The sequence below is a fragment of the Streptomyces sp. NPDC051243 genome (assembly GCF_044455405.1).
GTDB lineage: Bacteria > Actinomycetota > Actinomycetes > Streptomycetales > Streptomycetaceae > Streptomyces.
In genome coordinates this window covers 340,800-397,993 of the sequence record NZ_JBITES010000005.1, presented here as the reverse complement: position 1 = coordinate 397,993, position 57,194 = coordinate 340,800, and the positions used below count along the sequence as shown (strand labels likewise).

47 protein-coding genes and 3 pseudogenes (2 of these 50 cut by a window edge) are annotated in these 57,194 nt (G+C 71.1%); 22 read left to right on the top strand and 28 right to left on the bottom strand.

Annotated features, from left to right (window positions below; all coding sequences use genetic code 11):
* On the top strand, positions 1-558 hold the 3' portion of the coding sequence (locus ACIBAG_RS15620) for an ABC transporter ATP-binding protein (protein ID WP_399105161.1). 489 nt of this gene lie to the left of the window's left edge; only the last 558 of its 1,047 coding nucleotides appear in the window; the start codon falls outside the window, past its left edge; it ends in the stop codon at positions 556-558.
* 27 nt (positions 559-585) lie between these two features.
* Here the strand turns inward: ACIBAG_RS15620 and ACIBAG_RS15615 are convergent.
* Positions 586-1,410: pseudogene (locus ACIBAG_RS15615) on the bottom strand (alpha/beta fold hydrolase); the annotation flags it as partial.
* A gap of 209 nt (positions 1,411-1,619) precedes the next feature.
* On the opposite strand from ACIBAG_RS15615, the gene paaK reads away from it, so the two are divergent.
* Complete coding sequence (paaK, locus tag ACIBAG_RS15610) at positions 1,620-2,915, top strand: phenylacetate--CoA ligase PaaK (RefSeq protein WP_399105159.1); 1,296 nt, start codon at positions 1,620-1,622, stop codon at positions 2,913-2,915.
* On the opposite strand, the gene ACIBAG_RS15605 is transcribed toward paaK, so the two are convergent.
* Positions 2,912-4,414: an acyl-CoA synthetase gene (locus ACIBAG_RS15605; protein ID WP_399105157.1), complete on the bottom strand. Its 1,503-nt coding sequence runs from the start codon at positions 4,412-4,414 to the stop codon at positions 2,912-2,914. The two genes, paaK and ACIBAG_RS15605, sit on opposite strands and share 4 nt — an antisense overlap.
* A 120-nt stretch (positions 4,415-4,534) precedes the next feature.
* Here ACIBAG_RS15605 and ACIBAG_RS15600 point away from each other — a divergent pair, with 120 nt between their 5' ends.
* The 4 genes from ACIBAG_RS15600 (at position 4,535) to ACIBAG_RS15585 (ending at position 12,890) form a co-directional block, all read left to right on the top strand.
* On the top strand, positions 4,535-6,961 hold the full coding sequence (locus tag ACIBAG_RS15600) for a penicillin acylase family protein (protein WP_399105155.1): 2,427 nt from the start codon (positions 4,535-4,537) through the stop codon (positions 6,959-6,961).
* Between the two features lie 294 nt (positions 6,962-7,255).
* Positions 7,256-8,731 carry a cytochrome P450 gene (locus tag ACIBAG_RS15595; protein ID WP_399105152.1) on the top strand — a complete coding sequence of 492 codons (1,476 nt, stop codon included), beginning with the start codon at positions 7,256-7,258 and terminating at the stop codon, positions 8,729-8,731.
* Entirely contained in the window at positions 8,715-9,722 is a 1,008-nt protein-coding gene (locus ACIBAG_RS15590) for a (-)-alpha-amorphene synthase (RefSeq protein ID WP_399105150.1), read from the top strand. The genes ACIBAG_RS15595 and ACIBAG_RS15590 overlap by 17 nt, the downstream gene beginning before the upstream one ends.
* A 258-nt stretch (positions 9,723-9,980) precedes the next feature.
* Positions 9,981-12,890: an ATP-binding protein gene (locus tag ACIBAG_RS15585; RefSeq protein WP_399105148.1), complete on the top strand. Its 2,910-nt coding sequence runs from the start codon at positions 9,981-9,983 to the stop codon at positions 12,888-12,890.
* 28 nt (positions 12,891-12,918) lie between these two features.
* On the opposite strand, the gene ACIBAG_RS15580 is transcribed toward ACIBAG_RS15585, so the two are convergent.
* The gene (locus tag ACIBAG_RS15580; protein ID WP_399105146.1) at positions 12,919-14,478 is read right to left on the bottom strand and encodes an acyl-CoA synthetase; all 1,560 of its coding nucleotides are present in this window, start codon (positions 14,476-14,478) and stop codon (positions 12,919-12,921) included.
* Positions 14,475-15,599 (bottom strand): NAD(P)H-dependent flavin oxidoreductase, encoded by a 1,125-nt coding sequence (locus ACIBAG_RS15575; RefSeq protein WP_399105144.1) that lies wholly within the window; start codon positions 15,597-15,599, stop codon positions 14,475-14,477. Before ACIBAG_RS15575 ends, ACIBAG_RS15580 begins: the two co-directional genes overlap by 4 nt.
* A gap of 179 nt (positions 15,600-15,778) precedes the next feature.
* Between ACIBAG_RS15575 and ACIBAG_RS15570 the strand changes: the two genes are divergently transcribed.
* Entirely contained in the window at positions 15,779-17,548 is a 1,770-nt protein-coding gene (locus ACIBAG_RS15570; protein ID WP_399105142.1) for a serine hydrolase, read from the top strand.
* A gap of 164 nt (positions 17,549-17,712) precedes the next feature.
* On the opposite strand, the gene ACIBAG_RS15565 is transcribed toward ACIBAG_RS15570, so the two are convergent.
* The 5 genes from ACIBAG_RS15565 to ACIBAG_RS15545 all read right to left on the bottom strand — a co-directional run bounded on the left by ACIBAG_RS15565 (position 17,713) and on the right by ACIBAG_RS15545 (position 23,490).
* Entirely contained in the window at positions 17,713-17,904 is a 192-nt protein-coding gene (locus tag ACIBAG_RS15565) for a DUF2795 domain-containing protein (protein ID WP_399105140.1), read from the bottom strand.
* A 70-nt stretch (positions 17,905-17,974) separates the two neighbouring features.
* Complete coding sequence (locus ACIBAG_RS15560; RefSeq protein ID WP_399105138.1) at positions 17,975-19,552, bottom strand: phytoene desaturase family protein; 1,578 nt, start codon at positions 19,550-19,552, stop codon at positions 17,975-17,977.
* A gap of 54 nt (positions 19,553-19,606) precedes the next feature.
* Positions 19,607-21,847: a tetratricopeptide repeat protein gene (locus ACIBAG_RS15555; RefSeq protein ID WP_399105136.1), complete on the bottom strand. Its 2,241-nt coding sequence runs from the start codon at positions 21,845-21,847 to the stop codon at positions 19,607-19,609.
* 63 nt (positions 21,848-21,910) lie between these two features.
* On the bottom strand, positions 21,911-22,768 hold the full coding sequence (locus ACIBAG_RS15550; RefSeq protein ID WP_399105134.1) for an oxygenase MpaB family protein: 858 nt from the start codon (positions 22,766-22,768) through the stop codon (positions 21,911-21,913).
* Between the two features lie 53 nt (positions 22,769-22,821).
* Entirely contained in the window at positions 22,822-23,490 is a 669-nt protein-coding gene (locus ACIBAG_RS15545) for a DUF6338 family protein (protein WP_399105132.1), read from the bottom strand.
* Positions 23,491-23,597: 107 nt separating this feature from the next.
* Here ACIBAG_RS15545 and ACIBAG_RS15540 point away from each other — a divergent pair, with 107 nt between their 5' ends.
* The 3 genes from ACIBAG_RS15540 to ACIBAG_RS15530 are packed head-to-tail and all read left to right on the top strand — an operon-like array spanning position 23,598 to position 28,117.
* Complete coding sequence (locus ACIBAG_RS15540; protein ID WP_399105130.1) at positions 23,598-23,765, top strand: hypothetical protein; 168 nt, start codon at positions 23,598-23,600, stop codon at positions 23,763-23,765.
* A 10-nt stretch (positions 23,766-23,775) separates the two neighbouring features.
* A complete protein-coding gene (locus ACIBAG_RS15535) occupies positions 23,776-26,934 on the top strand; it encodes a CHAT domain-containing protein (RefSeq protein WP_399105128.1) in 3,159 nt (1,052 codons plus the stop codon).
* A gap of 19 nt (positions 26,935-26,953) precedes the next feature.
* Complete coding sequence (locus ACIBAG_RS15530; RefSeq protein ID WP_399105126.1) at positions 26,954-28,117, top strand: KamA family radical SAM protein; 1,164 nt, start codon at positions 26,954-26,956, stop codon at positions 28,115-28,117.
* Here the strand turns inward: ACIBAG_RS15530 and ACIBAG_RS15525 are convergent.
* Both ACIBAG_RS15525 and ACIBAG_RS15520 read right to left on the bottom strand, forming a co-directional pair.
* A complete protein-coding gene (locus ACIBAG_RS15525; protein ID WP_399105124.1) occupies positions 28,074-29,252 on the bottom strand; it encodes an acyl-CoA dehydrogenase family protein in 1,179 nt (392 codons plus the stop codon). The two genes, ACIBAG_RS15530 and ACIBAG_RS15525, sit on opposite strands and share 44 nt — an antisense overlap.
* A 127-nt stretch (positions 29,253-29,379) precedes the next feature.
* A complete protein-coding gene (locus tag ACIBAG_RS15520) occupies positions 29,380-29,754 on the bottom strand; it encodes a ferredoxin (RefSeq protein WP_399105122.1) in 375 nt (124 codons plus the stop codon).
* A gap of 121 nt (positions 29,755-29,875) precedes the next feature.
* Between ACIBAG_RS15520 and ACIBAG_RS15515 the strand changes: the two genes are divergently transcribed.
* From ACIBAG_RS15515 to ACIBAG_RS15500, 4 genes are all read left to right on the top strand, one after another.
* Complete coding sequence (locus tag ACIBAG_RS15515; RefSeq protein ID WP_399105120.1) at positions 29,876-30,280, top strand: ChaB family protein; 405 nt, start codon at positions 29,876-29,878, stop codon at positions 30,278-30,280.
* 37 nt (positions 30,281-30,317) lie between these two features.
* On the top strand, positions 30,318-30,680 hold the full coding sequence (locus ACIBAG_RS15510) for a DUF6479 family protein (protein WP_399105118.1): 363 nt from the start codon (positions 30,318-30,320) through the stop codon (positions 30,678-30,680).
* An 82-nt stretch (positions 30,681-30,762) separates the two neighbouring features.
* Entirely contained in the window at positions 30,763-31,113 is a 351-nt protein-coding gene (locus ACIBAG_RS15505; RefSeq protein WP_399105116.1) for a hypothetical protein, read from the top strand.
* A 41-nt stretch (positions 31,114-31,154) separates the two neighbouring features.
* Entirely contained in the window at positions 31,155-32,663 is a 1,509-nt protein-coding gene (locus tag ACIBAG_RS15500; protein WP_399105114.1) for a cytochrome bc complex cytochrome b subunit, read from the top strand.
* On the opposite strand, the gene ACIBAG_RS15495 is transcribed toward ACIBAG_RS15500, so the two are convergent.
* The 3 genes from ACIBAG_RS15495 to ACIBAG_RS15485 all read right to left on the bottom strand — a co-directional run bounded on the left by ACIBAG_RS15495 (position 32,612) and on the right by ACIBAG_RS15485 (position 35,129).
* Positions 32,612-33,067, bottom strand: coding sequence for a cytochrome c oxidase subunit 4 (locus ACIBAG_RS15495; RefSeq protein ID WP_399105112.1), 456 nt, complete (start codon positions 33,065-33,067; stop codon positions 32,612-32,614). The two genes, ACIBAG_RS15500 and ACIBAG_RS15495, sit on opposite strands and share 52 nt — an antisense overlap.
* Positions 33,067-34,722 carry a cytochrome c oxidase subunit I gene (gene ctaD, locus ACIBAG_RS15490; RefSeq protein WP_399105110.1) on the bottom strand — a complete coding sequence of 552 codons (1,656 nt, stop codon included), beginning with the start codon at positions 34,720-34,722 and terminating at the stop codon, positions 33,067-33,069. The genes ACIBAG_RS15495 and ctaD overlap by 1 nt, the downstream gene beginning before the upstream one ends.
* 65 nt (positions 34,723-34,787) lie before the next feature.
* The gene (locus tag ACIBAG_RS15485; protein ID WP_399105108.1) at positions 34,788-35,129 is read right to left on the bottom strand and encodes a hypothetical protein; all 342 of its coding nucleotides are present in this window, start codon (positions 35,127-35,129) and stop codon (positions 34,788-34,790) included.
* A 50-nt stretch (positions 35,130-35,179) separates the two neighbouring features.
* On the opposite strand from ACIBAG_RS15485, the gene ppk2 reads away from it, so the two are divergent.
* Positions 35,180-35,983, top strand: coding sequence for a polyphosphate kinase 2 (gene ppk2, locus ACIBAG_RS15480; protein ID WP_399105106.1), 804 nt, complete (start codon positions 35,180-35,182; stop codon positions 35,981-35,983).
* A gap of 27 nt (positions 35,984-36,010) precedes the next feature.
* Here ppk2 and ACIBAG_RS15475 read toward each other — a convergent pair whose 3' ends face one another.
* The 4 genes from ACIBAG_RS15475 to ACIBAG_RS15460 form a co-directional block, all read right to left on the bottom strand.
* Complete coding sequence (locus tag ACIBAG_RS15475; protein ID WP_399105105.1) at positions 36,011-36,892, bottom strand: universal stress protein; 882 nt, start codon at positions 36,890-36,892, stop codon at positions 36,011-36,013.
* Positions 36,893-37,030: 138 nt separating this feature from the next.
* The gene (locus tag ACIBAG_RS15470) at positions 37,031-39,430 is read right to left on the bottom strand and encodes a glycoside hydrolase family 65 protein (protein ID WP_399105103.1); all 2,400 of its coding nucleotides are present in this window, start codon (positions 39,428-39,430) and stop codon (positions 37,031-37,033) included.
* A complete protein-coding gene (locus ACIBAG_RS15465; protein ID WP_399105101.1) occupies positions 39,427-40,200 on the bottom strand; it encodes an HAD family hydrolase in 774 nt (257 codons plus the stop codon). Before ACIBAG_RS15465 ends, ACIBAG_RS15470 begins: the two co-directional genes overlap by 4 nt.
* A 478-nt stretch (positions 40,201-40,678) precedes the next feature.
* Positions 40,679-41,533: a LysR family transcriptional regulator gene (locus ACIBAG_RS15460; RefSeq protein WP_399105098.1), complete on the bottom strand. Its 855-nt coding sequence runs from the start codon at positions 41,531-41,533 to the stop codon at positions 40,679-40,681.
* Between the two features lie 161 nt (positions 41,534-41,694).
* Here ACIBAG_RS15460 and ACIBAG_RS15455 point away from each other — a divergent pair, with 161 nt between their 5' ends.
* From ACIBAG_RS15455 to ACIBAG_RS15445, 3 genes are all read left to right on the top strand, one after another.
* Positions 41,695-42,579 (top strand): EamA family transporter, encoded by an 885-nt coding sequence (locus ACIBAG_RS15455; RefSeq protein WP_399105096.1) that lies wholly within the window; start codon positions 41,695-41,697, stop codon positions 42,577-42,579.
* A 132-nt stretch (positions 42,580-42,711) separates the two neighbouring features.
* Positions 42,712-44,664: a protein-arginine deiminase domain-containing protein gene (locus ACIBAG_RS15450; protein ID WP_399105094.1), complete on the top strand. Its 1,953-nt coding sequence runs from the start codon at positions 42,712-42,714 to the stop codon at positions 44,662-44,664.
* A gap of 149 nt (positions 44,665-44,813) precedes the next feature.
* A complete protein-coding gene (locus ACIBAG_RS15445) occupies positions 44,814-44,951 on the top strand; it encodes a hypothetical protein (protein WP_399105092.1) in 138 nt (45 codons plus the stop codon).
* Here the strand turns inward: ACIBAG_RS15445 and ACIBAG_RS15440 are convergent, their stop codons facing one another.
* Positions 44,952-45,509, bottom strand: a complete 558-nt coding sequence (locus ACIBAG_RS15440; protein ID WP_399105090.1) for a GNAT family N-acetyltransferase — start codon at positions 45,507-45,509, stop codon at positions 44,952-44,954.
* A gap of 202 nt (positions 45,510-45,711) precedes the next feature.
* Between ACIBAG_RS15440 and ACIBAG_RS15435 the strand changes: the two are divergent.
* A pseudogene (locus tag ACIBAG_RS15435) lies at positions 45,712-45,961 on the top strand (transposase family protein); the annotation flags it as partial.
* A gap of 69 nt (positions 45,962-46,030) precedes the next feature.
* On the opposite strand, the gene ACIBAG_RS15430 reads toward ACIBAG_RS15435, so the two are convergent.
* The 3 genes and pseudogenes from ACIBAG_RS15430 to ACIBAG_RS15420 form a co-directional block, all read right to left on the bottom strand.
* Positions 46,031-46,471, bottom strand: coding sequence for an ATP-binding protein (locus ACIBAG_RS15430; RefSeq protein ID WP_399105088.1), 441 nt, complete (start codon positions 46,469-46,471; stop codon positions 46,031-46,033).
* Positions 46,472-46,703: 232 nt separating this feature from the next.
* Positions 46,704-47,300, bottom strand: a complete 597-nt coding sequence (locus ACIBAG_RS15425) for a TauD/TfdA family dioxygenase (protein WP_399105086.1) — start codon at positions 47,298-47,300, stop codon at positions 46,704-46,706.
* A gap of 163 nt (positions 47,301-47,463) precedes the next feature.
* Positions 47,464-47,710 (bottom strand): annotated as a pseudogene (locus ACIBAG_RS15420) (transposase family protein); the annotation flags it as partial.
* A 324-nt stretch (positions 47,711-48,034) separates the two neighbouring features.
* Here ACIBAG_RS15420 and ACIBAG_RS15415 point away from each other — a divergent pair.
* Positions 48,035-49,012: a pentalenene synthase gene (locus ACIBAG_RS15415; protein WP_399105084.1), complete on the top strand. Its 978-nt coding sequence runs from the start codon at positions 48,035-48,037 to the stop codon at positions 49,010-49,012.
* Between the two features lie 306 nt (positions 49,013-49,318).
* Here ACIBAG_RS15415 and ACIBAG_RS15410 read toward each other — a convergent pair whose 3' ends face one another.
* The 6 genes from ACIBAG_RS15410 to ACIBAG_RS15385 all read right to left on the bottom strand — a co-directional run bounded on the left by ACIBAG_RS15410 (position 49,319) and on the right by ACIBAG_RS15385 (position 55,679).
* The gene (locus ACIBAG_RS15410) at positions 49,319-49,915 is read right to left on the bottom strand and encodes an IS5 family transposase (RefSeq protein WP_399105435.1); all 597 of its coding nucleotides are present in this window, start codon (positions 49,913-49,915) and stop codon (positions 49,319-49,321) included.
* A gap of 98 nt (positions 49,916-50,013) precedes the next feature.
* Complete coding sequence (locus ACIBAG_RS15405) at positions 50,014-50,634, bottom strand: HAD-IA family hydrolase (RefSeq protein ID WP_399105082.1); 621 nt, start codon at positions 50,632-50,634, stop codon at positions 50,014-50,016.
* Between the two features lies 1 nt (position 50,635).
* A complete protein-coding gene (locus ACIBAG_RS15400) occupies positions 50,636-51,172 on the bottom strand; it encodes a hypothetical protein (protein ID WP_399105080.1) in 537 nt (178 codons plus the stop codon).
* Between the two features lie 273 nt (positions 51,173-51,445).
* The gene (locus ACIBAG_RS15395; protein WP_399105078.1) at positions 51,446-52,015 is read right to left on the bottom strand and encodes a hypothetical protein; all 570 of its coding nucleotides are present in this window, start codon (positions 52,013-52,015) and stop codon (positions 51,446-51,448) included.
* Positions 52,016-52,073: 58 nt separating this feature from the next.
* Entirely contained in the window at positions 52,074-54,761 is a 2,688-nt protein-coding gene (gene ppdK / locus ACIBAG_RS15390; protein WP_399105433.1) for a pyruvate, phosphate dikinase, read from the bottom strand.
* Positions 54,762-54,776: 15 nt separating this feature from the next.
* Positions 54,777-55,679 carry a universal stress protein gene (locus ACIBAG_RS15385; protein WP_399105076.1) on the bottom strand — a complete coding sequence of 301 codons (903 nt, stop codon included), beginning with the start codon at positions 55,677-55,679 and terminating at the stop codon, positions 54,777-54,779.
* 181 nt (positions 55,680-55,860) lie between these two features.
* Between ACIBAG_RS15385 and ACIBAG_RS15380 the strand changes: the two genes are divergently transcribed.
* Entirely contained in the window at positions 55,861-56,685 is an 825-nt protein-coding gene (locus ACIBAG_RS15380) for a universal stress protein (protein ID WP_399105074.1), read from the top strand.
* 114 nt (positions 56,686-56,799) lie between these two features.
* Positions 56,800-57,194: the 5' portion of a hydrogenase maturation protease gene (locus tag ACIBAG_RS15375; protein ID WP_399105072.1), read on the top strand. The gene runs 112 nt beyond the window's last position; the window shows 395 of its 507 coding nt (coding positions 1-395); the start codon lies at positions 56,800-56,802; its stop codon lies beyond the right edge, outside the window.

Here is a 57,194-nt window from a genome sequence, read left to right as displayed (position 1 = left end):
CCGTTCAACGCCCTCGACAGCGCACTGCGCGCCGGCGTGCGGGCCGATGTGCGCGCCGCCCTGCGCGCCACCGGGGCCACGGCGGTGCTGGTCACCCACGACCAGCAGGAGGCGCTGTCGACCGCCGACCTGGTCGCGGTCGTACGGCAGGGCAGGGTCGCCCAGTGCGACACCCCGCAGGCGCTGTACCGGCGCCCCGCCGACCCCTGGGTCGCGGGGTTCGTCGGCGACGCGGTCCTGCTCCCCGGCACGGTCGACCGTGCGGGCCGAACGGCCACGACGGCCCTGGGCACCGTGGCCCTCGCCTCCCCGTCCGAGGGCTCCGGGTCGGGCACCGTGCTGCTGCGGCCGGAGCAACTGCGGCTGACCGAGGCGGAGTCGGGCGGTGCGCGGGGCACGGTCACCGACGTGTGCTTCTACGGCCACGACGCCAAGGTGACCGTGGCCGTGGAGGGGGTCGACGCCCCGGTCGACGTCCGTGTCGCGGGCCCGGTGTCGGTGCGGCCCGGCGAGGAGACGGGCGTCGGCCTCACCGGCGAGGCCACGCTCCACCGTTAGCGGCCCGGGGGCGCTCCCCCGCTCCCGGCCGTCGAGGAACGCGACGACACGCCGCACGAACCACTCCGCGTCGTCCAGCCACGGATAGTGCCCGGCGCCGGGTTGCACGGCGCACTCGGCGTTCGGGAAGACGTCTGCGGTGCGGCGGGCGAGTTCGGGGCAGGGGCCTCCGTCGAGTTCGCCCGCGAGGACGAGGACCGGGGCGGTGATCCGGGCGAGCGCGGAGCGGGTCGCGGGCGGGTCGTAGGCGCCGTCGGAGCCGTAGATGTCCGCGGCCTCGTCGTTGAACTCGTCGTCGCCGCGCGTGTCGTGCTCCTTGGCGGCGGCGTCCCAGCGCCCGTAGGAGAAGGGCGCGCACCCGGGGCCGAAGTCGCCCGTCCCGGCCAGCCACGCCTGGAACGCCTCCGCGAACCACGGCTCGCCCTTCCGCAGCCGGGCCGCCGCAAGCCGTTCCTCGGCGGTGGCGGGCATCCCCAGCGCCCACGGCGTCGCGGTCACCAGGGCCAGCCGCGACACCTGCTGCGGGTACCGGGCGGCGTATAGCATGGCGAGGCTCCCGCCCGCCGAGTGGGCGAGCAGATCCATGTGGTCCAGCCCCATGTGAGCCCGCAACACCTCCACGTCGTCCACCAGGTGGTCGCAGCGGTATGTCGCCGGGTCCGTCGGCGCGGCCGAGTCACCGGTCCCCCGTAGATCGAGCAACACCAGCTGCCGGTGCGCGGCGAGTCCGCCCAGGTCGCCGAGGTAGGCGGAGGCCCGCATCGGTCCGCCGGGCAGGACGACGAGCGGTTCGCCCTCACCCCGCAGGTGGTAGGCGATCCTGGTTCCGTCGGAGGCGGTGAAGAACGGCATGATGTGAATCCTGGTCGCCCGGGGCGCGCTTACCGCAACGGAGTTGTGCGCCGGGGCATGCCCCCGGTCGCCCCGCGGGGCTGTGCCACGCGCAGAAAATGCCGGCCGCCCTCTTGCCTGATCGATCACCGCCTGAATTACTGATCCCGAAGACCCGGACCGAATGATCGGTCGTCCGGATTGACGCGGTCGGCGAGGGAGAACTCCCCATGGCGGATGCGACGGAGCTGCTGGACTCGGGGGAACGGCTCGGCCCGGAGGAGCTGCGGGCGCTGCAGCTGGAGCGGCTGCGCAAATCGCTGCGCCACGCGTACGACAACGTGCCCTTCTACCGGGAAGCCTTCGACAAGGCCGGGGTGCGGCCCGACGACTGCCGTTCCCTCGCCGATCTGGCCCGCTTCCCGTTCACCACCAAGGCCGACCTGCGCGAGAACTACCCGTACGGGATGTTCGCCGTGCCCCAGGACCGTATTCGCCGCATCCACGCCTCCAGCGGCACCACCGGACGCCCCACGGTGGTCGGTTACACCGACGCCGACCTCTCCCTGTGGTCCGACATGGTGGCCCGGTCGATTCGCGCTGCGGGCGGGCGCCCCGGGGACAAGGTGCATGTGGCGTACGGCTATGGGCTGTTCACCGGTGGGCTGGGCGCACACTATGGGGCCGAGCGACTCGGTTGTACGGTCATCCCCGCGTCCGGCGGGATGACGGCCCGCCAGGTCCAGCTGATCCAGGACCTCAAGCCCGGGATCATCATGGTGACGCCGTCGTACATGCTCACCATCCTCGACGAGTTCGAGCGGCAGGGCGTCGATCCGCGCGGTACCTCCCTGCGCGTCGGCATCTTCGGTGCCGAGCCGTGGACGGAGCAGATGCGTCGGGAGATCGAGGAGCGGTTTTCGATCGACGCCGTCGACATATACGGGCTGTCCGAGGTGATCGGGCCGGGCGTGGCGCAGGAGTGTGTGGAGACCAAGGACGGGCTCCATGTGTGGGAGGACCACTTCTTTCCCGAGATCGTCGACCCGATCAGCGGTGAGGTGCTCCCCGACGGCGCGGAGGGCGAACTGGTCTTCACCTCGCTCACCAAGGAAGCGATGCCGGTCGTCCGCTACCGGACCCGGGACCTGACGCGGCTGCTGCCGGGCACCGAGCGGGTGTTCCGGCGCATGGAGAAGGTGACCGGCCGCAGTGACGACATGGTGATCCTGCGCGGGGTGAACCTCTTCCCGACCCAGATCGAGGAGATCGTGCTGCGCACGCCGGGCGTCGCGCCCCACTTCCAGCTGCGGCTCACCCGGGAGGGCCGCCTCGATGCCCTCACCGTGCGCGCGGAGGCCCGTCCCGACGCGTCACCCGAGACCAGGGACGCCGCCGCGCAGTCCATCACGGCGGCCGTGAAGGACGGCATCGGGGTGTCGGTCGCCGTGGAGATCGTCGAACCGGCGTCGCTGGAGCGTTCCGTGGGCAAGATCCGGCGGATCGTGGATCTGCGGCCGAGCTAACCGGAGTCGCCGAGACGGTCCCGCAGCTCCCGCTTGAGGATCTTGCCGCTGGCGTTGCGCGGCAGCTCGTCCACGAACACCACCCGCTTGGGCGCCTTGAAGTGGGCGAGCTTCTCGCGCGCGTGGTCGATCAGCTCGCCCTCGGTCACCTCGCCGCGTGGCACGACGACCGCCGTGACGGCCTCGATCCACCGCGAGTCGGGCAGGGCGATCACGGCGACCTCGGCGACGCCCTCGTGTGTGTACAGGGCGTCTTCGACCTCGCGTGAAGCGATCAGCACGCCACCGGAGTTGATGACGTCCTTGACCCGGTCGACGATCGTGAAGTAGCCGTGCGCGTCCCGCACCGCGAGGTCACCGGAGCGGAACCAGCCGTCCCGGAAGGCCTCGGCGGTCTCCTCGGGCTTGTCCCAGTAGCCCTCGCACAGCTGCGGGGAGCGGTAGACGATCTCGCCGGGGGTGCCGTCGGGCACGTCCTCGCCGTTCTCGTCCACCACCCGGGCGTCGACGAAGAGGACGGTACGGCCGCAGGAGTCCAGCCGGCCCTTGTGCTCGTCCGGGGCCAGCACCATGGCCAGCGGGCCGATCTCGCTCTGCCCGAAGCAGTTGTAGAAGGCCAGCTTCGGCCAGCGCTCCCGCAGCCGTTCCAGTACCGGCACCGGCATGATCGAGGCGCCGTAGTACGCCTTGCGCAGTCCGTCGAGGTCACGGGTCGCGAAGTCGGGGCGGCCCGCGAGGCCGATCCACACCGTGGGTGGGGCGAACAGGCTGTCCACGCGACCGGTTTCGATGAGGTCGAAGAGCCGGTCGCCGTCGGGTGCGTCGATGATCGTGTTGGTGGCGCCGACGGCGAGATACGGCAGCAGGAACACATGCATCTGCGCCGAGTGGTACAGCGGCAGGGAGTGGACGGGGCGGTCGCCGGCGCTCAGGTCCAGGGCGGTGATCGCGCTCAGGTACTCGTGCACCAGGGCGCGGTGGGTCATCATCGCGCCCTTGGGCAGGGCCGTGGTGCCCGAGGTGTAGAGCAGCTGCACCAGGTCCTCGCCGCGCGGCTCCGGGCCGTCGTGGGCGGGCGCTGTCGCCTGTCGCGCCAGCAGCGAGTCGTCGGCGTCGCGCAGGGGCAGCGTACGGACGTCGTCCGGGAGCCGGTCCGCCAGGTCGGGGTCGGCGAGGACCAGGGTGCTGCCGGACTGGCCGACGAGGTACGCGAGGTCGTCGCCGGTGAGGTTCTGGTTCATCGGGACGTGGACGAGGCCCGCGCGGGCGCAGGCGAGGAAGGCGATCAGATAGGCGTCCGAGTTGTGGCCGTAGGCGCCGACCCGGTCGCCGGGGGCGAGGCCCTGGTCGAGCAGGACGCTCGCCGTGCGCGACACGGCCTCGTCGAGTTCCTCGTACGTCCAGGAGCGGTCGCGGTAGTCGACCGCGACGCGCGCGGGGGTGCGCCGGGCGCTGCGCCGCAGCACCCCGTCAACCGTGCTGCCGTGTCCAGGCGTCATGACACATGATCCTCGGCGCGCCGCACGGACAGGTCAAGCACGACGCGCAACAGCGTGCCGGGGACACATACCCGTTGGTACGCTCAACGGCTCCTTCCCTCAATGACGTTGGGAGGCACGATGCGCACCCGCTTCAGACGGCTCGTCGTCGCGGCCGTCGCCCTGCTCACCGCCACGGCCGGGCTGCCCGCCGCCGCGGCCGATCGGCACGACCCGCAGGACCGGCACGAACAGCTCTCGCACGGCGGCCTGTCCGCTGTTGTCCGCTACACCGAGTACGGCATTCCGCACATCGTGGCCAGGGACTACAAGTCCCTCGGCTTCGGCACCGGTTGGGCGCAGACCGCCGACCAGGTGTGCACGCTCGCCGACGGTTTCGTGACCGTACGCGGCGAGCGTTCACGCTTCTTCGGTCCGGACGCGGCGACCGACTTCTCCCTCTCCTCCGCCACCAGGAACCTCTCCAGTGACCTGTACTTCCGCGGCGTACGCCAGGCGCGCACCGTGGAGAAGCTCCTCGCGCAGCCGGCACCGCGCGGCCCGAGCCGTCAGGTCAGGGACCTCATGACGGGCTTCGCGGCCGGGTACAACGCCTGGCTGGAGCAGCACCGGATCACCGACCCCGCGTGCCGGGGAGCCGCGTGGGTGCGGCCGGTCACCGCGCTCGACGTGGCGGCGCGCTTCTACGCCATCGCCGTGCTCGGCGGCCAGGGCGGCGCCGTGGACGACATCACGTCCGCCCGGCCGCCCACCGGATCCGCCGCCCAGGCCAAGGGCATCGGGACCGGTGCGGACGCCGAGGCCCTGATCCGGGCCGTGCGGGAACGGACCGCGGACGCTGACATGGGGTCCAACGCGGTGGCCTTCCGCGGGGACACCACGGCGAACGGCCGCGGTCTGCTGCTGGGCAATCCGCACTACCCGTGGCACGGTGGACGCCGGTTCTGGCAGGCACAGCAGACGATTCCCGGGGAGCTGAACGTCGCCGGCGCCTCGCTGCTCGGCTCGCCGACGATCTCCGTGGGTTACAACGCCCATGTGGCGTGGAGCCATACGGTGTCGACCGGTGTGCCGTTCAACCTGCACCGGCTGACGCTGGATCCCGCCGACCCCACCGTGTATGTGGTGGACGGCAAACGGCACCGGATGACCGAACGGACCGTCACCGTCGCGGTGAAGGACGGCACCCCGGTGACCCGCACCCAGTGGTGGACCCGGTACGGCCCGGTCGTCGCCTCCACCGACGGCGAGCTTCCGCTGCCCTGGACCACGACGACGGCGTACGCGCTGGGCGACCCCAACGCGGTCAACATGCGGTTCGCCGACACCTCGCTCGGCTTCAGCAAGGCGCGCGGCACGGCGGATGTCCTCGCGTCCCTGGCCCGGCACCAGGGGCTGCCGTGGGTGAACACGATCGCCGCGGACTCCTCGGGGCACTCCCTGTACACCCAGTCGCAGGTGCTGCCCCGCATCACCGACGATCTCGCGGCCCGGTGTTCCACGGACCTGGGCAGGACCACCTACCCGGCCGCGGGCCTGGCGGTCCTCGACGGCTCCCGCGGCGACTGCGCGCTCGGCAGCGACGCCGACGCCGCCCAGTCCGGGATCTTCGGGCCCGCGCGCATGCCGACGCTGAAGGACGCGCCGTACGCGGAGAACTCCAACGACAGCGCGTGGCTGGCCAACGCCGACCGGCCGCTGACCGGGTACGAGCGGGTCTTCGGCGATGTCGGCACGCAGCGCTCGACGCGTACCCGTGGCGCGATCGACGACGTGGCGGCGATGGCGGAGCGCGGCGGCCTGAGCGTCGGGGACCTTCAGCGGCAGCAGTTCGCGAACCGGGTGCCCGCGGGTGACCTCGCCGCCGCCGACGTGGCGAGGGCGTGTGCCGCCCTCCCGGGCGGGACGGCAACGGGCAGTGACGGCAAGGCGGTTGACGTCACCGAGGCCTGCTCGGTGCTCGCGGACTGGGACCGCACGGCGGACACCGGCAGCCGGGGCGCCCTGCTCTTCGACCGGTTCTGGCGGAAGCTGACGGCGAAGGTACCGTCCGCCCAGCGGTGGAAGGTGCCGTTCTCGGCGGCGGATCCGGTGCGTACCCCGAACACCCTCAACACCGAGGCTCCTGGCTTCGCCGCGGCCCTCGCGGACGCGGTCGCCGAGCTGCGGGGGGCGGGCATCGCGCTCGACTCCCGCCTCGGGGAGCACCAGTTCGTCGTACGGAGTGGGCAGCGCGTCGCGGTTCCGGGCGGCACCGAGTCGCTGGGCGTGTGGAACAAGATCGAGCCGGTGTGGAATCCGGCGGGCGGCGGCTATACGGAGGTGAGGACCGGCTCCAGCTACATCCAGGCCGTGGGCTGGGACGGCGGCCGGTGCCCCGTGGCGCGGACGCTGCTGACGTACTCGCAGTCCTCGAATCCCGACTCACCCCATTACAGCGACCAGACGCGGCTGTTCTCCGGGGAGAAGTGGGTGACCTCGCGGTTCTGCGAGAAGGACATCCTGGCTTCGCCCGCTCTGAAGGTCGTGCGCGTGCGCGAACGCTGAGTCGTTGTGGTCCCGTCCCGTCCCCCATGGGGCGGGACCACACGGGGCGGGATCACACGGGGCGCGACCACACTTGAGTGACCAGGGGAAAACGCCGTCGATGCATGATGCAACGACGACCGTTGAGCGGACCTGCCCGGCATGCTTCTTTTGCTACGCCGTGCTTCTGTGCGCCCCTTTGGAGAAAGGTTTCGGGAAACCGAGCGCCGCTTGAACTGGGCAGGACTTGTTTCAAGTGTCAAGTCCGTGGCACGTTCAGCGATTTCACGTGCTGCCCGTAAGCGGGAGGTTTCCATGCGCCGTGCTGCGCCAGAACCCGAGCAAGCCTGGAGGACTGGTACTGCTCCAGGCATATTCCCACTCCTCGGTCACGGTATCGCGTTGTTCCGCCGGCCGCTGGCGTTTCTGAATTCTTTGCCCGCGCACGGGGATCTGGTCGAAATACGACTGGGCCCCCAGCGGGCCTGGATGGTGTGCCATCCGGAATTGGCCCGCCGGGTGCTCAGGGACACGCGGACCTTCGACAAGGGAGGGCCGCAGTACGACCGGCTCCGGATACTGATGGGCAACGGCGTGGTGACGTGCCGCCACGAAGCGCACCGGCGGCAGCGCAGGCTGCTGCAACCCGACTTCCGCCCTTCCCAGGTCGCCGACCACACGGAGTTGATGGTCGAGGAGGCCGAAGCGGTGTGCCGCGAGTGGCGGCCCGGGCAGGCGATCGACGTCAGCGCGGCCATGACGTCGTTCACGACAGGGGTCATCAGCCGCGTGCTCTTCTCCGACTCGCTGGACGCGGCGACGACCGCCGAGGTGCGGCACAGTCTGTCCGCGATCGTTCGCGGCCTGTTCGTCCGCACGGTCGTGCCGGTCGACGCCCTGTTCCGGGTGCCCACGCCCGCGAACCGTCGCTACCGGCGTGCGGTCGACCGCGTGCACGCGATCATCGACGCGGCCATCTCAGAGCGCCGACGGGGTGCTCCGCGCGAGGATCTGCTGGGAACGCTGCTGGCGGCCACGCGTGACGACGGCGCGGACGGGGCGATCACCGAACAGGAAGTCCACGATCACCTCGTCTCGCTCCTGCTCACCGGATCCGAGAGCCCATCCATGTGCCTGGCCTCCGCGTTCAGCCTCCTGGCCGAGCATCCCGAGACGGAGCGCCGCCTGCACGCCGAGGTGGACACCGTGCTCGCCGGAGGGCGGCGACCCGGTCCCGACGACCTGCCGCGCCTCGTCCACACCCGGTGTGTCGTCACCGAGACGCTGCGCCACTCACCACCGGGCTGGCTCTTCACGCGCGTCACCACCAGGGAGACGGAACTCGCCGGGTGCCGGCTCCCCCGGGGCGCCACCGTCCTGTACAGCCCCTATCTGCTGCACCACGATCCCGCGTCGTTCCCTGAACCGGACCGATTCGAACCGGAACGCTGGCTGCCGGGCCGTGCCGGCGACGAGCAGCACGGCGCGATGATCCCGTTCGCCGCGGGCAGCCGCAAATGCATCGGCGACGTGCTCTCCATGGCGGAGATGACCGTGGCCCTCGCGACCATCGCCGGCCGCTGGCGACTGCGGCATCTGCCCGGTCCGGTCGAACGACCGCGCCCCGGTGCCACGCTGGGGCCCAGGTCGCTGGTGATGATCTGCGAACCGCGTGCGCATGTCCCCGCCGGCACATCGCCTCGCGCGGATTCGCTCGCACCCCGGGCGACCGCCGTGCCCCGCACGCACGAATCCCGAATGGCAGGTGAGACCGGTGTCGACGACGCATGAGGAAATCGCGCTCGGCGCGCACGACGGAATCCCGGCGTCCAGCCTCAAGGACCTGATCGACGCCCACCTCTACATGCCTTTCCCCTTCATGAGCAATCGCCACGCGGCCGAGGCATCCGTCGGCGTCGACGCCTGGTTACGCACCTGCGGGCTGACCGACGAAGTGGGGGTGGCCGCGATGATCGCCTTCACGCGGCCGGCCGAACTCGCCTCCTACAACAGCCCGACAGCGGAGTTGGACGTCCTTCAGATCGTGGCCAATCAAATCGCCTATCAATTCGTCTTCGACGACCGGGCCGAAGAGATCGGTCGCCGGTCGCCGGACCGACTGCTGCCCATGCTGTGCGAGAGCATCGGAATCCTGCGCGACGGTGCTCCGCCCCGCACCCCGCTGGGCGCGGCGCTGGCCGATCTCCACCGGCAGGTCCGGGAGCGGTGCACACCCGCCCAGGCCGCGCGATGGGCGTGGAAGAGCCGCGAATACGTACACGGCCTGTTGTACGAGGCGGTGGCCCAGGCCCACCCGCGCCCGCCGCACATGGGGCTCAGCACCTCGATACGTTCGCTCACCGCGGGCGTCGAGCCCTTCTACCCGCTGGCCGAAGCGGCACAACCCTGCGAGCTGTCCGCCGAAGAACTCCATCACCCCGTGGTGCAACGCCTGAGCCGTCTGTCGGCCGACGCGGCAGTGTGGATACCCGACCTCTTCTCCGCGGTGAAGGAGCAGCGAGCGGGCGGCATGATCAATCTGGCCCTGGCCCACCAGCAGGCCCACCGGTGCTCCCTGCCGGTGGCCGTCATGCTGGCGATCCGGCAGATCAACAGCACGATCAGGGAGTTCGAGCGACTCTACGAGGAGATCAAACCGGACTTGAGTCCGGCCGGGATCGGCTACGTGGAGGGCATGGTCGGCTGGATCCGCGGGTGTTACCACTGGTCCCGCACCGTGCCGCGCTATGTCGACGCGGCGCTGACGCCGGCCCTCCTGTGAGGCACCGTGCGCCCGCCCGGGCCGCACGGCGGGCGCACGGCTTCCCGGGAGGGGCCACGGCTCGGTGGGCTCAACGCCCGTGCCGCCGAGACGGAGTCATTCGGATTTGATTACCCGAAGGGCCGACAAGAGAACCACTTCGGCACGAGATTCATCCTTCTCTGTCATTCTTGAGCCCCTTTCCCGCCACCGAGTGCTCACCATGGGCGTACTGTCTGCGCTGTCCTCCGGGATCAACGACAGGAAGCGGTAGGGCGCATGGAGTATGGGTCGTGGCAACCGAACACCGAACCCCGCCCGTTGCTGGAACGCCAACGGGAACTCCACGCACTTGACTCGGCGTTGTCGGACCTGCGTGCCGCCGCCGACGGCGTCCAGCGGGCGCGGCCCAGTGGACTGCTCGCCTTCACCGGTCCGGCCGGGCTGGGCAAGACGGCGCTCCTCACGAAGGCGCGCGCCCGCGCCACGGCACACGGCTTCTCGGTCCTCTCGGCCCGCGTCGGCGAGAAGGAACAGGAGCTGGCGTTCCGTCTGGTGCGCGGGCTCGTCCAGCCCACCCTGGCCACGATGGACGATGCGGAACGCCGGTCCTTCCTGGGCAGCTGGTACGACATCGTCGCCGCCGCGCTCGGCCTGGAGGCGATGGACACCACCCACGCGCCGGACCCGACCGGGGTGCGTGACGGTCTCGACTGGGTCATGACGCGCCTCGTGGCACTCAAGGCCCCCCTGGTCCTGCTCCTGGACGACCTGCACTGGGCCGATTTCGAGTCACTCGGCTGGCTCGCCTCCTTCGCGCCGCGGGCCGCCGATCTTCCGCTGCTGATCGTCGTCGCATACCGGCCCGACGAACTGCAGCCCGAGGCGGCTCCCTTCCGCACGGTCGTCGAACGTCACGGGATCCGGCCCTACCCGCTGGCACGGCTCAGCTCCGCCGGCGTGGCCCGGATCGTCCGGGACGAACTGGGAGAAGGAGCCGAGGACGAGTTCTGCGACGAGTGCTGGTCGGTCACCGGCGGGAGCCCGTTCGAGACCGTCGAACTGGTCATCAGGCTCGGCGAACGGAACCTGAAGGGATCGCACAACGAGCTGCCCACGATGCGGGACCTGGCCTCGGCGGTGAAGGGACCTGGACTGATCGAGAGTCTGCACGCGCTCGGCACGACCACCGTGCGCTTCGCCCATGCCGCCGCGGTCCTGGGTCCACCGGTGTCACGGGAGCTTGCCGCGGCGCTCGCGGTGATCGGCAGCGAGGAGGCCGCGGAGGCCACGGAGAAGCTGCGCGCCGCCCGCATCCTCGCCGACGCCGAGGGTCCCGGGGCCGGGATCGAGTTCGTCCACCCGCTGATCGCCACGACGATCTACCGGTCGATCCCCTCCGGCCTGCGGGTCGGCCTGCACGACAGGGCGGCGGAGGCCGTCCGTGCGGCGGGGCTCGGTCCGGCCGCGGCCGCCCGGCATCTGCTGGAGGTGCCCTGCGAAGGCCGGCCCGAGGTGGTCGCATGCCTTCGCGAGGCCGCCCGCGAGTACCTTCGGGCCGGGGCTCCGGAGGCTGCCCGCCGCGTCCTGTCCCGAGCGCTGCAGGAGCCCCCGGAGCCGGAGGACCGGGCCGCGCTCCTCCACGAGCTCGCGTGCTCGACCTTCCTGATCGAACCCACGGCCACGGTCAGCCATCTCCAGGAGGCGCTGGCGGAGCCCGACGTGGAGCCCCGTCTGCGGGCCTCCATCGTCTACCGGCTGACCCAGGCGCTGGCCCACACGGACCGGCTGGCCGAGGCGGCGACCGTGTCGGCCGACGAGGCGCGGCTCGCCGTCCATCCCCGCATCCGGCTGCGCATGCAGGGCGATCACTTCGTCTGGAGCGCCTTCCGCGCCGACGAGCCCGACTCGTTCGCCCGATCGCGCAAGCTGGCTCGCCTGGCCGATCGGCTGACCGGCCGCGGTCTGGAGGAGCGGTACATCCTGGGTTCGCGGGCCTGGGACGCCATGGTGCGGGGCGAGCCCCGGGAGACCGTCCTCGCGTGCGCGGAGCAGGCGTTGGACGGCGGACTGAGCTGGACGGAGGAGAACCGGGGTTTCGAGGTGCCCGTGTCGGTCGCCCTGGTGTTCATGTACAGCGACCAGCCTCGCCGGGCCGAGGAACTGTTCACCGACGGCATCGCCGAGTGCGAGAGCAAGGGCTGGCGTGGCTCCCATCTCGCCCTGGGACAGACCCTCTACGGCTACATCCGCTACCGCCGCGGCTGCCTGGCCGACGCGGAGGAGCTCGCACGGGAGGGCCTGCGCATCGCCGACCGGGTCGAAGGTGCCGTCCCCGCCCAGTGGTTCGCCATCGGCATCCTCATCCAGACCCTGCTCGCCCGCGGCCGCACCGCCGACGCACGTCGACTCGCGGACTCGTACCACTACGGCGAGGTCGTCCCGAACGCCGTCATCTATCCCGATCCCCGCACGGTCTACGCCGAACTGCTCCTGGCCGAGGGCCGGCACTCCGAGGCGGTGCGCGTGTTGTCCGCCGTCGGCGACTGGCTGGACGCGCGGGGCTCGCGCAACCCCTCCTGGTGCCCCTGGCAGCTGCACCTGGCTTCCGCCCTCGCTCCCACCGACCCCGACCGTGCCCTCGCCCTCGCCCGGGACGCCGTCAGGCGGGCCCGGGACTTCGGCGCTGCCTCCACGATCGGCCAGGCGCTCCACGTCGAGGCCGAGGTGACGGGCGGACCGTCGGCCCTCGACCTCCACGCGGAGGCCGTGGACCACCTGGAACAGTCTCCCGCCTCCTACGAGCTCGCCCGCGCCCAGATCGGCCACGGCGCCGCCCTGTCCCTGAGCGGCCGGGTCCAGGAGGCCGCCGACCGGCTCTACCGGGGTCTGGAGGGCGCCGTCCACTGCGGGGCCGACGCGCTCGCCGCCCGGGCCAGGGAGGAACTCTCGGCGGCCGGCCTGCGCCCGCTGCCCCTGCGCTACGTCCAGGCGGACACGCTGACCGCCCGGGAACGCCAGACCGCCGAACTGACCGTTCAGGGACACCCGGTCGGGGTGATCGCCAAGGAACTGCGCCTCACCGAGCAAGGCGTGCGCCAGCTGCTGTCGTGTGTGTACCGCAAGATCGGCACCGATGCCGCCGGCCTCGCGAGGGCGCTGGACAGCCTTCCCCGACCACGCCCTTGAGCGGGCCGATCCGGGACCGGGGCCGTGATCACACAGGTCGCGTACGCCCCTCCCAGTACGGATCCCGCAACCGCCGCTTGTACAGCTTGCCGTTGGGGTCGCGCGGCATCTCGGCGATGAAGTCGACGCTCTTGGGCCGCTTGTAGCCGGCCAGCCGGTCGGCGCAGTGGTCGAGGATCGCGGCGGCCAGGGCGGGGCCGGGCTCGTGGCCGGGGGCCGGCTCCACGACGGCCTTGACCTCCTCGCCCCAGTCGTCGTGCGGGATACCGAAGGCGGCCGCGTCGGCGACGGCGGGGTGCGCGAGGAGTGCGGACTCGATCTCGGCCGGGTAGATGTTGACCCCACCGGAGATGATCATGTCGATCTTGCGGTCGCGAAGGAAGAGGTAGCCGTCCTCGTCCAGCAGGCCCAGGTCGCCGACGGTGAAGAAGTCGCCGATGCGGTTCTTCCTGGTCTTGGAGTCGTCCTTGTGGTAGGCGAAGCCGCCGGTGTTCATCTTCAGGTACACGGTGCCCAGTTCGCCGGGCGGGAGCCGGTTGCCGTCGTCGTCGAAGATCGCGAGTTCGCTGATGGGCCAGGCCTTGCCGACCGTGCCGGGTTTCTTGAGCCAGTCCTCGGCGGTGGCGAAGGCTCCGCCGCCCTCGCTGGCCGCGTAGTACTCCTCCACGCAGGGACCCCACCAGTCGAGCATCGCCCGCTTCACATGGTCGGGACAGGGGGCGGCACCGTGGATGGCGTGCCGCATGGAGGAGACGTCGTAGCGGGCGCGCACGTCCTCGGGCAGGGCGAGCAGGCGGTGGAACTGGGTCGGGACCATGTGTGTGTGGGTGCACTTCTCCCGGTCGATCAGCCGGAGCATCTCCTCGGGCGTCCACTTGTCCATCAGGACCAGGCGATGGCCGATGTGCAGCGACGCGCCCGCGAACTGGAGCACGGCGGTGTGGTAGAGCGGCGAGCAGACGAGGTGCACGTTGTCGTCGAACGGGCGGATGCCGAAGATGCCCAGGAAGCCGCCCAGGTACGCCTCCTCGGGGAGCTTGCCGGGCAGCGGGCGCCGGATGCCGCGCGGTCGGCCGGTGGTGCCCGAGGTGTAGTTCATGACCCAGCCGAGGGTGCGGTCGGCGGGCGCCGACTCCGGTTGTCCGTCGAGGAGTTCGGCGTACGGCCGGAAGCCCTCGACCGTACCGATCGCGTACCGGTGGGTGACGGGCAGGCCGGCCTCGTCCGCGGCGCCGCGCACGGGCGCCGCGAAGCGCTCGTGGGCGAGGAGCACCTTGGCGCCGGAGTCCGCGACGATCCAGGCGATCTCCGGGGCGACGAAGTGGTGGTTGACCGGGACCAGATAGAACCCCGCCTGGCTGGCTGCCAGGTACGCGGTGAGGAACTCGGCGCCGTTGGGCAGGACGACCGCGAAGGCGTCGCCGCGCTGCATGCCGGCCGCGCGCAGGCCGTGGACGAGTCGGTTGGCGGCGGCGTGCAGACGGCCCGCGGTCCACTCCTCGCCGTCGGGGGCGACGAGGACCGTGCGGTGCGGGTCGGCGGCGGCCTGCGCCCAGAAGCCTGCCGGAGGTGTGCTGGTGGTGGTCACTCGCCGCTCCTTCCGGCTATGCGGTTGATGCGATCGACGGCTCGCTCGAAGCCGCGGGTGAGGTCGTCGAAGACGGCCCGGACGCTGCGTTCGCTGTTCATCCGGCCGACGATCTGGCCGACGGGGGTGCCGAGCAGCGGCTCGACCTCGTACTTCTGGATGCGCGAGACGGCCTCGGCGACCAGCAGGCCCTGCAGGGGCATGGGCAGGGCGCCGGGTCCCTGCGTGTCGTCCCAGGCGTCGGTCCACTCGGTGCGCAGCTGGCGTGCGGGTTTGCCGGTCAGGGCGCGTGAGCGCACCGTGTCACCGGAGCCGGCGGCGAGCAGTTTGCGGGTCAGGGCGGGTGAGTGGAGATCGGCCTCTGTGGTGGTCAGCCATATGGAGCCCAGCCACACACCTTGTGCGCCGAGGGTGAGTGCGGCAGCCACCTGTTGACCGCTGCCGATGCCCCCGGCGGCCAGGACGGGCAGTGGGTCGACGGCCTCCACGACCTCCGGTGTGAGCACCATGGAGGCGATCTCGCCGGTGTGGCCGCCCGCCTCGTAGCCCTGGGCGACCACGATGTCGATGCCGCGCTCCTTGTGCTTGACGGCGTGCCGGGCGCTGCCCGCGAGCGCGGCGACCAGGACGCCCCGGTCATGGGCGCGATCCACCACGTCCGCCGGAGGTGAGCCCAGGGCGTTGGCGAGCAGCTTGATCGGGTAGTCGAAGGCGACGTCGAGCTGGGTGCGGGCGACCTGCTCCATCCACCCGGTGATGCGCCAGCCGGAGGCCTCGCCGTCGGCCAGCTCGGGCACTGCGTACTTGGCAAGAGTGTCCTTGACGAACTGCCGGTGCCCGTCCGGGATCATCGCCTCGACGTCGGCCTCGGTCAGTGTCTGGTCCTTGGGGGCTTCCACCTTCTTCGCGGGCATCACGACATCGAGGCCGTAGGGCCTGCCGTCGACATGGGCCTCCACCCAGTCGAGGTCGCGTTTGAGGTCGTCGGGGGCCGTGTAGCGGACCGCGCCGAGCACTCCGAAACCGCCGGCCCGGCTGATGGCCGCGGCGACGGCGGGGAACGGCGTGAAGCCGAAGATGGCGTGCTCGACTCCCAGTTTCTTGCTCAGCTCCGTCTGCATGGGCGCAGGATGCCGCAGTCCCCCGGACGACGGAAGACCTTTTCTGATACACCGTCAGATCGCTGGTCGCACCTTTTGCCGAACGCCCCGTTGACACGATCCACACCTGACACGAAAGTTTCACCACGCAAGGTGATCTGGGAAAGATACTTTCAGCCGGAGCGGCGGGAGGAACCTCGATGACCGACGGCAGAAGCGGACTGACCCGGCGTCAACTCGGCAAAGGAGCCGTGGCCTTGACCGGCGCCCTGACGACAGCCCCGTTTCCCGCCGGACCGGCCGCCGCCTCTTCCCCCGACTTCGGCGGCACCCTTCGGCACGGCTCCCCCGAGCGCGCCGGCCTCCTGTCCGCCCACCTCCGCCAACTGGTCACCGACGCCGAGGCGTTCCTCGCCCCCTCCCCCAAGCACCCCTGGTACGCGGGCGCCGTCCTGCTCGCCGGGCGCGGCGGCACGGTGGCCCTGCACCAGCCCATCGGGATGGCGGTGCGCTATCAGTCGTACGACGAGAAGACCGACACCGCCGTCGAGTTCCCCGCCGACCGGCAGATCGCGATGGCCGAGGACACCGTCTTCGATCTGGCCTCGGTGTCCAAGCTGTTCACGTCGATCCTGGCCGTGCAGCAGATCGAGCGGGGTGCGCTCGCACTGGAGGCGACCGTCGCCTCCTACCTGCCGGACTTCGGCCGGGCGGGCAAACAGGACATGACGGTACGCCAACTCCTCACCCACACCTCCGGCTTCCGCGCCTGGATCCCGCTGTACAACGCGCCCACGTACGAGGAGAAGCTCCAGCTCATCTGGAACGAGGCGCCGCTGAACCCGCCGGGAACGAGATACCTCTACTCGGACCTGAACCTGATATCCCTCCAACTGGTCCTGGAGGAGATCACCGGCCGCGCGCTCGACACGCTCCTGCGGGACGAGATCACCGGCCCGCTCGGCATGCACCGCACCCGCTACAACCCGCCCGCCGCCTGGAAACCGGGGATCGCGGCCACCGAGGACGCCCGCAAGCCCTGGTCCGGTCTGGACCGTGGGCTGGTCTGGGGAGAGGTGCACGACGAGAACGCCTTCAGCCTCGGCGGGGTCGCGGGCCACGCGGGCGTGTTCTCCACCGCCTGGGACCTCGCGGTCCTCGGCCGGACGCTGCTCAACGGCGGGAACTACGGCAGGTCCCGCATACTGGAGCCGGAGTCGGTGGAGTTGATGTTCACCGACTTCAACACCGCGTTCCCGGGCGACGAGCACGGCCTCGGCTTCGAGCTCTACCAGCACTGGTACATGGGCGCGATGGCCACCCCGCACACGGCGGGACACACCGGCTTCACCGGCACCTCACTGGTCCTCGACCCCTCGACCGACTCGTTCCTGGTCGTCCTGGGCAACTCCGTCCACCCGGTGCGCAGTTGGCGCTCCGGTTCCGCGCCCCGGGTCGCCGCCGCGAACAACATGGCCCGCGCCGTACCCGTGCGCCCACGGCACGGTCGTACCGCATGGTTCTCCGGCATGGCGACCGCCACGACCGCGACCCTCACACTCCCCGCGCTCGACACGTCCGGCGGCGACGCCCGGCTTCGCTGCGCCCTGTGGTGGGACACCGAGCCCCAGTCGGACGCCGTCGCGCTGGAGGCCACGACCGACGGGGGCGCCACCTGGCAGCCGCTCCCCTTCGCGACGACACGTCACGGCGAGCGGCCGCAGGACCACGTGGGCGGCACCGTCACCGGTTGGTCGGGCCGTGTCTGGCACCGGCTCGCGGCGCGGCTCCCCGCGACCCGGCAGCTGGTGATCCGCTGGCGGTACGCGACCGACCGGCTCTACGTGGGCCGCGGCGTGTACGTCGACGGCCTTCGCGTCGAGGCGGCGGACGGCGTCCTCTTCGACGAGGCACGGCCGGCGGATTCCGCGCGGATCGCGGCGAGCGGCTGGAGCGCCTCGGCGAACTGACGCCTCACATACGTACGGCACTCACTTCGGCGTGAGAAGGTCCGAGTAACTCTCCGTCCGTTCGCTCGTGTTCGACAGTACGGCTTCTGCTCGGGGACCCGGGCCGGGCCGCCGCGCCCGACGGAGATCGTCCAGGCAGCCGTCCGGCCCGGATCCGTTGCGCGCTACTCGTTGAAGACAGCCTTCTGGACGTCGTTCGGACCGTCGAAGCGGTCACGCTTCATGCCGTCGAGACGGCTGACGATCTTTTCGTCCGCGTTGTTCTTGCGGGCGCGCTCCACCAAGTGCTGCCGGTCGGTCGGGTAGTCGGCACCGCGGAGGGCTTTCTGCAGGTCAGTGGGGCTGAGATCGGCCATGACAGCCTCCCCGTGACTAGTACGAATGGTCCGCTCTGCGGAGTACCCCTCCTCACCGAGGGCATGTGCGTCAGTCCTCGGCCGCCTCCAGGACAGCCATCGCCGCGTTGTGCCCGGGCACCCCGCTCACCCCTCCGCCGCGCACGGCACCCGCCCCGCACAGCAGCACGTTCGCGTGCCGTGTCTCCACGCCCCAGCGGCCGGTGTCCTCCTGGGCGTACGGCCAGGCCAGCTCGCGGTGGAAGATGTTGCCGCCGGGAAGGCGCAGGTCGTGCTCAAGGTCCAGTGGGGTCTTGGCCTCGATGCAGGGGCGTCCGTCGGCGTCGGTCGCCAGGCAGTCGGCGAGCGGCTCGGCGAGGTGCGCGTCCAGCTGCGCGAGCGTCGACTTCAGCAGTTCCTCGCGCACGGCGTCGTTGTCGCGTTCGAAGAGCCGGGCAGGGGTGTGCAGGCCGAAGAGGGTGAGGGTCTGGTAGCCCTGTGCGACGAGCTCGGGTCCGAGAATCGTCGGGTCGGTCAGTGAGTGGCAGTAGATCTCGGACGGCGGTGCGGTGGGGAGCTGTCCGGCGGCGGCCTGGGCGTGGGCGGTGGCCAGCTGCTCGTAGCCCTCGGCGATGTGGAAGGTGCCGGAGAACGCCTCGCGGGGGTCGACGGAGCTGTCGCGCAGCCGGGGCAGGCGCTTGAGCAGCATGTTCACCTTGAGCTGGGCGCCCTCGGCGGGGGCCGGGGGCGTGTCGCCGGTGAGGGCCGCCAGGGCCTGCGGGGAGGCGTTGACCAGGACGTGCCGGGCGGCGGCGACTCCCTCGCCGTCCGCCGTGCGATAGGTGATCTCCGCCGTACGGCCGTCCGTGGCGATCCGTTCCACCTCGTGGCCGGTGGCGATGACCGCGCCCGCGTCGCGGGCGGCCGTGGCCAGGGCGTCGGTGAGGGCGCCCATGCCGCCGACGGGGACGTCCCAGTCGCCGGTACCGCCGCCGATCACGTGGTAGAGGAAGCAGCGGTTCTGCTTCAGGGACGGGTCGTGGGCGTCGGCGAAGGTCCCGATGAGCGCGTCCGTCAGGACCACGCCCCGCACCAGGTCGTCCGCGAAACGGTCCTCGACGGCGACACCGATCGGCTCCTCGAACAGGGTCCGCCAGGCCTCCTCGTCGTCCACCCGGCGGCGCAGCTCCTCGCGGCTCGGCAGGGGCTCGGTGAGCGTCGGGAAGACCCGCTTGGCGACCTGTCCGGTCATCCCGTAGAAGCGCTGCCAGGCGGTGTACTCGTGCTCCCCGCCGGTCAGCCGGGCGAACGCCTCCCGGGTGCGCCGCTCGCCACCGCCCACGAGCAGACCGGTCGGCCGTCCGTCGCGTTCCACGGGGGTGTACGAGGAGACGTCGCGGGTGCGGATGCGGAAGTCCAGGCCGAGATCCCGCACGATCTTCTTCGGCAGCAGGCTGACCAGGTACGAGTAGCGCGACAGCCGTGCGTCGACCCCGGCGAACGGGCGGGTGGACACGGCGGCGCCCCCGGTGTGGTCGAGCCGCTCCAGCACCAGCACGGAACGGCCGGCCCGGGCCAGGTAGGCGGCGGCGACCAGCCCGTTGTGGCCTCCGCCGACGATGACGGCGTCGTACGTCCGGTGTCCCGGGTGTCCCTCGTGTGCAGGCATGGTTCTTCGTAACACGTGATGATCTAGGTCGGCCAGAGGTGCGGGCGTCCGGAGTCACCCGCCTTCGCCGGCCCGCTGCTGCCGCAGCACCGCCACCCTCCGGTACAGCTCGACCGCCTCCGCGCCCCGCCCGAGCTGCTGCAGGCATTGGGCTTCGTCGTTGCGGCTGGCGAGGGTGTCGCGGTGGTCGGCGCCGAGAACGCGCTCGCGGGCGTCGGCCACCGCGCGGTACTCGGTGAGCGCGTCCGGCCAGCGGCCCAGCCAGCCGAGGCTCACGGCGACCTCACGCCTGCTGACCAGGGTGTCCGGGTGGTCCGCGCCGAGGACCCGGTCACGGATCGCGCACACGTCCCGGGACTCGGCGAGCGCCTCCTCCCAGCGGCTCAGCCGGCCCAGGTTGACGCCGAGGCCGTGGCGGGCGCGCAGGGTCTCGGGGTGGGCGGGGCCGTGGACGCGGGTGCGGTCGTCGATCAGGTCGCGGTAGAGCTGGAGCGCCTCCGCGCTGCGGCCGAGGCGGCCGAGGCTGATGCCGACCTCGTAGCGGGCGGCGAGGGTGTCGGGGTGGTCGGGGCCGAGGGCCTGGGCACGGGCCTCGGCGACCTCGCGGTAGGTCTGCAGGGCCTGCGCCCAGTGACCCAACTGACCCAGCGCGTAGGCGACTTCGTAGCGGGTGACGAGGGTGTCGGGGTGCTGCGGGCCGAGGACGCGGGCGCGGGCGGCGGCGACCTCGGCGGCCATGCGGTACGAGTCCTCCAGGCGGCCGAGCCTGCTGAGGTTGAAGGCGAGGTTGTGGCGGCAGCGCAGGGTGTCGGGGTGATCGGCGCCCATACTGCGCTCGCGGGCGGTCAGCACCGACGTATAGACCTGGTGCGCGTCGAAGTGCCGGCCCAACTGGCCGAGCACGTACGCCATTTCCTGCCGGGCGGCGAGCGTGTCGGGGTGGTCGGGGCCGAGCGCGAGGCTGCGGGCGCGGGCGACGTGCTTGTACTCGCGCAGCGCGTCGGCGGCGCGGCCGGTGCGGCTGAGGGTGAAGGCGAGCTCGAAGCGGCTGGCGAGGGTGTCGGGGTGGTCGGGGCCGAGAAGGTGCTCGCGCTCCGCGGCGACGGCCCGGTGCACCTCGCCCGCCTCGGTCCAGCGGCCCAGCCGGCCGAGGCTCAGCCCGGCGTTGTGCCGTCCGGCCAGCGCGGTGAGCGTCGCCGCGGACGGGGCGGACGGTTCTTCGGGTACGGCGGTCTCGTCGGGCCGCCCGGTGACCGGGCGGGGGACCCACTCGCCGGTGAGGCCGGCCGCGGCGTCGGGGGGTGTGGTGCGCAGACCGGCGCCGGTGGCCTTGTGGCCGGTGGTCATGCCCCGGGTCCAGGACGGCAGGCGCGGCTCGCGGGCCACGGGCTCCGGGGGCCTGAGGACGGGCTGCGGTGTCACCACGGTCGGCACGTACGCCGGTGTCGTACGGCCCAGGCCGATCCGGCGGCCCAGCTCGCGGCCGTCGTTCGGGCGTTCCTCGGGGCGCTTGGCCAGCAGGTCGAGGATGATCCGCTCGAAGTAGTCGGGCAACTCGGCGCGGTGGCTGCGCGGCGGCCGGGGCGGGGTGTCCCGGTGGCCGACGAGAATGGCCCAGGGGTCGTCGAGGTCGAACGGCGGTACCCCGGTGGTGATCTCGTACAGCACGCACCCCAGCGAGTACAGGTCGCTGCGCTGGTCCACCTCCTCCCCGCCGATCTGCTCCGGCGACATGTAGTGCGGGGTGCCCATCGCGATGCCGGTGCCGGTCAGCCGGGAGGTGAAGCCGATGTCGTGGGCGAGGCGTGCGATGCCGAAGTCGCAGATCTTCACCGTGCCGTCGGGGAGCCGCATGATGTTCGCGGGCTTCAGGTCGCGGTGCACGATGCCCTGCTGGTGGGTGTAGGCGAGGGCGGCGGCGACCTGGTCGGCGATGTCGACGACGTCCGGGACGGGCAGCGGGTGGTGCTTGTTGTCCTCCAGGAGCTGGCTGAGGTTACGGCCCTGGAGCAGCTCCATGACCAGGAACAGGATGCCGTCGGACTCGCCGAAGTCGTGGACGACGGTCACCCCGCGGTGCTGGAGCGCCGCGGCCACCCGGGCCTCGCGGCGAAACCGTTCCCGCAGGACACGGGTGAAGGAGTGGTCGTGGTGGGGCCCCAGCGGCTTGAGGCACTTCACGGCGACATGCCGGCCGAGCGACTCGTCGCGCGCCCGCCACACCTCGCCCATACCGCCGCGCCCGATCAGTTCGAGCAGCCGGTACCGGCCCTGGATCAGCCTGCTGTCCCCCATCTCCCGCGATCGCCCCCCGTCACGGTCCGCCCCACCCTCCCCCGGCTCGTCCAGTATGGCGAGCTATCGTCCGACTTTGTACGGTGCCGGGCGCGAGCCCGGGCCGAGCCGTGCCATGGCCCGCAGGATGTGTTTGGGCGGGAGTTGCCAGCGCAGACGTGCGGGAACACAGCGCAGCAGGGTGCCCGTGGCACGCAACTGGCGGGTGACGGTGGCGGGTTTGGGGGCCGGTCTGCCGTACAGCTCATGGGCGTACGGCGGCAGGGCGGCGTACGCCAATTGCGCCACGCGCCGCCACAGCACCTCGCGCGCCGGGACGAGGAGGGGGTGCGTCGGCGGGCGGAGGAGGAAGTCGTCCACCGCGCGTGCCTCGGGTCCGCACGCCAGCTCGGGCCGCACCTTGTCGAAGTACGCCGCCATCTCCTCCTGGTTCGCCGGTACGGCGTCGGGGTCGAGGCCCACCAAGCGGCCGCTCAGCCGCTGTTCCGCGATATAGCGGTCGGCCTGCGCGTCGGTGAGATGGAATCCGGAGCGGCGGCCGACCTGGAGGTAGGAGTCGATCTCGGCGCAGTGCACCCACAGCAGCAGGTCGGGTTCGTCGACGCCGTAGCGCTCCCCCGTGTCCGGGTCGGTGGCGCTGAGCATGCTGTGGATCTTCCGGACCCGGGCGCCGGCCTTCTCGGCGGCCTCGGTGGTGCCGTAGGTGATGGTGCCGACGAAGTTCGCGGTGCGCAGGAGCCGGCCCCAGGCGTCCTGCCGGAAGTCCGAGTTCTGCATGACGCCGCGTACCGCGCGCGGGTGCAGGGCCTGCAGATACAGTGCGCGGACTCCGGCGACCCACATCATGGGGTCGCCGTGCATCTGCCAGGTCACCGAGTTCGGGGTGAACAGCCCGGGGTCACCTGTCCGAAGGGCGTCCATGTCCGTCAGTGTGACCAGGTCCTACGGCGCTCATCAAGCGGCCCGACGGGACATCATTCGGATACGGCGGCCTGCGTGCGGACGTAGGTCACGGTCAGGACAGCTATGTCGCGGGCGCTGAGCACCACGAGGTTGACGTTCGGCAGGGCAGCCGCGACCCGGCCGCGGGCCGTCCGGTAGGTGATCTTGCCGCGCAGGGTGAGGTCCCGGTCGCCGTGTTCGGCGGAGGCCCGGCTGTAACTGTGCAGCGTGCCGGCGACATAGGAGCCGTCGTGCAGGATGCAGCCGACGTGCACCGTGGCGTCCGGGTGCTCACGGAAGGCCAGCCACCAGGCGGACTGCTGGGCCTCGGCGAGCCGGGCGCCCCCACCGCCGAACCGGTGCGGCGGACGGGCCGCCAGAGCGTGGCCCAGCAGAGCGGCGAGGGCCACGAGGGTGGCCGACCAGAGCACCACGGCCAGGAAGTGATCGGCCACGTAGCGGTTCGGCTCGTCGAGCAGCCGCGCCGGGTCGAGCGTCGCGTGTGGGAAGAAGTGAGCGAGGAGCGCGAAGGCGGCCAGCACGACCCAGTCCACGACCACGCTCACGAACACCACCGACAGCGTTTCGGTGAACGCGGAGTACTCGCGTTCGGGCACCGCCCGCGCGCGTCGGCGCTGATACGCATATCCGGGGACGAGCAAGGCCACGAACAGTACGAGTCCGGCCAGCGTACTGGGCATTGAGGGCTCCCCCGCTCGGTGATCGATGGCATGGTTGCAGGGCCATCGGTCGTCGATGTCCGGCATACCGGAGTCATCATGACGTGTCCGCGTACAAGGAGGTGCCCGTGAGCGACGACGAGAGCGGCGCGGTTCCCGACCCTCCGCCGCTTCCGCCCCTCTCCGACGACGACGGTGATCACCGGGGCGGGCAGGTCCTCGCGGACGAGACCGCAGTTCCGGACACCTCACCGGCCCCGCCACCGCCTCCGCCGGCTCCCGGCGGGGACGACTGAGGCGGGGCACATGGCTTCCGGGGCCGAGGAGGGTGTGACCGAGCTGTGCCATGAGTTGGTCGACCGTATGGAGGGGTACAGCGCGACCGGTGATGTCCGCCATGTGCTGGGAGACAGCGCGCTCGACTCGGCGTTGCGCCTGGCGGACGCGATCCCCGCGTACTCGTCGGTGGGTCTGAGCGCCCTTATGACCCTGATCCCCTTTCATCTGCTCCGCGCACGGTTGGGCGCGGGACCTGAGGCCGAACTCGACGAGGAGCGGGCGGCGGCCCACCGGGGGCGGCTGCAGGAGGAGTACGGGATCACGTTCACGGAGGAGGACGACTTCGACCCGGAGACCACCCTCGTGGTGGACATCGACAGGCTGACGGGCGACGGGGACGAGCGCCCGGACGACGAGGACGAGGGGGTGGATGCCGAGATCATCCGGCTCTGGGAGCTGTCCATGCTCACCGGCGACACCGGGCTGCTGGTACGGGTCGTCGACATGCTGCGGGACGTGATCCAGGGCACCCCACCGAACGATCCGCGCCTGGTCGAGCGCATCGCGAAGCTCGGGACGGCGACGGGCCGTCTCGCCGTCGTGACGCATGACGTCGCCCTGTCGGACGACGCTGTCGCGTTGCTGGACCTCGCGGTCCGGCTGGCTCCCGAGAACCCTACGCACCTGAGCCGGCTCAGCGTCCAGCTCCAGCAGAACGTCGAGCAGACGGGCAGATGGGAGCATCTCGACCGTGCGGTCTCGGCGTCGCTCGCAGCCGTCAAGGTCACGGACACCCTTTCGCCCGACTATCCGGTCAGACTCGGCAACTACTGTGCCGCCCTGTGGACCAGGGGCCACTACGCCAACCACGTGGAGTCCCTCGACGACGCGATCCGGCTGCTGCCGCTCGTGCTCGACCACCCGCGTCTCGACCCGTCGCTGCGCGCCGGGCACCTGACCAACCTCGGGAACTCGCTCCGCGACCGGGGTCAACTCGTCGGCGACCACCACGCGATGAGCGAGGCGATCCTCGTCCAGGAACAGGCCCTGGCCGAGATGTCGAGCCACCCGACGCCCTACGTCAACGCCATCGGCGTCCGGATGAACCATGCCTCGACCCTCCTGCTTTGGCACAAGCACACGCACCATCCCGACGCGCTCACGGACGCCGTCGACCTCCTCCTCGGCTGCCTCGACGAGGCGGGGCCGGACCATCCGATGCGGCCCATGCTGCTCTGCGGCCTCGGCAACGCGCTGAGCCAGGCCGATCCGGAGGACGTCCAGGCCCGCCACGAGTCGGCGGATCGCTTCCGTGAGGCGCTCGGGCTGCTGCCACCGGGCAATCCGGTCGTGCCGCTCGTGCACTCCAACCTCGTCGCGACCCTGCTGCCGACCGAGATCCCGCCGGACGGGATGCCCGCAGACGTGGTCGCCGAGGCCGTGCGGCACGCCGAGGAGGCCGTCCGTCTGACGACAGCCGCCGACCCGGACCACGGCCACCGGCTCAATCATCTGGGCCTCGCCTACACACACCGCCACCGGCTCTCGGATGACCCCGCCGACCTCACGGCGGCGGTGCAGGCGTACCGGGCCTCAGCCCTGCACCAGACGGCGCCCTTGTGGGTCCGGTGGAACTCCTACGAGGCGTGGGGGAAGGCCGCTGCCGCTGCCGGCGACTGGGCCGGAGCCTTGGCGGGATTCAGCGGTATCGCCGGTCTTCTCCCCCTGACCGTGGGGGAGTTGACGTCCCGCCGCAACCGCGAGATGCAGCTCATGAGGCTGGGCTCCGGGATCCGGGACTCTGCCGCCTGTGCCCTGCGTCTCGACCGCCCGGAGGAAGCCGTACGGCTCCTGGAGGAAGGGCGTGGCGTGCTGCTGCGGCAGCTGCTCGAGCATCGGACGGCGATCGACGACCTCCTGGAGCTCGCGCCCGACCTCGCCGACGAGTACCGGCAACTGCGGGAGGTCCTCGGCTCGGCGCGCACGAGCGGGATCGACGCCGCTCCCGGGCTCGCCCTGGTACGACAGCGCGCGGCACGCCGACTGGCCGAACTGACCGAGGAGATCCAGCGACGGCCCGGCCTGCAGTCCTTCCCCCGTCGCCTCACCCCCGACCCGTCCGTGGCGGCGGTCGACGGTCCGGTCGTCCTGGTCAACGTCAGCCGCTACCGCAGCGACGCCATCGCCCTCACCCCGCACGGCACCACCGTCGTGCCGCTCCCGGAAGCGACGCCCGAGGCGGTTTCGGCACAGGTGTCCGCGCTCTACCAGGCCCTCGACCGACGTTCCGCCGCGCGCGGCGCCACCGAGGCCCGGCGCCATATCGAGACGGACGTCGAGAAGGTGCTGGCGTGGCTCTGGAGCGCCGTCGTCGGCCCGGTCCTGGCCCGGCTGTCGATGGACCGTACGGCCGAGCCCGATGGCCGGCCGGCTGTGTGGTGGTCACCGACCGGCGATCTGACGCTTCTTCCCCTGCACGCCGCGCAGCGACCCGGCACCGCGGACACCCCCCGGCTGTGCGCCCTGGACTGCGTCGTCTCCTCCTACACCCCGACCTTGCAGGCGCTCGCGGGACGCGCTCCCGCCGCGCCCGCCACGGAGGTGCGCCCGGTGATCGTCGCGATGCCGGAGACCGAGGGGTACGACGACCTGCCGGAGACCGAGGACGAGGCCGACCGGGTCGCCGCCTTGTTGGGCGGCGGACGGCCGCTCGTCGGGGCCCAGGCCACCCGGGAAGCGGTGCTGGACGCGCTGTCGACGGCCACCCACGCGCACTTCGCGTGCCACGCCGTGTGCCGGCCGCGGGATCCGTCCCACAGCGGACTGATTACCGCGGACGGGCCGCTGACGCTCGCCGAACTGGCCGGGCTGACACCGGAGGGGGCCGAACTCGTCTATCTGTCGGCCTGTGAGACGGCCCGAGGCGGCGATGTGCTGACCGACGAGGCCATCCACCTGTGCGCCACACTCCGGCTGGCCGGGTTCCGGCACGCCGTGGGCACACTGTGGCCGATCGGCGACAAGGTCGCCGCGTACACAACAGACTCGTTCTACCGGGCACTTGTCCGGAACGGGGGAGGCGCGGCCTCACCCCGGGTAGTGGTCAACGAAGTGAGCAGCAGGCTGCGGAACGATCACCCAGAACTGCCGACCCGCTGGGCCACGCTGATCCACGTCGGCGGATAGCCCGGGCCCGAGGGGGGACATGGACGACAACGACCGCCGCAGGACCTTGCCCGCGCAAGTGATCCGCGACCCGGGGGAGATCGCGGGGCTGCCACGTGCCGAACTGGCCGCGCTGCGGCCGGTGTTGGCAGAGTTCGAGTTCCGGGTCTCCCCCTACTACGCCTCGCTCGTCGACTGGGGCGACCCCGCGGATCCGCTGCGCAGGCTGGTCCTGCCGGATGCGGGCGAGCTGGGCGGCGACTTCTCCTACGACGCGAGTGACGAGGCGGCCAACACCCAGGTGCCCGGCCTGCAGCACAAGTACCCGCGGACGGCGCTCCTGCTCCTGACGGGGGTCTGCGCCGCCTACTGCCGGTTCTGCTTCCGCAAGCGATTCACCCTCGCCACCGACGACGCGCACCACATCACGGCGGGCGACGGCCCGGAGACCCGGCTGGACGTCGCCCGGGGTGTGGACTACATACAGCGCCACGAGGAGATCGACAACGTCCTGCTGACCGGCGGCGACCCCCTGATGCTGTCACCGGCCCGGCTGGACCGGGTCTTCGAGGCACTGTGCACCGTGCCGCACGTACGGACCGTCCGGATCGGGACGAAAGTGCCGGCCTTCGACCCGGACCGTCTCTCCGCTGAGCTGTTCGGGTCGTTCGACGCGGTGCAGCGCACCGGTCGCCGCGTCGTCGTGGTCGCGCACTTCAATCACAGCCGGGAGCTGACGCCGCCGGCTCTCGACAAGGTCGGGCAGTTGCTGGCCCGCGGGGTGTCGGTGATCAACCAGACGCCCGTGCTGCGCGGAGTCAACGACGATCCGGCCGAACTGGCGCGGCTCCTCAACGGGCTGACGGCCGCGGGCGTCGCACCGTACTACCTGTTTCAGTGCCGTCCCGTGCACGGCGACGAGTCGTTCCTGGTCTCCGTCCAGGACACGCTCCGCCTGCTGGAGCGGACCCGGCCGAGTCTGAACGGCCTGGCCCGGCGCTTCCGCTACGTCGCCTCGCACGCCCGGGGCAAGATCGAGGTGCTCGGGGAGTGCGGCGACGAGCTGCTGTTCCGCTTCCATGAGGCACGGGACCCGGCCGACGACGGACGATTCTTCACCATGCCCGCCGCTGAGCCCGTCCTGTGGCCATGCCCTCCGGTCAGCGCCGCACCCTCGGCATCCCCAGACCGATCCAGGAGATGATCTCCCGCTGGATCTCGTTGTTGCCGCCGCCGAAGGTGAAGATCACGGCCGACCGGTAGCCGCGCTCCAGCTCACCGTGCAGCACCGCTCCCGCCGAGCCCTCCTTGAGCGCTCCCGGCGCGGCGACGATCTCCATCAGCCAGGCGTAGGCGTCCCGGCGCGCCTCGGAGCCGTAGACCTTGACCGCGGAGGCGTCCTGCGGGGTGAGCGTGCCGTCCTGCACGGCGCTCACCATCTTCCAGTTCAGGAGCTTGAGGGCGTCCAGCCTGGTGTGGGTCCGGGCGAGGCGGCGGCGCACCCAGGGCAGGTCGATCACCCGGCGGCCGTCGGCGAGCTTGGTCTCCATGGCCCAGCGCTGGACGTCGTGCAGGGCGCGGATGGCCATGGTGCCGTGGGCGGCGAGGGTGACCCGCTCGTGGTTGAGCTGGTTGGTGATCAGGCGCCAGCCCTGGTTCTCGGCGCCGACGCGGCGGGAGACGGGGACGCGGATGTTCTCGTAGTAGCTGGCCGTGGTGTCGTGCGAGGCGAGGGTGTTGATGAGGGTGCAGGAGTAACCGGGGTCGGTGGTCGGGACGAGGAGCATGGTGATGCCCTTGTGGGGCGGGGCGTCCGGGTCGGTGCGGGTGGCCAGCCACACCCAGTCCGCCGTGTCACCGTTGGTCGTCCAGATCTTCTGGCCGTTGACGACGTATGCGTCGCCGTCCCGGGTCGCGCGCGTCCTGAGCGAGGCCAGGTCCGTGCCCGCGTCGGGTTCGCTGTAGCCGATCGCGAAGTCGATCTCGCCGGAGAGGATCCTCGGCAGGAAGTACGCCTTCTGCTCGTCCGTGCCGTACTGCATGATCGTCGGGCCGACGGTGTTGAGCGCCATCAGCGGCAGCGGGACACCCGCCTGGGCCGCCTCGTCGAAGAAGATGAACTGCTCCATCGCGGTCAGCCCGCGTCCGCCGTACTCCTTCGGCCAGCCCACGCCGAGCCAGCCGTCAGCGCCGAGCCGCCGGATGGTCTTGCGGTAGTGGCGCTTCTGGGCGGCCGGATCGGTGAACCGGGTGTGGGCGAGGTCCGGCGCCAACTGTGCGAAGTAGTCGCGCAGTTCGCTGCGCAGCCGCTGCTGCTCGGGCGTGTATTCGAGATGCACGGCGCCTCCAGGCTCCCAAGGCCGGTCCTGACGGCGCACACCGTAGAACGTGTTCCAGAAATTGGGAATGGCGAGGCGCCGAACGGCGTGGAGCGGCGGGATCCGAGGGGCGGGTCGTTTGGCGGGTTCAGCCGAGCGTGGCCATGAACTCCGTGCACGCGCGTGCGCAGTCCCGGCACGCCTGCGCCGCGTCCTCGGCGTCCGGGTACCGGTCGAAGGCATGCGCGCCCTCCAGACACACCGTCCGGGCCCACTCCAACTGGACGCGCAGGGCGGCCTCGTCCAACTGGTTCTGCTCGGCCAGCACCCGGCAGGTCGCGTCACACACCTCGGCGCACATGATGCCCTTGCGCCGCAGAAGTTCCTGCTCCTCGGTCCCGTCCGGATCCACCAGACTCGCCCGCACGGCACAGGCCCGGGCGCACTCGGTGCAGGCCTGCGCGCACGCGAAGCGGTCCTCCAGGAACTGGACGAGCTGCTGCTGGGATGTCGTCTGTGTCACATCGGTCGGGTAGCCGGTCCGGGGGTGCCCAAACCCGGTGCTCGCAAGGGCTCCGACCGGTTACGGGCACTGCGTGCCGGGCACTCGGCCCGTGCAACGACGACGGACGGAGGTGTCCCCGATGCCCGGACGACAGGAGCTGCCGTCGACCCTGGAGCGCTCCTCGAAGGACGCCCAGCGCACCTGGATCAAGGCGCACGACTCGGCCGTCGAGCAGTACGGCGAGGGCGAGCGGGCCCACCGGGTGGCGTACGGCGCGCTCAAGCACATGTACGAGAAGGTCGGTGACCACTGGCAGCGCAAGGAGGGCGGCCGCAAGGGGCCCTCGGACCCGCAGTCGGCCCGGCCCCGGCAGATCGGCGGCCGCAGCGGCGAGGGCGTCGACGAGAAGGCCTCGAAGCAGCACCTCTACGACATCGCACGTGAGCTCGACATCGAGGGCCGCTCCCGCATGTCCAAGGGCGAGCTGCTCGGCGCGATCCGCAAGGCGAACCGGTCGAAGACCCGCGCGGCACGGTCGGGGTGATCGGGTTCACGCGGGGTGCCAGGGGTACTCGCGGGCCATGAACATCGCATGGACGGACATCGCCGCGGAAGGCGCGCTCGGCATCGGACTGATCGTCGTCGGCCTGGCCGTAGTGGCGCTGCTCATCGGCGCCTTCGTGCTGGGCGCACGGATCAGGCGCCGGGAACCGCCTCCGCCGCGCCCCGAGGAACAGCCAGATGTGCCGAAGGACGGCCCGGTCCGTGAGGTCCGGGAGAACCGGGAGCCCGCCGAGGTGCCCAGAAGCGACCGCCGGCTGACCCCGCACGAACTGCCCGCCCACGGCAACGTGCCCTCCCGCTCCAGCCCGTCGAAGCGGCGGCGCCGCTGGTCCGAGGGTGGCAGCGGGTCGTTCGGAAGCGGGGGCCCGGGCCACGCCTGACGCCCGCCCGCGCAGCAGGCGGCAAGCCGTCGCACGCACCGTCCGAACGTCCGAGGCCGCCGTACACAGGGAAGTGAGAACCATGGCCGACCCCGCGCGCAACACCCTGCCACTGCCCGACTACGACCACCTGCCGATCCGCGGGCTGGAGAGCCGCGTACGGTCGCTGACCGCCGGAGAGGTGGAGGAGCTGCTGGCCTACGAGCGCTCGCATGCCGACCGCCTTCCGGTGACCGAGCTGCTGGGCACCCGTCTGGAGCAGCTCCAGGCCGGCGCCGAGCCGACATCCGGCGACCCGGGCGCCCTGCGCCCCGAGAGCGGCACTCACCGGTCGGGCTCCCCGGTGTCCCCCGCGACCTCGCCGGAGCCCCACGGCCCGCCGCCGCACGGCACCCCGGACCAGCGGGGCAAGCCGAAGAGTGATCGTACGTAACTGTCCGTTTCCCGGCACGGGGGCGAGGGCACTCGTGATCCGTGCTGTGGAGGAGGAGAAGGGCCCGGGCCGGCGCACGGGCCCGACGTGCGACCGAACACACCGCGGACTACGTCGACGCGCGGCTGCCGCTGTACGAGGGCGGCGGCCTTCTGCGCAAGGCGTTCCCCGACCACTGGTCCTTCCTGCTGGGTGAGATCGCCCTCTACAGCTTCGTCGTCCTGCTGCTGACGGGCGTGTGGCTCACGTTGTTCTTCCACCCGTCGATGACGGAGGTCGTGTACCACGGCTCCTACACGCCGCTCCAAGGGATGCGCATGTCGTCGGCGTACGAGTCGACGCTGGACATCAGCTTCGATGTGCGCGGCGGCCTGCTGATCCGCCAACTGCACCACTGGGCGGCTGTGGTGTTCCTCGCCGCGATCGGACTGCACCTGCTGCGGATCTTCTTCACGGGCGCGTTCCGCCGGCCCCGCGAGGTCAACTGGCTGATCGGCGTGACCCTGTTCATGCTGGCGCTGGCCGAAGGCTTCGCGGGCTACTCGCTGCCGGACGACCTGCTGTCGGGGACGGGCCTGAGGATCGCCCAGGGCATCATGCTGTCGATCCCCGTCGTCGGGACGTACGTCAGCTTCTTCGCCTTCGGTGGCGAGTTCCCCGGCGAGGAGCTGATCCCGCGGCTGTACAGCCTGCACATCCTGCTGATCCCCGGACTCCTGCTCGCGCTGATCGCCGTACACCTGATCCTGGTCTTCTATCTGAAGCACACGCAGTGGGCGGGCCGCGGACGCACCAACCGCAACGCCGTGGGCAAGCCCATGTTCCCGCAGTTCACGGCCACCTCGGGCGGCCTGTTCTTCATGGTGTTCGGAGTGCTGACCCTGCTGTCGGGGGTGGCCCAGATCAACCCGGTCTGGGCGTACGGCCCCTACCGCGCGGACATCGTGTCGACGGGTTCGCAGCCGGACTGGTACGTCGGCTTCCTGGAGGGCTCGCTGCGCCTGGTGCCGCCCTGGGAGACGGCGGTCGCGGGGCATACGGTGATGTGGAACGTGCTGCTGCCCGCGGTCGTACTGCCGGGGATCCTGTTCCTGGTGCTGTACGCGTACCCGTTCGTCGAGCGCCGGGTGACCGGCGACCGGGCGGAGCACCATCTGTGCGACCGGCCCCGCGACAACCCGGTGCGTACGGGGCTCGGTGTCGCCGCGCTCAGCTGCTACGCGGTCCTGCTGGCCGCGGGCGGCAACGACATCCTCGCCGACACCTTCAAGATCTCCGTGAACGCGCTGACCTGGGTGTTCCGGATCGCCTTCGTGGTGCTGCCGGTGCTCGCGTTCATGGTCACCAGGCGGGTCTGTGTGGCGTTGCAGGAGGCCGACCAGGAGCGACTGACGCAGGGCGAGGAGACCGGGGAGGTGCGGCAGACCCTCGCGGGCGGGTACGAGGAGAGCCACGAGCCGCTCGACGAGGAACGGCGCCATGTGCTGGAGGGCTACGGCTACCGCGTCGAGGAGGAACCGGAGCCGTCCGCGGGTGAGTTGGAGCGCTGAACGTCCCGACCCGCGTGAGCGCCCCGTCCCGCGTGCTGGAAGACCATCCCGAACACCCCGTGGCCGAGTACACCGAGGCCCAGCAGGAAGAGCCACAGGCCGTAGACCACGCCGAGCGCCGCCAGGACGGCACCCACGGCGGTCGTGATCGGCCAGGGGCTGTGCGGTGAGAAGAAGTCCAGGGGGCCCGCGGTGTCGGCGATCTCGGCATCCCGGCGGTCCTGGGCGCGCAGGCCGCGCCTTCGGTACTGCATGTGCAGGAAGAACGCGACGAGCGCGGCCATCAGGAAGGCGACGATCAGGACGGCGGTGCCGGCGGGTTCCCTGGAGCGCCAGCCGTAGCCGACGGCCGTGACGAGGAAGAACGCCGCGACGCCGACGAACAGACGGGATTCGGTCCGCATCAGCCCTCCTTGGCGATGTCAGGGTGGTGCAGCTCGAACGCCGGGGACTCGGAGCGGATCCGGGGCATCGCCGTGAAGTTGTGGCGTGGGGGCGGGCACGTGGTGGCCCACTCGAGGGAGCGGCCGTAGCCCCAGGGGTCGCTTCGGTCCACCCGCCGGCCGTGGTGGGCGGTGCGCCAGACGTTGTAGAGGAACGGCAGGGTGGACAGGCCGAGCAGGAACGCGCCGATGGAGCTGATGGTGTTCAGGGCCGTGAAACCGTCGACGGCCAGGTAGTCGGCGTAGCGGCGTGGCATGCCCTGCTCACCGAGCCAGTGCTGGACCAGGAACGTGGTCTGGAAGCCGACGAAGAGCGTCCAGAAGTGGATCTTGCCGAGGCGTTCGTCGAGCAGCCTGCCGGTGAGCTTCGGCCACCAGAAGTAGAAGCCTCCGAACATCGAGAACACGACGGTGCCGAAGAGTACGTAGTGCAGATGGGCGACGATGAAGTACGTGTCCGTGAGGTGGAAGTCCAGCGGCGGTGAGGCGATGAGCACGCCGCTCATGCCGCCGAGCAGGAACGTCACGAGAAACCCCATCGCCCAGAGCATCGGCGTCTCGAAGGACAGTGAGCCCTTCCACATGGTGCCGATCCAGGCGAAGAACTTGATGCCGGTCGGCACGGCGATGAGGAACGACATCAGGGAGAAGAAGGGCAGCAGCACGGCACCGGTCGCGAACATGTGGTGGGCCCACACCACGGCGGACAGCATGGTGATGACGATGGTGGCACCGATGAGGCCGAGGTAGCTGAAGAGCGGTTTGCGGCTGAACACCGGGATGATCTCGGAGATGATCCCGAAGAACGGCAGCGCCACGATGTACACCTCGGGATGCCCGAAGAACCAGAACAGGTGCTGCCACAGCAGCGCGCCGCCGCTCGCCGAGTCGTAGATGTGCGCCCCGAACTTGCGGTCCGCCTCCAGGGCCAGCAGGGCGGCGGTGAGGACGGGGAACGCGGGCAGGACGAGGATCGAGGTGAACAGCACGTTCCAGGTGAACAGCGGCATCCGGAACATGGTCATGCCGGGGGCGCGCAGGCACAGGATCGTGGTGATGAAGTTGACCGCGCCGAGGGTGGTGGACACACCGGTCAACACCAGTCCCATGGTCCACAGATCGCCGCCCGAGCCGGGGCTGCGCACGGCACTGTTGAGGGGCGCGTAGGCGAACCAGCCGAAACTCGCGGCTCCGCCGGGCACGAGGAAGCCGGACACGACCATCAGGCCGCCGCCCAGGTACAGCCAGTACGACAGCGCGTTCAGCCGCGGGAACGCCACGTCCGGGGCGCCGATCTGGAGTGGCATGACGGCGTTGGCGAACCCGGCGAACAGCGGGGTCGCGAACAGCAGCATCATGATCGTGCCGTGCACGGTGAACAACTGGTTGTACTGGTCGTTGCTGAACAACTGCAGGCCGGGGCGGGCGAGTTCGGCGCGCATCAGCAGCGCGAGGACACCGCCGAGGAGGAAGAAGCCGAAGCTGGTCGTCAGGTAGAGGTTGCCGATCACCTTGTGGTCGGTCGTCGTCGCCCACCGCACCAACGCCCGGCCGAGGCCCGCGCGCGACCGGTGCGGTGCCGCCTGCTGCCGCCCGGCCCTGCTCTCCACCGCCATGCGGCGCTGGGTACCCCGGCTGCGGTGGCGTCAGTCCTGGGCGCCGGGGCATTCACCCGTGCGCCTCAGCCGCCTTCGGCGAACCTCCGCGCGAGCTCCCGGTGGTGCTCCGCGACCCGGCCCGCCTCCGCCGCGGTGACGACGGCGCCCGGCATGGCACCCAGCCGTTCGATCTGCTCGGCGAGGCGGAGGTGCTGGGCGTGGCCGTGCTCGCGGCAGGCCAGGCAGGTGACGCTCTCGGGCCGCGGCGAGGTCATCGCATACGGCACCCGCAGCCCGCAGCCGGTGGCGACGTCCTCCGGCAGATCGCCGACCAGGCCGAACGTGCCGGCCAGGAGGTCGCGAACGCGGGCGTCGTGACGGGGCGCGCTCAGCTCGACGTGAACGTGTGGATCGGCATCGTCCATGAACCCATCATGGGGTGCGCCGCCCAGCGCGGGTCAGTACCGTGCTGTTCATGGCCGGCGACAAGGCGGAGAAGCTGCCGCGCAAGACGTACGAGAAGGAACTGCTGCGCCTGCAGACGGAATTGGTGAAGCTGCAGGAGTGGGTGCGGACGGAGGGCGCCCGGCTGGTCGTGATCTTCGAGGGGCGGGACGCGGCGGGCAAGGGCGGCACCATCAAGCGGGTCACGGAGCACCTCAATCCTCGGGTGGCGCGGATCGCGGCGCTGCCCAAGCCGACCGAGCGCGAGCGCACCCAGTGGTACTTCCAGCGCTACATCGGGCATCTGCCGGCCGGCGGAGAGATCGTGCTGTTCGACCGCAGCTGGTACAACCGGGCCGGTGTCGAGCACGTCATGGGCTTCTGCACCAAGGAGGAGTACCAGCTGTTCCTGCGCCAGTGCCCCATCTTCGAGCGGATGCTGGTGGAGGAGGGGATCCTGCTGCGCAAGTACTGGTTCTCGGTGAGCGACGAGGAGCAGCAGGACCGCTTCCGGCGCCGCCTGGAGGACCCGCTGCGGCGCTGGAAGCTGTCCCCGATGGACCTGGAGTCGATCACCCGCTGGGAGGAGTACTCGCGGGCCAAGGACGAGATGATGGTGCACACCGACATCTCCGAGGCGCCGTGGTACGTCGTCGAGAGCGACGACAAGCGCCGGGCCCGGCTGAACATGATCGCCCATCTGCTGGACTCCGTGCCGTACAAGGACGTGCTCCCCCCTGTCCTGGACCTGCCCGAGCGGCCGGAGTCGACCGGCTACCGGCGGCCGCCGCGCGATCTGCAGAACTACGTCCCGGACCACGCGGCCGACCTCTGAGCCCGGCGCGGGGGCGGCTCACCGCGCTCACTCCTGCCCGGACCGGACGACGGCGACCGGGCAGTGCGCGTGGTGCAGCAGGGCCTGGCTGACCGAGCCCAGGAGCAGCCCGGCGAACCCGCCCCGGCCGCGCGCCCCGGCCACGACGAGCCCGGCGTCGGCGCTGGCCTCGATGAGGGTGTGGCGGATCCGGCCGCGCACCAGCCTGCGGTCCACGGCGACCTCGGGGTAACGCTCGCGCAGCCCGCCCAGCGCCTCGGCGAGCACCCGCTCCTCCTCGTCGCGCAGCCGCTCCTCGTCATAGGTCACGAAGGGCGGGTCGGCCGGGGCGTCGTAGGCCCGCTCGGTCCGGGTGCTCCAGGCGTGCAACGCCACGACGTGCGTGCCGTGCGTGGCCGCCTGGGCGAAGGCGAACTCGACGGCCCCCCGGGCCGCGGGCGAGCCGTCGACGGCGAGCACGACCGGCCCGCCCGGATTCAGCCTGCCGCGCACCACCAGCACCGGACAGGCGGCGTGCGCGGCCAGGTGCCCCGCGGTGGAGCCGAGCAGCAGCGCGCCGAACCGGCTCAGGCCACGGCTGCCGACCACCGCCAGGGACGCCGTGCGCGACTCGATCTCCAGCACGGCCACCGGCTCACCGACGACGATCTCGCGCATGACCTCGACACCGGGCGCCGTCTCGTGGGCGCGCCGCTCGGCCTTGGCGAGGGTGCCGTCGACCAGCTCGCGCACCCCGGCACCGCCCGGTTCCCACAGCCGCCCACCGTGCGGTATGTGCGCGGCCGGCCAGCCGAAGGCGTGCACCAGCCGCAGCCCCACGCCGCGCAGCCCGGCCTCGCGCGCCGCGACCTCCACAGCCGCCAGACTCGACGGCGAACCGTCCACCCCCACGACAACCGGGCCGTTCATCGCGCTCCCCTTTCCGTACCGGATCCGCGGGACGTACGACGCTCCCGCGCCGGAGCCGAGGCCTGCGCACACCTCTGCCGGGCCGCCGGCTGTTGTCTCCCAGCGTCTCTCCGGCGACCGCCTGCCGCACAGACCTGGTCACTCGTGCAGGACCAGCCGCCCCGTCTCCCCCGGCTGCAGGGACACCTCGCGGCCCGGCAGCCGCACGTCGATCGGTGACACGTCGTGCGACGGGACCGCGACCTCCAGCAGTCCGCGTTCCAGGCGCAGCCGGACGCCCCAGTTGCCCTGGTAGCGCAGGGCGAACCCGTAGGAGGACAGCTCGGGCAGCGGGACGGGGTCGAGCCACAGGGCGCCGCGGCGGGTTTCCAGGCCGGTCAGCCCGCGCTGGACGAGGTCGAGGGTGCCGGCCATGGCACCGAGGTGGATGCCCTCGCCGGTGGTGCCGCCCTGCACGTCGGCGATGTCGCCCTGGAGTGCCTCCTGGCAGAACTTCCACGCTTCTTCGCGCCGGCACCGGGCCAGCACCCAGCCGTGGACCAGCCCGCTGAGGGTGGAGCCGTGGCTGGTGCGGTGCATGTAGTAGTCCACGGTGCGCCGCCACATGTCCTCGTCCAGGCGGACTCCCAGCCTGCGGAACAGGCCCCCCAGTTCGGCCGGCGCGAAGAGGTAGCCGAGCATCAGGACGTCGGCCTGTTTGGAGGCCTGGTAGCGGTTGACGGTGTCCCCCTCCGCCTCCAGAATCCGGTCGAGGCGCCGGATGTCGCCGTACCGCTCGCGGTAGCCGTGCCAGTCGAGCTCGGCGAGGTCGCCGTAGCCCGCGAACTGGCTGATGACGTCGCCGTGGAGCGGGACGTGGAGCGTGCGCGAGACCTCGTCCCACCGTTCGAGTTCGCCCCCGTCCAGGCCGGTGCGCTCGACCAGTTCGCGGCGGCGGGGCTCGGGGAGGATGTCGAGCAGCTCCAGGGTGCGGGCGAGCACCCAGGCCGCGGTGACGTTCGTGTACGCGTTGTCGTCGAGGCCTGGCGCGTCGGCGTCCGGGTAGGACTCGTGGTACTCGTCGGGGCCGACGACGCCCTTGATGCGGTGGCGGCCCAGGCTCGCGTCGTAGACGGCCTTGTCCGCCCAGAAGCGGGCGATCTGCAGCAGCATCTCGGCGCCCTTGGTGTGCAGGAACTCCGTGTCGCCGCTCGCCTCGCAGTACTGCCACACGTTGTACGCGATCGCCGAGCCGACATGGTGCTGGAGCCGGGAGTGGTCGGGCAGCCAGCGCCCCGAGCGCGGGTTGAGATGGAGCTGCTGGGTCTCCTCGCGTCCGTCGCTGCCGCTCTGCCACGGGTACATCGCGCCCCTGCGGCCGGCCGCCAGGGCAGTGGTGCAGGCCTGTTCGAGGCGTCGGTGGCGGTAGTGGAGCAGGGCGCGGGAGACCTCCGGGAAGTGGAGGTTGAGGTAGGGCAGGACGAACAGTTCGTCCCAGAAGACATGGCCGCGGTAGGCCTCGCCGTGCAGTCCCCTGGCCGGCACGCCGACGTCGAGGTCGGCGGTGTGCGGGGAGAGGGTCTGCAGGACGTGGAAGAGGTGCAGCCGCAGGATACGGCCGGACTCGCCGGGCACGTCGAGTCCGGCGCGGCGCCAGAGCTGGCCCCAGGCGGTGCGGTGCGAGTCGGCCAGCGCGTCGAAGCCGGGGGCCCGGCCCACCCGGTCGACGGCGGCGTGCAGCGGGTCGCTGATGGCCGGGTCGCGGGAGGTGTGCAGGGCCACTGTCTTGTCGACGGTGACGGTGTGGCCGGCAACCATGTCGAGCGTCAACCGCTGGAAGACATACGGCCGTTCATGGCGGGTCGTGATCGGCGCCTCGACGGTCAGCCGGGCCGCGATGCCGATCCGGGTGTCGGAGGTGCGGGTACGGCAGCGCAGCCAGACGGTGTCCGGAGTGGCGGTACCGGTGTGGGCGTGGGTCAGATGGCGGCCGTCGAGGTCCCGGTAGCGCTGCACGCCGGAGTTGGTGACCGAGCCGTCCAGGGCCGCCTCCACCTCGAGCGGGCCGGAGAACCCCTCGGCGGTGAACTCGGTGCGCAGGGCGGCCAGATGCGGGTCCGCCATGTGCACCATCCGCAGTTGACGGACGGTCAAGGCCCGGCCTGCGCCGAGGTCGTATCGCGTCAGGCGCTCCAGCAGCCCGTCGGCCAGCCGCAGCAGCTGCCGGTGTTCGAGCACGGTCGTGGTGTCGGGGACGATCCAGTTCCCCCCGGGGAGGCGGAAGCGCAGGGGCAGCCAGTTGGGGACGTTGACCATGTCCTCGTTCTCCACCTGGCGTCCGGCCACCTCGGAGGTGAGCCGGTTGTAGATGCCGGCCACATAGGTTCCCGGGTAGTGAACATCGTCCGCGGCGCACTCGGGCAGCGCGCCCCGGGTGGCGAAGTAGCCGTTGCCGAGGGTGCACAGCGACTCGCGGAGGCGTTCGTCGGCGGGCACATACCCCTCGTACTCCCAGGTCCAGCCCGTCGCTTCGGCCTCCGGGCTCCGGTCGTCGGTCACTTCGGCGCTCCTCCCGCGCAGAGTTCTCCGAGGTCGTGTACGACGATGTCGGCGCCGTGCCGCAGCAGCCGCGCCCCGGTGTCCGCGCCGGCGGCCCGGTCCACACCGATCACCAGGGCGAAGCCGCCGCGCCGGCCCGCCTCGACCCCGGCCAGGGCGTCCTCGACGACGGCGGCCCGGCCGGCGGGGACCTGGAGCCGGCGGACCGCCTCCAGGAACAGGTCGGGCTCCGGTTTGCCCGCAAGGCCCAGCCGGGCGGCCTCGCCGCCGTCCACCAGGGCGTCGAACAGGTCGAGCACCCCTGCCCGGTCCAGCAGCTCACCGGCGTGCCGGGACGCGGAGGCGGCGGCTCGCGGCACGCCCGCGGCGCGCAGCGCCCTGACCAGCCGCACCGTCCCCGGGTAGGCGTCGACGCCGTGCTCGCGCAGCCTCCGGGTGAAGAGGCGCTCCTTGTCCGCGGCGACGGCCTGTACTGTCTGCGCCGACGTGTCGATGCCGCGGGCGGCGAGGAAGGCGGCCGCCCCGTCGAGGCGGGACTTGCCGTCGACGTGGCGCAGATAGTCGTCGCGCTCGTCGAAGGGGCGGCGAAGGTCGGGGTCCTCGGGCGGGTGGGCGCGCAGGAAGGCGTCGAAGGCCTCCTTCCAGGCGGCGGCGTGCACCCTGGCCGAGTCGGTGATCACACCGTCGGTGTCGAAGACGACGGCGTGTGCATCCCGCAGGACGGGGGCGAGCGCGTCGCGGGACGTGTCGGGGCTGCGGGGCCGGGCCATCGGTCACCCCGACCGCGGCAGGACGGCGACCGGGCCGGGCGCGGGGCGGTACCGTGCGCGTACGGCATCCAGGGGATGCCCGCGTGCGCCGAAGTCACGGAAGGCGAATCGCACGGCCTCCTCACCTCCGCTCGACGGCTCTCCCGCGCCCGGCGGGATCCGCTCATGGGTACCCGCCAGATCCGCCTTGTCACCTCCGGACGCCCCCCTTCTGCCGCAAGGACGCCGATCGGCTCTGGCGCATCCGTCGCGCCCGTGGTGTGCTTGAGGTGACGGGAAGGACCCGGAACGACGCGGAGAAGCGGCTCACGGCCGTGCACCGCGCAATCAGGATCCGCGAGAAGCGGATGGGGCCCTTCCCGCCCCGTGTCATCACCCGTCGTTTCCCTGGGCGCCTCGCCACCCGCACCCCTGGCTCACCCCACACCTCTCATGACACGCCACCGCAGGCCCGCGCGCATCCCCGGGGCGGGGGGTGTCAGTCTCCCCGGTACAGCGCGGTGAGCAGTTCGATCGCCGCCTGCGCCGCGGGATGCGGGTCGTCGCGCCACCAGGCCAGCCTGACAGCGATGGGTTCGGCGTCGCGCACCGGCCGGTAGACGACGCCGGGGCGCGGGTACTGGTGGGCGGTGGCCTCGGCGGTCATGCCGACGCAGCGGCCGGTGGCGATCACCGTGAGCCAGTCGTCGACGTCGTGGATCTCCTCGGTCGCCGGGCGCGAGTCGGGCGGCCACAGTTCGGTGGTCGTGGTCCCGGTGCGGCGGTCGATCAGGAGGGTGCGTCCGCCGAGGTCGGCCAGCCGGACCGCGCGGCGCCGGGCCAGCGGGTCGTCGGCGGCCACCGCGCACAGCCGCCGTTCCAGCCCGACGATGGCGGAGTCGAACCGCCGGTCGTCCACCGGCCGCCGGACGACGGACAGGTCGCAGGCACCCTCCGCGAGCCCAGCGGTGGCCGAGTTGAGGCGGACGAGCTGCAGATCGGTCCCCGGGTGAGCGGCGGCCCAGCGACGCTGGAACGCCGGGGTGTGCCGGCCGAGCGCCGCCCAGGCGTAGCCCATCCGCAGCCGGTCGTGTCCGGCGGCGGCCTCCCGGACCAGGTCGTCCACCTCGCCGAGTACGCGCCGGGCGTGCGCCAGCACCCGAAGTCCGGTGCCGGTCGGCGTCACCTCGCGGGAGGTGCGCCGCAACAGCCTTGTGCCCAGGGCGCGTTCGAGGGAGGCGAGGGAACGGGAGACGGCCGCCTGGGAGACGCCGAGGGCGATCGCGGCGTCGGTGAAGGTGCCCTCGTCGACGATCGCGACGAGGCAGCGCAACTGCCGCAGCTCCACATCCATGACTGAAGCGTATAGCTGAGGTCATCCACGCATTTCCCGCAAGGAGGCCGCGGTCCCACGATGGGCGCATGCGTACCCGCCCCGCATCCGCGCCTGCTCCGGCGCCTGACCCCGTGGCCTCTCCCGCGGGCCCCGAGCCGCACTCTGGACGTCTCGCCGGTGTGGCCACCATGATCGGCAGCGGTCTGTCCAACCAGACGGGCGCCGCGATCGGCTCCCTCGCCTTCCCCGTCCTCGGTCCCGTCGGTGTCGTCGCCGTGCGCCAGTACGTCGCCGCCGCGGTCCTGGTGGCGGTCGGCCGGCCGAGGCTGCGTACGTTCACGTGGGGCCAGTGGTGGCCGGTCGTCCTGCTGGCGGTCGTGTTCGGCACCATGAACCTCTCGCTGTACTCCGCGATCGACCGTGTCGGCCTGGGCCTCGCGGTGACGCTGGAGTTCCTCGGCCCGCTCACCATCGCCCTGGCGACCTCCCGCCGCCGCGTGGACGTCTGCTGCGCGGTGATCGCGGCGGCGGGAGTCGTCACCCTGATGCGCCCTCAGCCCTCGGCCGACCACCCGGGGATGGCGCTGGGCCTGCTGGCCGCCGTCTGCTGGGCGTCGTACATCCTGCTCAACCGCACGGTGGGCCGTCGCATCCCCGGAGCGCAGGGCGCGGCGGCCGCGTCCTGCCTGTCGGCGCTGTTGTTCCTGCCGGTCGGCGTCGTCGTCGCCCTGCGGCATCCGCCGACGGCCGGCGCCGTCGCCTGCGCGGTCGCCGCCGGTGTGCTCTCCTCGGCCGTGCCGTACGTCGCCGACCTGTTCACCCTGCGGCACGTGCCGGCCCGGGCCTTCGGACTGTTCATGAGCGTCAACCCCGTACTCGCCGCCCTGGTGGGCCTGGTCGGTCTGGGCCAGGAGCTGGCGGCGCCGGAGTGGGCGGGCATCGGCGCCGTCGTGGCCGCCAACGCACTCAGCATTCTGACGTCACGGAACGTCGGAGGAACCGGGACCACAACACGGCGAACGCGACGAGGAAACCGGGCAGAACATGCGTCGGTGAACAACTGAGATCCCTGTGTGCCCCCGCCACTCGGGAGGTCCCGTCAGACCCAGGGATGAACTCCCGTCCCCGCAGTGAACGCACAGCGCGTGTTCCTCCTCTTGCACGGCGAAACACCCCCCACCGGAAAGGGATGTGCCGTGCGCACACGTACGCGGATACGTACGACCTCTGCCAGACAGGTGATCCTCGCCGTCACCGCGGCGGGCTCCGTGCTCGTCACCCCGCTGTCCCCCGCCTTCGCGGCACCGCCGACCGCGACCGCCGACCTCCGCGCGGACGTCGACCGCGACGGCCGAGTCGATGTCACCGGAGGCACCGACACGGCCGGCGAGGACGGCTGGTCCGTCGGCCGGGGAGCGGTCTACCTGCCCAACCTCGACGACGACACCAAACGCTGCCCGGTCAGGGGCCCGGGTGGCCGGCCACTGTCCGACGCCAAGCTGGCCGCCTGCAACGACGCCTCGGACAAGAAGGTCAACGGGCGTGCGGACGCCGCCGATCTCGCGCGGGTCCGCTCGGTGCCGATGCCGGGCCTGGCGTCCGGGGCGACGGGCAGCGTGACGGTGACGGCCGGGGCCAAGTACACCCGGGTCTTCCTCAACCGCTCCGGTGCCTGGGTGCCGGTCACGGGCGAAACCCGGCTGTCGGCGGCCGAGTTGCGCTCCGGCGTGGAGTTCGGCGTCGAGGCCACCGACGTCATCCGGGACACCGCGAAGTGGGACGGCCGGGCGGTGATCCGGCTGAGCGTGACGTCCGCGGGCACGACCACGTCCGACACGGTCACCCTGCGCGTCGCCCCGCTCCTGACCCACCACCACCTGCAGAAGGCACAGCAGGTCATGGTCACCAAGCTGCCCGGAAACAGCCCCGCCGACCAGCCCTACCGGCAGTTCGTCAGGAACCTGGAGACGGAGGTGCGGCGGGCCGGGATCACCGAGCCGCTCGTGACCTTCGACAAGTACGGCGACATCTGGGCGCAGGACTTCGTCGAGCCGGCCTACGTCAGCATGACCGGCCCGGGCGGGCGGCGGCAGGCGATGCGGGTGATGCTGCGCTCGGCCCAGCCCGACCGCGAGGCGGGCCGGGAGCTGTTCGAGAAGCTGCGCGGCCGCGACGTCGGGGTGGTGCAGGTCTCCGGCGTGCGCGACTCGGAGGAGCGCACGCTCAACTCCACGGGGAACCTGGAGACCATTCCGCCCTACACGCACGGCGGACGCTCCTTTCCGGCCGGCCGCGTCATCATGGGCGAGCGCAAGGACACGGGTTCCAAGCCGGCGCGGGCGATGCGCACCCTGCTGAAGTCCCAGGGCCTGCAGGACCCGCTGCTGCTGGACACCTCGTGGCTGGGCGTCGGCCACGTCGACGAGTTCGTGCAGTTCCTGCCCGCCGACACCCCGCGCGGCTGGCGGATCGGGGTCGCCGACCCGCAGGCCGGGCTGAAGCTGCTGCGGGACGCGCAGCGTGACGGCCACGGCCGCACCAAGATGTTCTCCGTCCCGGGTTTCGGGGGCGAGCCGGCGCCGAAGGAGACCATCGACCAGGCCCTCGCCTCCCGGCACTTCGTGGCCGACAACACCATGGCGGCCCAGCGCATCGAGGCCAACCTCGACATCCTCAAGCGCGAGACCGGTGTCACCGACGGGGAGATCGTGCGCGTGCCGGGCCTGTACACCCGGGAAGCCGAGATGTCGGCGTCCGCCGGCCAGGACGTTTCCGTGCCGCGGCTGACGCGCATGGGCGGGGACCCGGCGCTCGTGAACACACTCGACAAGTACGGCCAGCAGAAGTGGCTCGACCAGGGCCGCGGCGACTTTGCCGGCCGGGCCGCCGTCCGGACGAGCGCCTACGTCCCCGGCGCCGTCAACGGTGTCCTGCTCGCCCGCGACCGCTCTCTCGCCCCGCGCCAGTGGGGCCCCGTCATCGGAGGCAAGGACATCTTCACGCAGGCCGTCACCGCCGCGTACACGCGAGCCGGTCTGAAGGTGTCGTACATCGACGACTGGTACACCTACCACCTGGGCATGGGCGAGGTGCACTGCGGCACCAACACCCTGCGGGACGCCTCCGCGGCTTGGTGGAGGTCGAACTGACGGCTGTGTGGTCGGCTTGACTGCTGTGTGGTCCGCGTCCGCCCGTGCGGGCGCGGGCCGCTCGGCCACTTCCTGCAGCGGCCGCTACACCTCGATGTGCGCGGACCAAGGTCACCCGCGGGGCCGGCAGCCCGGCCGCGGCCCTCGCGATGGTGTTCAAGCTGGTCGAGGCCGCCCAGGACCGCTGGCGCGCGATCACCGGAGCCCATCTGGTTGCCCTGGTCCGCTCCGGCGCCAGGTTCGAGAACGGCGTCCTGGGCGAGCGAGGAGAGACCGCGGCAGCCTGATCAAACGCCACCTGATCCAAGGATGCGCTCGTCGTTCCAATCAGGAACCGTTGTGCTGCCAGAGAGCCAGTCACGTCGCAGAATCGCATACCCGACGGCGTCACGAACCCTGCCGTCGGCTGCCGGCCACGCGTCGCGATAATGCGCTTCCTTCGCGTAACCACACCTCTGAAAGGCGCGGCGCATCGCTACGTTGTCCTGACGAGTGGTGCCCTCGATCCGCTGGACCTGGGGGAACTCGGTGAACACGTACCTGGTGAGCCAGGTCAGGGCCTGTCCTCCGAGGCCCCGCCCTCGGTGCTCGCAGCGGATCCGCAGATCGAACAGCGGCGTATCGTCACACAGGTCCATCAGCCGGACAAGGCCGGCTCGCTCACCGGCAACCGTGATCCAGAACGCCCGGCTGTCCCGGCCGTCGTAGCGACCCTCTCCAATCCACTGCCGGGCTTCGGCCTGGTCAACAACATCCGAGCCGTGGAACGGCCACGTGTCGCCCGAGAGGAAGCCGACCAGTTCTTCCGCGTCGGTGGACTCGAAGCGTTCGTAGGTGATCTCCACGGCCGCACTCTAGTGACGGAGACACCAGCCCGGAACAGGTTTTCCAGGCCGCCGACGGAACGCCATGCGGGCGGCGAGGAGTCCAAGGACAGTCCCCGACCCGACTGAGCCTGGCCGGCCAGCCCCGACACGCCGGCCTGACCACCCAGGCCTTTCACGATGTCCAGAGCCGAGTGATCCACGACTATTGACAATTGCTCAGGGCCTCAAATGCTGGGCCGGACAAGGCGTATCAAGTGGCCGGAGGAACCGTCCGGGTACCGTTCCGGGGCCGTCGGCTCAGGCGGTGGAAGCGACGGCACAGCACCACCCACGCCAAGATCCGCTGCCTCGGCGAGCAGGCCATGGCCACCCTCAAGGGCTGGCGCCTCCTACGCAAGCTCCGCTGCAGCACCAACCGCATCACCGACATCGTGAAGGCGGTCGTCGTCCTGCACCACGCCTCAAAGTGAGGTTGGAAAAGGCTCAACGTTTCGCGAGCCCTTATCGGGACGTGATCCGGTGCACTGCGGTTGCCGCGCTCAGGGTGCAAGCAACGAGGCGCGGGCTCGGAGGTGCGTTGATGCCGACGGATACCGCACACCCGCCTGCCCCGTAGACGAGAGGGCTATGCGCAGCAGCAGCCGAGCCGGACTGGGACTTCCGTCGGTGACCTCGATGCGCAGTTCCTCGTCGGAGCCCGTCACCCTGAGCCCGACCGGATTCCCTTCGCCATGCCTTACGGCGTTGGTCAGCAGTTCCGAGACGGCAAGCGTGGCCGCGTCACACAGCCCCAGAAGGTCCCAGAGGCGAAGGTGCGCCGACGTGATCCGTCGCATCTGCCCGGCGCGGAAGTCAGCCGGGAGGAAGACAACCTCGAAGCAACGCGTGGCCACTTGGCCCGAGTCTGAGTCGACCGGGAAATCGGGAGCGCCGGTCTTGAACGCTCCGGCGAGGGCTACCACGGTTTGTTCCGCCGTCATCCCGCCTCCGAGAGAATGGGCGGGAGGACAACCTCCGGCGCAGGCGCGAATCCTCGCGCCATGGGAAAGCGGGGAGTTCCAAGGGCACGCCAGCAGAGTCGATGGCCGGTAAAGGCGCGGCGCGCGTGGAGCCAACGTTCGTTGTCCAGCAGATAGCCCTGCCCGGGCGTCAAGGCCAGGGGGATCTGATGGCGTACCGCCGCGGACTTCAGCTGTGGAAGATAGGGCTGAACTATCGGGCTCCAGCGTGCGCGTCCATCGAGCCGCAGTCGAATGGAAACCCGCTGGCTGCGGTGGACGGTGAACACCTGCGTGGTGTGACCGTCTCCAGCTCCGAAGAACGCTGTGCCAGTGCCAGCCCAGCCTCTCGTCCACCGAGGAACAGGTCAGTGTGGATGGCCTGCCCGTCGGTGAGCAGGGATTCTCCCCGTGTCACCGCGGCCTGCCCGCACACGAGAAGCATCAGGCGGGGCGGTTCGGGCGTGCCGGAGCGTTCGGTGTGCGGGTCGAGCCCCCCGTTACCGAATCCAGCAAAGCCCGCTCGGTGCGCGTGCCGACGTGTGTCGCGAATGGTGGTGAGGCCGTCCGAGTCGCTGTCGCGATGCGGTATGAGGCTCATGATCCGAGCGGCGAAGGCGAGCACGGTCTTGCGCGAGGTGAGGCCATCGAAAAGGACCAGGCCCACGTCCCGCGATTGCGCCGCAATCGCCGCCTCCACGCCGGGTGCCGCGAGGTCGATGCGGTGGTGCGCGAACGCGTCGGCGAACGGCTCTTGAGCTCGGCGCATCACTGTTCGGTTGTGGGTGGCGTGGTACGTTCCGAGCGCCACCGGCCCTCCGTGGAATCCGAGGAGAGCGATGGCGTACACGCCCCCTACCTGGCTCGTCTCCGTCAAGGGCGTGGCTTTGGACAGCCGTCGTCGCGTACTGCTGCTGAAGAACGAACGCGAGGAGTGGGAGCTGCCCGGGGGGCCGGCTCGAAGCAGCGGACGCCACGGTCCGCAGCCGACTTCGACACCCCGAACAGCGGCGCCAGCTGCCGCAGGGTGAGGTTCGTCCGCCAGTAAGCGGCGACCAGCAGCACGCGGTCCTCCAGCAGCAGGCTCCAGGGCCGGCCCCTGCGGACGGGGTCTACACCCTCGCGCCGCAACACCGCGATCGGCTTGCCGAACTGACGCGGGCTCAGCCCGGTGAACGGGGCTATCCAGGACGGCTCCGACGCCGTGATCACACATGCCACCACAAGATCATCACCGAAGACCCCAGGGTCGCCTGACCCCTCCACGGCGCACCATGTACCAACCGTTGGTACTGGCTCAACACGCCAGACTTGGCGCTCACCACAGAGAGCCCCCGGTGTGCCTATTGGCCGACCGCACCTCCTGGTCTACTGGTCGCAGCCGAACTCGCACGCACGCCGCGCACCCTGGCCACATGCGGGCCCTCCGTGCGGTTTCGGCCCCGCAGGAGGAACCCCTTGTCCACGCAACAGGACCAGGACGGGGCGGCTCCGACCGGGAAGCGCACACGGCAGACACGCCGAAGAACGGATGACGGGATCTGGATGCCGATCCCGCCCCAGCGCCATCCCGAGGCTGCCGCAGCCCTGGAACGCCACATCACATGGATGCGCCACACCGGACTGCTGGCTGGCGAAACGAGTGTCGCGCGCTACCGCAGCTGGCACCCCGAAGATGTCGCCGCCCGCTGGTTTCACGCCTGCAGCAGCCCGGACCTGGACCTGGGATGCAGCTTCGTGGGCTGGTTCTGCACCTTCGACGACCAATTCGACGGCACGCTGGGCCGCGACCCGCAAGCCGTTCAGGCCCACATCGAGACCCTGCGGGAGCTGGTGCACTCGGCACCCGGCGTGACGCTGCGCGGGGCACCCCCCGTCGCGGTCGCCTTCGCCGACCTGTGGGCCCGCGAGCAGGACGGGATGTCTCCCGCCTGGCGTTCTCGCGCGTTACGGCACTGGGACCAGTATCTACAGGCCCAAGTCCAAGAAGCCGTCCATCGCCGCGACGATCTCGAGCCCGGCGTGGAGGAGTACCTGCAACTGCGTTACGCCAGCGGGTTCATGCCACCCCTGTGGGACGCGGTCGAACGCATCTGGCGCTGCGAGGTTCCCGCCGCAGCGTACGACAGCCCCCTACTGCACGCTATGCGGGACGCCGCCAACCAGAACATCAACATCGTCAACGACGTGTACTCCCTGGCCAAGGAAGAAGCCCGCGGCGATCACCACAATCTCGTCCTCGTCCTGGAGCGGCAGGAAGCCTGCAGCCGTGCAGATGCGCTGAAGACCACGTACCGCATGATCAACGACTGGATGCAGGAGTTCCTGACAGCGGAGGCACAACTGCCGCTCCTGTACGACACCCTCGGCATGTCCCCTTCCGCCCGCGCCGCTGTGGCCCGGTTCACCCAAGGCATGCGGGCTGCCATCCGCGGCAACTACGACTGGTGCTCCCGCACCACCCGATACCACGGCCCCCTCAACTCCTCAGACCCCGCCGCCGACAGCACCACTGAGCCGTAGATCAATTGCGGGACAGCGCTAAAAGCGTGTTGCACAAGGCCGTGAGCTGGGCATCTCCCGGGTATGGCCGGGGTGTTAAGGGTTGACCGAGTGTAGGTGGAGACATTCACCGGGCCGCGAGTGGCGCAGTTTGCGGGTCTGTAGAAGGTGGTGCGGGAGCGGGGCGGTGACGGCACCTTGCGGGGCCGGCCGTTCTACGAGCGATTCGTAGCATCCGGCTTGCCAGACGGGATCAAGACGCCACTGCCGGGCCCCGGCTTCGCCTGCATCGGCGCAGATCAAGCAGTGGCCCGCTAGGGTCCGTCTTCAAACGGATCTTGCCCAGAGCAGCAACGATGCGAGAGAGACCGCTGCTTCGTAGGAAGTGGCGGTCTTGTCGTATCGGGTGGCGATGCCGGGGAAGCTCTTGAGCCGGTTGAAGCGGCGTTCGACGGTGTTACGTCGGTGGTAGATCACCCGGTCGACCCGCGGCGGGCGACCACCGCCCCGGCCCCGGTTGCGGCGGTGGCGTTGCTGGTCTTGCTTCTCTGGGATGGTGTGGCTGATGCCTCGCTTGCGGAGGTAGGCGCGGAAGCCGCGGGAGGCGTAGGCCTTGTCCGCGACCACGTGGTCCGGTCCGCAGCGCGGTCGGCCCCGACCGAGGCGGGGCACTCGGATCCGCTCGAGAAGTGGGCGTGCGCAGACGCCGTCGTGACGCCGGCCGGCCGTGAGCATGATGGCCAGTGGCCGTCCCAGGCCGTCACGGGCAAGGAGGGGACAGCGGACACAGCTGTGTTCATGCTGGCAGCTGGCGCCGTAGGCACGACCGCAGTCGCCCGGGGCGACCTTCCGACGTTCGAAGTGGCCGAGGAACTCGTTCCATTCCTCGTCGGTCGGGGTCCGGTATTCCTCGCTGGGCCGCAGGGCTCGTCGACGGGCGATGAAGGCCCGGTGGCCGTTGAGGGCTTCCTCGGGATAAACCGCGAATGGTGACGTCGGGTTTGGAACTCCCGGAATGCCCTTCAGCTCGATCCGTTGAGAAGCGGCGATAGAGCCTCGTGTAGATCTTCGAGCTGGCGGTAGTGGAGAGCGGTCATCCCGGCTTCGCGGGCCGCTGTGACATTGGCTTTGGTGTCGTCGATGAACAAGCAGCGGTCGATCGCCGCGTCGAGACGCTCGGCAGCGGTGTGGTAGACACGAAGATCGGGTTTCGCGACGCCGATGCGCGCGGTGTTCACAACGGTATCGGCGAGGTCGGCGAGTCCCTGGCGTTCCAGGTCCCACTCCAACCGGGTGGTTGCGTTGGAGACCAAGGCGACGGACGCGACCTCGCGTACTTTCCCGAGCAGCGCGACGACGTCTTGATCGACTGCGGGCAGGAGAGCGGACCAGGCTCGCACGGACGCATCCGCTCGTTCCTTTGATCCGTGGCGGGCGGCGAGGTCGGCGGCGACCGCCGATCGCCACTGCTCGTCGGTGATCTTCCCCGTGATGGCCGGGTGCAGGCGGGCGGGTGCGAACGCTGAGGCTGCGAGCGCGCCGATGGGAAGTCCGTGCTCGTGCTCCAGCTTGTCGGCGGCTGGCCAATGGCGGATCACGCCGTCGATGTCGCAGAGCACGGCGTCGTAGGGCAGAAGAGGCATGTCACTCCTGGGTGCTGGTTCGGTGGCTGACCTCGGCGGCGTAGGCGGCCCAGTCGCCGGCGGCGGCTCGCTGCCATTTGACGACGACGGTGATGTCGAGGCCGAGGGTGCGGGCAAGGACGCCTGCGGGCAGCTCGGTGGTGAGCTGGAACAGGGCGGTCGAGCGGGCTTCGGCGAGCCGGATGCCGAAGTTGCGGAGCCGTTCTCCCATGGCCCAGGCACTGATCGGGCGGCCGGGCTGGCCGCCGGGAAAGAGGCAGGGAGAGTCCGAGCGGGCGAGGACGGCATGGCTGCGTCGGACTTCGACTTGCTGCAGGGCCAATTGGGCAACCGGTTCTGGTAGCTCGACCGGGACGACGCCGAGGCGGATGCGGACGGTTCCGTCCCTCTCCTCGACGTCCTTGACGGTGAGCCGGGAGATCACGGCGGGCCACTGAGCATAAGGGAGCAACAGCAGGCCGGCGAGGCGGTCTTCAGGCTTGAGCATGTGGTCGTGCAGCAAGCGTCGGGCGGTGGCCCAGCGGGCTTCATCGTCCATATGCAGTCATCACAGCTTACCGAGAGGCGCAGAACGCTCGCACTGGTCTACCGGAAGACACATTTACAGAAACCGACTATCGCGCGCTCTTCAGTCGCTGCTTTTGGGACGAAGAGAAAATACCTATGCCGCTTGGCTCTAGCTTCTACGCCCATATCATGGCGGCTGAGGCCCGTTTCATCAGCTCCCCCACGAGAGCGCTATCGCATCATCAGGGAACCTTGTGAGCCTGAGTGCATGCGCCACCGGGCGGCGTCCACGATGCTCCAGGCCCTATTCGGGTCGGCGCTCGGTCAGCTTGGCCTGGTCCAGGGTGGCGGGGAGGGCGTCCCAGCCGGGCTCGCGGCGTACGGAGTCGGGCTGCTCGGGCAGCGCGGCTTCGAGGGTGCCGGCGTACCGCTCTCGTATGGGTTCGGGGAGGAGACGGCCGTGCTCGCACATCGCGTGCATGGGGGCAGCGGCGGCTGATCGGTAGGCACTGCGCAGGTGTTGAGCGGCGCGTTGGGCGGCGGCTGCCTGCTGGGCGTGGCCGCGGGCGGAGTGCCAGCGCACGGCGGCGATGGTGACGAGGACCATCGTGGACAGGAGCATCGCGGTGGTGCCGCCGTCTTCGCCTTTGCCGAGGGCGTTGCCGGCGCGGATGATGCCGCGGGCGGCGGAGCGGATGGCTCGGTTGTCGGCGCGCTCGGCGCGGATGTGGGAGCGGGTGGCACGTTCGAAGGCGCGAGCGGCCTCGACACGTTCCTTGCGGGACGAGGCCGGGGCGGTCTGGGCGAGTGCGTTCTCCCAGCCCAGCAACGACCCCGCCGGGTCTTCGGCGCGGCCGGCCGGTCCCGCACGCACAGGCTCGGGCCTGCTGTCCGCCGCAATGCACCGCTGCCGGGGCACTCACCCATGCACCTCACCTGGTGTCGCTGGTCCCGGTGCGGTCGGTGACGGCAGCCCGGCCCGCCTCCAGTCGGGCCGCCGGAATGCGGAACGGTGAGCAGGAGACGTAGTCCAGTCCGGCCCGGTGGAAGAAGTGGATGGAGTCGGGGTCGCCGCCGTGCTCACCGCACACCCCGGTCTCAAGGCGGGGGTTGACGGAGCGTCCGGCCTCCACAGCCAGCTCCACGAGCCGCCCGACGCCCTCCTGGTCGATCGAGTCGAACGGCGACACCGCGAAGACTCCCTTCTCCAGATAGAGCGGGAAGAAGGAGGCCTCGGCGTCGTCACGGGACAGGCCCCAGGTGGTCTGGGTGAGGTCATTGGTACCGAAGGAGAAGAAGTCGGCGGCCTCGGCGATGTGTCCGGCGGTGAGGGCGGCACGGGGCAGCTCGATCATCGTGCCGATCGGGCAGTCGAGGGTCGTGCAGGTCTCGGCCGCGACCTCGGCGAGAACGCGTTCGGCTTCGGTGCGGGCCAGGCGCAGTTCCTCGACCGTGCCGACGAGCGGGATCATGATCTCGGCGTGCGGCCGGCCTCCCGCGCTCAGACGATTCGTCACGGCTTCGGCGACGGCCCGCACCTGCATGGCCATCAGGCCGGGCACGGCCAGGCCAAGGCGCACACCGCGCAGGCCCAGCATCGGGTTCTGCTCCTGCATGCGCTCGACGGCGCGCAGGAGGTCGCGGTCGTGCAGGTCCGGGTTCGCCGCGGAGGCGAGGCGGACGGCGAGTTCGGTGCGGTCGGGCAGGAACTCGTGCAGTGGCGGGTCCAGCAGTCGGATCGTCACCGGAAGTCCGTCCATCGCCGTCAGGATGCCGATGAAGTCCTCGCGTTGCAGCGGCAGCAGGGCGGCCAGGGCCTTCTCTCGCGCAGTGTCGTCGCGGGCCAGGATCATCGCCTCCACCAGCGCCCTGCGCTCGCCGAGGAACATGTGCTCGGTGCGGCACAGGCCGATGCCCTGGGCGCCGAGGGCACGCGCGCGTGCGGCGTCCTCGGGTGTGTCGGCGTTCGCCCGCACCTCCAGGCGGCGTACGGAGTCGGCGTGGGCCAGCGCCCCCAGGACGGCCTCGGTGAGCGGTCCGGCTCCGGTGCCCGCTTCCAGAGCGCGGCCGACATCCGACGCGGTGAGCGGGAGTGCGCCGAGGTGGACCGTACCGGCGGTGCCGTCGACGGAGACGGTGTCGCCCTCGTGCACGACCGTACCCGTCTTCGTGGTGAACCGGCGGGCGACCGGGTCGACGGTGAGGGCCTCGGCGCCGCACACGCACACCTTGCCCATACCCCGGGCGACGACGGCGGCATGGCTGGTCTTGCCGCCCCGGCTGGTCAGCACCGCCTCGGCGGCGATCATGCCGGGCAGGTCGTCGGGGGTGGTCTCCCGGCGCACCAGGACCACGTGCTCGCCGGTCGCGGCACGCCGTACGGCCTCTGCGGAGTCGAAGACGACGACGCCGACGGCCGCGCCCGGCGAGGCGGGCACGCCGTGGGCGAGGGGCACGTCGGCCGGGGTGGTGTCGAAGCGGGGGAACATCAGCCGGGTCAGTGCGGCCCCGTCGACGCGCACCAGGGCCTCGTCGGCGCTGATCGTGCCGTCGGCACTCAGGTCGTGGGCGATGCGGAAGGCGGCCTCGGCGGTGCGCTTGCCGACGCGGGTCTGCAGGATCCACAGCTTGCCGCGCTCGACGGTGAACTCGACGTCGCACAGGTCGCGGTAGTGGTCCTCCAGGGTGCGCAGGTGGTCGCCGAGTTCGACGTACGTGCGCGGGGCGAGGACCTTCAGTTCGCTCAGGGGCAGGGCGTCGCGGACGCCCGCGACGACGTCCTCGCCCTGGGCGTCGGGCAGGTAGTCGCCGTACACGCCGCTCTCGCCGCTGGCGGGATCGCGGGTGAAGGCGACGCCGGTGCAGGAGTCCGGGCCGAGATTGCCGAAGACCATGGCCTGGACGTTGACGGCGGTGCCGAGGTCCTCGGGGATGTGTTCGCGTCGGCGGTAGACGCGGGCGCGTTCGCCGTTCCAGGAGTCGAAGACCGCACGGATGGCGCGGGCCAGTTGTTCTGCGGGGTCCTGTGGGAAGTCCTCGCCGGTCTCCTTGCGGATGATGTCCTTGAACTCATCGGTGAGCTCGACGAGTTCAACGCTGTCGAGTTCGTGGTCGGTGGCGACCGCACGCCGGGCCTTGTGGGCGGCGATGGCTTGCTCGAACAGGTCGCCGTCCACGCCCATCACGGTCCGGCCGAACATCTGGATCAGCCTCCGGTAGGAGTCCCAGGCGAACCGCTCTTGCCCAGAGGCCTTGGCGAGCCCGGTGACCGACCGGTCGTTGAGGCCGATGTCGAGGATCGTCTCCATCATGCCCGGCATGGAGAAACGGGCGCCGGAGCGCACGGACACCAGCAGCGGGTCGTCGGGCGCCCCGAGCGTGCGGCCCATGGCCCGTTCCAGGCCGGCCAGCGCCTGCGCCGCCTCGACGCCGAGCTCGTCCGGTTCCTCGCCTGTGGCCAGGTAGACCTTGCAGGCCTCGGTGGTGACGGTGAAGCCAGGCGGGACGGGCAGGCCCAGGCGGGTCATTTCGGCGAGCCCCGCTCCCTTGCCGCCGAGAAGGTCGGCCATCTCCCGGCTGCCCTCGGCGAATTCGTACACGTACTTGGTGGGCGCGCTCATCAGGTCCACGGCCTCTCACTCGTGGGGGACGACGGCCACGGGGCAGCCGACGTGATGGATGGCGGCGTGAGTGACCGCTCCGGTGCGCGGGCCGGTCGGGCGCTCGGTCATCCGGCGGCCGACAACGAGCAGGCTCGCCCCGGTGGATGCTCGGACCAGAACCGACTGCGGGCGGCCCTCGGTCACCGTCTCGGCCACCTCCACCTCGGAGTACTTGTCCCGCCAGACCTTCAGCACGGCCGTGAGGAAGCCGAGCCACTCGTCGGCCTGCTCCCGGCCGTTCACCAGACCGATGTCACCGGGGCCGAGCCCCAACGGCGACCGCTCCTGCCAGGCGTGCACGACGTGCAGGCGCGCGCCGCGCAGCCGGGCCGCCTCGAAAGCGAACTCGATCACGTCGTCGCAGGGGTCGTCAAGGTCGATGCCCAGGACGACGTCCCGGTAGCCGGTGCGGGTGGACAGGCTGCCGTCGGCGTCCGGAAGATGCTCGTCGGACGCCTCCTCGCCCGCACGGACGAGGACGACCGGGCGGACGGCCCGTGCCACCACGCCCAGGGCGACCGAGCCGATCAGGAACCCGGTGAATCCACTGAGGCCGCGCGATCCCAGTACCAGCAGTTCGGCCTGCTCGGCAGCGTGCAGAAGGGCGCCGGTCGCGGGTCCCTCGATCTGTTCCTCGTCGAGTTTGACGCCGGGGCAGGTACGGCGGATGCGGTCCTCGGCCTGGCGCAGCGCACGCCGGGCCAGATACCGCTGGACCGTTGTCGCCGACGCGTCGGCTCCCTCGTGGGGATGCCAGCTCCAGACGTGCACCAGACGCAGCGGCCGGTCGCGGCGCGCCGCCTCGCGGGCGGCCCACTCGGCGGCGGCGAGGCTCTCGGCGGATCCGTCGACTCCGGCCATGACGGGCGGAAGCATGGCGCGCACCTCCTGTGGTCGGTCTGCTCCTCGGTGCCAGCGTCGGGCCGCGGTTCACCGGCGGGTATGGGCCGCCAGGGCTCCGATGCGGGCCCGTTCGGCCCCTGTGTGCGGGCCGACTCCCCGGCGACGCTGGGCTTGCCCGGGCACCGAGTTCCCCTCGGGGGGAAGGCGGCACGTCATGCAGCGAGTGATCATCACCGGCGTCGACCGGTCGGCACGCAGCCGTGCCGCGGCCGACTGGGCCGCGCGCGAGGCGCTGTCGCGTGAACTGCCTTTGCGGGTGGTCCACGTGTCGCCGCCGGACGGTCCGGAACCGGCCGAGCAGTGGCCGTACCACCCCGAGGCAGTGGCGGACCATGTGGTCGCCGCACTCACCCACCGGCACCCGGCGTTGCGGGCCGAGGGCCTGCACCTCTGCGGGGCTCCGGCGGCGGCCCGGCACACAGTGACGGGGGACGCGGAGCTGCTTGTGCTCGGTCTGCGAGGCGAGGGCAGTCATCCCAGCGTCTCCATGGGCTCGACCGCCATGGCTCTGGCCCGGTCCTGCGAGCGGCCGGTGGTGCTGGTCCCCGGCAGCCTCTCCGGAGAGAGGCCTCCCGGCCATGCCAACGCCGTGACGCTCGGAATCGATGCCCGCAACCCGGCGAGCCGGGCCGTCGGCGTCGCCTTCGAGGCGGCCCGACTGCGCGGCACGCGGCTGCACGCCGTGGATGCCTGGACGCTCCCCACGCAGGCGGCGCAGCGGCCCTTCCCCGTCCTGGAGGAGGATCGCGCCACCTGGGAGGACGACGAGGTACAGCGGCTGTCGGACGCGCTGCGGCCGTGGCGCGGCAAGTATCCGGAGGTCGACGTCCTGGAGGACGTCGTCCTGCTCGCCCCGGACGTGGCACTCGCCCATGCCGCCGAGAGCTCCGGTCTCGTTGTGGTCGGCCGCCGCTCGGGCCGTACGGCACTCGCGCTACTCCAGCACGCCATGTGCCCGGTCGCGGTCGTGCCGGTGTAGCGCGCAACGGGATCACGGCACCGACAGGCAGGGCGGCCGCCGAGGATGGTCGGCCCCAGGACCGGGGTCGTTCGGCCCATGCGGCGCACAGCGGTCGTGGCCCACGGTGGGGGCATGAGGAGCCGCGGTCGGATCGCCGTGATCGGCGTCGGGAACGAGTTCCGGCGCGACGACGGTGTGGGCTGGGCCGTGCTAGCCCGGCTGTGCGAGCGGGGCGAGGACCGGCCGTTGTTGCCGGACGTCGACCTCGCGATCTGCGACGGCGAGCCGGGTCGGCTGATCGGCCTGTGGGAGGGCGCCCACCTCGCGGTCGTCGTCGACGCTGCGCACGCCCACCCGGGCACCCCCGGCCGCGTGCATCGCCTCGAACTCGACGCCGGGCTCCTCGCACAGCCCGCGACCACGAGTTCTCACGGGCTGGGGCTGGGTGAGGCGGTCGAGCTGGCCCGGGTGCTGGGCCTGCTGCCCGAGCGGCTGATCGTGTACGCCGTCGAGGGCGCCGAGAGCGA

Bases quoted from the DNA above. Each gene is read 5' to 3' on its own strand.
- ACIBAG_RS15595 (WP_399105152.1), top strand. From the start codon at position 7,256: ATGCGCCGTGCTGCGCCAGAACCCGAGCAAGCCTGGAGGACTGGTACT.
- ACIBAG_RS15505 (WP_399105116.1), top strand. From the start codon at position 30,763: ATGGCCGACCCCGCGCGCAACACCCTGCCACTGCCCGACTACGACCAC.
- ACIBAG_RS15445 (WP_399105092.1), top strand. From the start codon at position 44,814: ATGGTGTTCAAGCTGGTCGAGGCCGCCCAGGACCGCTGGCGCGCGATC.
- ACIBAG_RS15605 (WP_399105157.1), bottom strand. From the start codon at position 4,414: ATGACGCCTGGACACGGCAGCACGGTTGACGGGGTGCTGCGGCGCAGC.
- ACIBAG_RS15550 (WP_399105134.1), bottom strand. From the start codon at position 22,768: ATGGACGCCCTTCGGACAGGTGACCCCGGGCTGTTCACCCCGAACTCG.
- ACIBAG_RS15510 (WP_399105118.1), top strand. From the start codon at position 30,318: ATGAACATCGCATGGACGGACATCGCCGCGGAAGGCGCGCTCGGCATC.
- ACIBAG_RS15515 (WP_399105120.1), top strand. From the start codon at position 29,876: ATGCCCGGACGACAGGAGCTGCCGTCGACCCTGGAGCGCTCCTCGAAG.
- ACIBAG_RS15460 (WP_399105098.1), bottom strand. From the start codon at position 41,533: ATGGATGTGGAGCTGCGGCAGTTGCGCTGCCTCGTCGCGATCGTCGAC.
- ACIBAG_RS15575 (WP_399105144.1), bottom strand. From the start codon at position 15,599: ATGCAGACGGAGCTGAGCAAGAAACTGGGAGTCGAGCACGCCATCTTC.
- ACIBAG_RS15545 (WP_399105132.1), bottom strand. From the start codon at position 23,490: ATGCCCAGTACGCTGGCCGGACTCGTACTGTTCGTGGCCTTGCTCGTC.
- ACIBAG_RS15570 (WP_399105142.1), top strand. From the start codon at position 15,779: ATGACCGACGGCAGAAGCGGACTGACCCGGCGTCAACTCGGCAAAGGA.
- ACIBAG_RS15430 (WP_399105088.1), bottom strand. From the start codon at position 46,471: ATGACGGCGGAACAAACCGTGGTAGCCCTCGCCGGAGCGTTCAAGACC.
- ACIBAG_RS15530 (WP_399105126.1), top strand. From the start codon at position 26,954: ATGGACGACAACGACCGCCGCAGGACCTTGCCCGCGCAAGTGATCCGC.
- ACIBAG_RS15560 (WP_399105138.1), bottom strand. From the start codon at position 19,552: ATGCCTGCACACGAGGGACACCCGGGACACCGGACGTACGACGCCGTC.
- ppk2 (WP_399105106.1), top strand. From the start codon at position 35,180: ATGGCCGGCGACAAGGCGGAGAAGCTGCCGCGCAAGACGTACGAGAAG.
- ACIBAG_RS15565 (WP_399105140.1), bottom strand. From the start codon at position 17,904: ATGGCCGATCTCAGCCCCACTGACCTGCAGAAAGCCCTCCGCGGTGCC.
- ACIBAG_RS15585 (WP_399105148.1), top strand. From the start codon at position 9,981: ATGGAGTATGGGTCGTGGCAACCGAACACCGAACCCCGCCCGTTGCTG.
- ppdK (WP_399105433.1), bottom strand. From the start codon at position 54,761: ATGAGCGCGCCCACCAAGTACGTGTACGAATTCGCCGAGGGCAGCCGG.
- ACIBAG_RS15485 (WP_399105108.1), bottom strand. From the start codon at position 35,129: ATGGACGATGCCGATCCACACGTTCACGTCGAGCTGAGCGCGCCCCGT.
- paaK (WP_399105159.1), top strand. From the start codon at position 1,620: ATGGCGGATGCGACGGAGCTGCTGGACTCGGGGGAACGGCTCGGCCCG.
- ACIBAG_RS15495 (WP_399105112.1), bottom strand. From the start codon at position 33,067: ATGCGGACCGAATCCCGTCTGTTCGTCGGCGTCGCGGCGTTCTTCCTC.
- ACIBAG_RS15465 (WP_399105101.1), bottom strand. From the start codon at position 40,200: ATGGCCCGGCCCCGCAGCCCCGACACGTCCCGCGACGCGCTCGCCCCC.
- ctaD (WP_399105110.1), bottom strand. From the start codon at position 34,722: ATGGCGGTGGAGAGCAGGGCCGGGCGGCAGCAGGCGGCACCGCACCGG.
- ACIBAG_RS15400 (WP_399105080.1), bottom strand. From the start codon at position 51,172: ATGGACGATGAAGCCCGCTGGGCCACCGCCCGACGCTTGCTGCACGAC.
- ACIBAG_RS15535 (WP_399105128.1), top strand. From the start codon at position 23,776: ATGGCTTCCGGGGCCGAGGAGGGTGTGACCGAGCTGTGCCATGAGTTG.
- ACIBAG_RS15405 (WP_399105082.1), bottom strand. From the start codon at position 50,634: ATGCCTCTTCTGCCCTACGACGCCGTGCTCTGCGACATCGACGGCGTG.
- ACIBAG_RS15415 (WP_399105084.1), top strand. From the start codon at position 48,035: ATGCCGATCCCGCCCCAGCGCCATCCCGAGGCTGCCGCAGCCCTGGAA.
- ACIBAG_RS15385 (WP_399105076.1), bottom strand. From the start codon at position 55,679: ATGCTTCCGCCCGTCATGGCCGGAGTCGACGGATCCGCCGAGAGCCTC.
- ACIBAG_RS15380 (WP_399105074.1), top strand. From the start codon at position 55,861: ATGCAGCGAGTGATCATCACCGGCGTCGACCGGTCGGCACGCAGCCGT.
- ACIBAG_RS15600 (WP_399105155.1), top strand. From the start codon at position 4,535: ATGCGCACCCGCTTCAGACGGCTCGTCGTCGCGGCCGTCGCCCTGCTC.
- ACIBAG_RS15475 (WP_399105105.1), bottom strand. From the start codon at position 36,892: ATGAACGGCCCGGTTGTCGTGGGGGTGGACGGTTCGCCGTCGAGTCTG.
- ACIBAG_RS15555 (WP_399105136.1), bottom strand. From the start codon at position 21,847: ATGGGGGACAGCAGGCTGATCCAGGGCCGGTACCGGCTGCTCGAACTG.